The organism is Streptomyces sp. NPDC101237 (assembly GCF_044767465.1).
GTDB lineage: Bacteria > Actinomycetota > Actinomycetes > Streptomycetales > Streptomycetaceae > Streptomyces > Streptomyces gramineus.
Window position 1 is genome coordinate 1 of the sequence record NZ_JBIWNY010000005.1, and the last position, 56,408, is coordinate 56,408.

General features: G+C 73.2%; 50 protein-coding genes (1 of these 50 running past the window's edge). 25 read left to right on the forward strand and 25 right to left on the reverse strand.

What is annotated here, in order from left to right; all coding sequences use genetic code 11:
• Window positions 1–122 precede the first annotated feature (122 nt).
• Complete coding sequence (locus tag ACIRQ9_RS09440; RefSeq protein ID WP_351328133.1) at window positions 123–362, reverse strand: chaplin; 240 nt, start codon at window positions 360–362, stop codon at window positions 123–125.
• Window positions 363–616: 254 nt separating this feature from the next.
• On the opposite strand from ACIRQ9_RS09440, the gene ACIRQ9_RS09445 reads away from it, so the two are divergent.
• The 9 genes from ACIRQ9_RS09445 (at window position 617) to ACIRQ9_RS09485 (ending at window position 10,484) form a co-directional block, all read left to right on the forward strand.
• On the forward strand, window positions 617–1,156 hold the full coding sequence (locus ACIRQ9_RS09445; RefSeq protein ID WP_404169025.1) for a hypothetical protein: 540 nt from the start codon (window positions 617–619) through the stop codon (window positions 1,154–1,156).
• 137 nt (window positions 1,157–1,293) lie between these two features.
• A complete protein-coding gene (locus ACIRQ9_RS09450; protein ID WP_404169028.1) occupies window positions 1,294–2,442 on the forward strand; it encodes a glycosyltransferase in 1,149 nt (382 codons plus the stop codon).
• On the forward strand, window positions 2,439–3,860 hold the full coding sequence (locus tag ACIRQ9_RS09455) for an exopolysaccharide biosynthesis polyprenyl glycosylphosphotransferase (protein WP_404169031.1): 1,422 nt from the start codon (window positions 2,439–2,441) through the stop codon (window positions 3,858–3,860). The genes ACIRQ9_RS09450 and ACIRQ9_RS09455 overlap by 4 nt, the downstream gene beginning before the upstream one ends.
• Window positions 3,861–3,862: 2 nt before the next feature.
• A complete protein-coding gene (locus ACIRQ9_RS09460) occupies window positions 3,863–5,158 on the forward strand; it encodes an O-antigen ligase family protein (RefSeq protein ID WP_404169034.1) in 1,296 nt (431 codons plus the stop codon).
• Window positions 5,155–6,846, forward strand: a complete 1,692-nt coding sequence (gene murJ / locus ACIRQ9_RS09465; RefSeq protein ID WP_404169036.1) for a murein biosynthesis integral membrane protein MurJ — start codon at window positions 5,155–5,157, stop codon at window positions 6,844–6,846. Before ACIRQ9_RS09460 ends, murJ begins: the two co-directional genes overlap by 4 nt.
• Entirely contained in the window at window positions 6,830–7,585 is a 756-nt protein-coding gene (locus ACIRQ9_RS09470) for a polysaccharide deacetylase family protein (RefSeq protein WP_404169039.1), read from the forward strand. Before murJ ends, ACIRQ9_RS09470 begins: the two co-directional genes overlap by 17 nt.
• On the forward strand, window positions 7,586–8,725 hold the full coding sequence (locus ACIRQ9_RS09475; protein WP_404169042.1) for a glycosyltransferase: 1,140 nt from the start codon (window positions 7,586–7,588) through the stop codon (window positions 8,723–8,725).
• A complete protein-coding gene (locus ACIRQ9_RS09480; protein ID WP_404169045.1) occupies window positions 8,722–9,369 on the forward strand; it encodes a lipopolysaccharide biosynthesis protein in 648 nt (215 codons plus the stop codon). Before ACIRQ9_RS09475 ends, ACIRQ9_RS09480 begins: the two co-directional genes overlap by 4 nt.
• On the forward strand, window positions 9,366–10,484 hold the full coding sequence (locus ACIRQ9_RS09485) for a GNAT family N-acetyltransferase (protein WP_404169048.1): 1,119 nt from the start codon (window positions 9,366–9,368) through the stop codon (window positions 10,482–10,484). Before ACIRQ9_RS09480 ends, ACIRQ9_RS09485 begins: the two co-directional genes overlap by 4 nt.
• Here ACIRQ9_RS09485 and ACIRQ9_RS09490 read toward each other — a convergent pair.
• Window positions 10,481–11,824 (reverse strand): glycoside hydrolase family 26 protein, encoded by a 1,344-nt coding sequence (locus tag ACIRQ9_RS09490; RefSeq protein WP_404169051.1) that lies wholly within the window; start codon window positions 11,822–11,824, stop codon window positions 10,481–10,483. The genes ACIRQ9_RS09485 and ACIRQ9_RS09490 overlap by 4 nt on opposite strands.
• A gap of 174 nt (window positions 11,825–11,998) precedes the next feature.
• Here ACIRQ9_RS09490 and ACIRQ9_RS09495 point away from each other — a divergent pair, with 174 nt between their 5' ends.
• Window positions 11,999–13,342 carry an ATP-grasp domain-containing protein gene (locus ACIRQ9_RS09495; RefSeq protein WP_404169054.1) on the forward strand — a complete coding sequence of 448 codons (1,344 nt, stop codon included), beginning with the start codon at window positions 11,999–12,001 and terminating at the stop codon, window positions 13,340–13,342.
• Window positions 13,342–13,764, forward strand: coding sequence for a hypothetical protein (locus ACIRQ9_RS09500; protein ID WP_404169057.1), 423 nt, complete (start codon window positions 13,342–13,344; stop codon window positions 13,762–13,764). The genes ACIRQ9_RS09495 and ACIRQ9_RS09500 overlap by 1 nt, the downstream gene beginning before the upstream one ends.
• Here the strand turns inward: ACIRQ9_RS09500 and ACIRQ9_RS09505 are convergent.
• From ACIRQ9_RS09505 to ACIRQ9_RS09515, 3 genes are all read right to left on the reverse strand, one after another.
• Complete coding sequence (locus ACIRQ9_RS09505; protein ID WP_404169060.1) at window positions 13,761–14,621, reverse strand: chaplin; 861 nt, start codon at window positions 14,619–14,621, stop codon at window positions 13,761–13,763. The two genes, ACIRQ9_RS09500 and ACIRQ9_RS09505, sit on opposite strands and share 4 nt — an antisense overlap.
• A 118-nt stretch (window positions 14,622–14,739) precedes the next feature.
• Window positions 14,740–14,967 carry a chaplin gene (locus ACIRQ9_RS09510; protein ID WP_404169878.1) on the reverse strand — a complete coding sequence of 76 codons (228 nt, stop codon included), beginning with the start codon at window positions 14,965–14,967 and terminating at the stop codon, window positions 14,740–14,742.
• Window positions 14,968–15,209: 242 nt separating this feature from the next.
• Window positions 15,210–15,626 (reverse strand): rodlin, encoded by a 417-nt coding sequence (locus tag ACIRQ9_RS09515; protein WP_351328113.1) that lies wholly within the window; start codon window positions 15,624–15,626, stop codon window positions 15,210–15,212.
• 270 nt (window positions 15,627–15,896) lie between these two features.
• Here ACIRQ9_RS09515 and ACIRQ9_RS09520 point away from each other — a divergent pair, with 270 nt between their 5' ends.
• Both ACIRQ9_RS09520 and ACIRQ9_RS09525 read left to right on the forward strand, forming a co-directional pair.
• Window positions 15,897–16,310: a rodlin gene (locus ACIRQ9_RS09520; protein WP_351328112.1), complete on the forward strand. Its 414-nt coding sequence runs from the start codon at window positions 15,897–15,899 to the stop codon at window positions 16,308–16,310.
• A 229-nt stretch (window positions 16,311–16,539) separates the two neighbouring features.
• On the forward strand, window positions 16,540–16,950 hold the full coding sequence (locus ACIRQ9_RS09525; protein WP_404169064.1) for a rodlin: 411 nt from the start codon (window positions 16,540–16,542) through the stop codon (window positions 16,948–16,950).
• A gap of 71 nt (window positions 16,951–17,021) precedes the next feature.
• Here ACIRQ9_RS09525 and ACIRQ9_RS09530 read toward each other — a convergent pair whose 3' ends face one another.
• The 10 genes from ACIRQ9_RS09530 to iolC form a co-directional block, all read right to left on the reverse strand.
• A complete protein-coding gene (locus ACIRQ9_RS09530) occupies window positions 17,022–18,932 on the reverse strand; it encodes an AMP-dependent synthetase/ligase (protein ID WP_404169067.1) in 1,911 nt (636 codons plus the stop codon).
• 82 nt (window positions 18,933–19,014) lie between these two features.
• Window positions 19,015–20,526 carry a von Willebrand factor type A domain-containing protein gene (locus ACIRQ9_RS09535; protein WP_404169070.1) on the reverse strand — a complete coding sequence of 504 codons (1,512 nt, stop codon included), beginning with the start codon at window positions 20,524–20,526 and terminating at the stop codon, window positions 19,015–19,017.
• A gap of 390 nt (window positions 20,527–20,916) precedes the next feature.
• Window positions 20,917–21,771, reverse strand: coding sequence for an ABC transporter permease (locus ACIRQ9_RS09540; protein ID WP_404169072.1), 855 nt, complete (start codon window positions 21,769–21,771; stop codon window positions 20,917–20,919).
• Complete coding sequence (locus ACIRQ9_RS09545; RefSeq protein WP_404169075.1) at window positions 21,768–24,416, reverse strand: CocE/NonD family hydrolase; 2,649 nt, start codon at window positions 24,414–24,416, stop codon at window positions 21,768–21,770. The genes ACIRQ9_RS09540 and ACIRQ9_RS09545 overlap by 4 nt, the downstream gene beginning before the upstream one ends.
• Window positions 24,417–24,932: 516 nt before the next feature.
• On the reverse strand, window positions 24,933–26,330 hold the full coding sequence (locus ACIRQ9_RS09550) for an APC family permease (protein ID WP_404169078.1): 1,398 nt from the start codon (window positions 26,328–26,330) through the stop codon (window positions 24,933–24,935).
• A 331-nt stretch (window positions 26,331–26,661) separates the two neighbouring features.
• Window positions 26,662–28,164: a CoA-acylating methylmalonate-semialdehyde dehydrogenase gene (mmsA, locus tag ACIRQ9_RS09555; protein WP_404169081.1), complete on the reverse strand. Its 1,503-nt coding sequence runs from the start codon at window positions 28,162–28,164 to the stop codon at window positions 26,662–26,664.
• Between the two features lie 14 nt (window positions 28,165–28,178).
• Window positions 28,179–30,056 (reverse strand): 3D-(3,5/4)-trihydroxycyclohexane-1,2-dione acylhydrolase (decyclizing), encoded by a 1,878-nt coding sequence (gene iolD / locus ACIRQ9_RS09560; RefSeq protein ID WP_404169084.1) that lies wholly within the window; start codon window positions 30,054–30,056, stop codon window positions 28,179–28,181.
• On the reverse strand, window positions 30,053–30,877 hold the full coding sequence (gene iolB, locus ACIRQ9_RS09565) for a 5-deoxy-glucuronate isomerase (RefSeq protein ID WP_404169087.1): 825 nt from the start codon (window positions 30,875–30,877) through the stop codon (window positions 30,053–30,055). The genes iolD and iolB overlap by 4 nt, the downstream gene beginning before the upstream one ends.
• Before the next feature lie 7 nt (window positions 30,878–30,884).
• A complete protein-coding gene (locus ACIRQ9_RS09570; RefSeq protein ID WP_404169090.1) occupies window positions 30,885–31,823 on the reverse strand; it encodes a deoxyribose-phosphate aldolase in 939 nt (312 codons plus the stop codon).
• Entirely contained in the window at window positions 31,820–32,770 is a 951-nt protein-coding gene (gene iolC, locus ACIRQ9_RS09575) for a 5-dehydro-2-deoxygluconokinase (protein WP_404169093.1), read from the reverse strand. Before iolC ends, ACIRQ9_RS09570 begins: the two co-directional genes overlap by 4 nt.
• 389 nt (window positions 32,771–33,159) lie before the next feature.
• Here iolC and ACIRQ9_RS09580 point away from each other — a divergent pair, with 389 nt between their 5' ends.
• Window positions 33,160–33,360, forward strand: a complete 201-nt coding sequence (locus ACIRQ9_RS09580; RefSeq protein WP_351328093.1) for a MerR family transcriptional regulator — start codon at window positions 33,160–33,162, stop codon at window positions 33,358–33,360.
• 19 nt (window positions 33,361–33,379) lie between these two features.
• Here ACIRQ9_RS09580 and ACIRQ9_RS09585 read toward each other — a convergent pair whose 3' ends face one another.
• The gene (locus tag ACIRQ9_RS09585) at window positions 33,380–34,423 is read right to left on the reverse strand and encodes a zinc-binding dehydrogenase (RefSeq protein ID WP_404169096.1); all 1,044 of its coding nucleotides are present in this window, start codon (window positions 34,421–34,423) and stop codon (window positions 33,380–33,382) included.
• 226 nt (window positions 34,424–34,649) lie between these two features.
• On the opposite strand from ACIRQ9_RS09585, the gene ACIRQ9_RS09590 reads away from it, so the two are divergent.
• The 3 genes from ACIRQ9_RS09590 to ACIRQ9_RS09600 all read left to right on the forward strand — a co-directional run bounded on the left by ACIRQ9_RS09590 (window position 34,650) and on the right by ACIRQ9_RS09600 (window position 38,317).
• Window positions 34,650–35,600: a PrsW family intramembrane metalloprotease gene (locus ACIRQ9_RS09590; RefSeq protein WP_404169099.1), complete on the forward strand. Its 951-nt coding sequence runs from the start codon at window positions 34,650–34,652 to the stop codon at window positions 35,598–35,600.
• Between the two features lie 73 nt (window positions 35,601–35,673).
• The gene (locus ACIRQ9_RS09595; protein WP_404169102.1) at window positions 35,674–35,913 is read left to right on the forward strand and encodes a heavy-metal-associated domain-containing protein; all 240 of its coding nucleotides are present in this window, start codon (window positions 35,674–35,676) and stop codon (window positions 35,911–35,913) included.
• A 130-nt stretch (window positions 35,914–36,043) separates the two neighbouring features.
• Entirely contained in the window at window positions 36,044–38,317 is a 2,274-nt protein-coding gene (locus ACIRQ9_RS09600) for a heavy metal translocating P-type ATPase (RefSeq protein WP_404169105.1), read from the forward strand.
• Between the two features lie 635 nt (window positions 38,318–38,952).
• Here ACIRQ9_RS09600 and ACIRQ9_RS09605 read toward each other — a convergent pair.
• The 4 genes from ACIRQ9_RS09605 to ACIRQ9_RS09620 all read right to left on the reverse strand — a co-directional run bounded on the left by ACIRQ9_RS09605 (window position 38,953) and on the right by ACIRQ9_RS09620 (window position 43,810).
• On the reverse strand, window positions 38,953–40,242 hold the full coding sequence (locus tag ACIRQ9_RS09605) for a citrate synthase (protein WP_351328085.1): 1,290 nt from the start codon (window positions 40,240–40,242) through the stop codon (window positions 38,953–38,955).
• Window positions 40,243–40,439: 197 nt separating this feature from the next.
• Entirely contained in the window at window positions 40,440–42,707 is a 2,268-nt protein-coding gene (locus ACIRQ9_RS09610; protein WP_404169108.1) for an ATP-dependent RecD-like DNA helicase, read from the reverse strand.
• Between the two features lie 65 nt (window positions 42,708–42,772).
• The gene (locus ACIRQ9_RS09615) at window positions 42,773–42,967 is read right to left on the reverse strand and encodes a DUF397 domain-containing protein (RefSeq protein ID WP_404169111.1); all 195 of its coding nucleotides are present in this window, start codon (window positions 42,965–42,967) and stop codon (window positions 42,773–42,775) included.
• Between the two features lie 6 nt (window positions 42,968–42,973).
• The gene (locus tag ACIRQ9_RS09620; protein ID WP_404169114.1) at window positions 42,974–43,810 is read right to left on the reverse strand and encodes a helix-turn-helix transcriptional regulator; all 837 of its coding nucleotides are present in this window, start codon (window positions 43,808–43,810) and stop codon (window positions 42,974–42,976) included.
• Between the two features lie 206 nt (window positions 43,811–44,016).
• Here ACIRQ9_RS09620 and ACIRQ9_RS09625 point away from each other — a divergent pair, with 206 nt between their 5' ends.
• The 8 genes from ACIRQ9_RS09625 (at window position 44,017) to rbsD (ending at window position 52,554) form a co-directional block, all read left to right on the forward strand.
• The gene (locus tag ACIRQ9_RS09625; protein WP_404169117.1) at window positions 44,017–44,421 is read left to right on the forward strand and encodes an ATP-binding protein; all 405 of its coding nucleotides are present in this window, start codon (window positions 44,017–44,019) and stop codon (window positions 44,419–44,421) included.
• A gap of 141 nt (window positions 44,422–44,562) precedes the next feature.
• Window positions 44,563–45,345: a VOC family protein gene (locus ACIRQ9_RS09630; protein WP_404169120.1), complete on the forward strand. Its 783-nt coding sequence runs from the start codon at window positions 44,563–44,565 to the stop codon at window positions 45,343–45,345.
• A 232-nt stretch (window positions 45,346–45,577) separates the two neighbouring features.
• Window positions 45,578–46,435 (forward strand): PhzF family phenazine biosynthesis protein, encoded by an 858-nt coding sequence (locus ACIRQ9_RS09635; RefSeq protein ID WP_404169123.1) that lies wholly within the window; start codon window positions 45,578–45,580, stop codon window positions 46,433–46,435.
• Window positions 46,436–46,701: 266 nt separating this feature from the next.
• A complete protein-coding gene (locus ACIRQ9_RS09640) occupies window positions 46,702–47,733 on the forward strand; it encodes a LacI family DNA-binding transcriptional regulator (protein WP_404169126.1) in 1,032 nt (343 codons plus the stop codon).
• Window positions 47,730–49,256: a sugar ABC transporter ATP-binding protein gene (locus tag ACIRQ9_RS09645; protein ID WP_404169129.1), complete on the forward strand. Its 1,527-nt coding sequence runs from the start codon at window positions 47,730–47,732 to the stop codon at window positions 49,254–49,256. The genes ACIRQ9_RS09640 and ACIRQ9_RS09645 overlap by 4 nt, the downstream gene beginning before the upstream one ends.
• Entirely contained in the window at window positions 49,246–51,192 is a 1,947-nt protein-coding gene (locus tag ACIRQ9_RS09650; protein WP_404169132.1) for a substrate-binding domain-containing protein, read from the forward strand. The genes ACIRQ9_RS09645 and ACIRQ9_RS09650 overlap by 11 nt, the downstream gene beginning before the upstream one ends.
• Window positions 51,193–51,265: 73 nt before the next feature.
• Entirely contained in the window at window positions 51,266–52,168 is a 903-nt protein-coding gene (locus tag ACIRQ9_RS09655; RefSeq protein WP_404169135.1) for a ribokinase, read from the forward strand.
• On the forward strand, window positions 52,165–52,554 hold the full coding sequence (gene rbsD / locus ACIRQ9_RS09660) for a D-ribose pyranase (protein WP_404169138.1): 390 nt from the start codon (window positions 52,165–52,167) through the stop codon (window positions 52,552–52,554). Before ACIRQ9_RS09655 ends, rbsD begins: the two co-directional genes overlap by 4 nt.
• Window positions 52,555–52,581: 27 nt before the next feature.
• Here rbsD and ACIRQ9_RS09665 read toward each other — a convergent pair whose 3' ends face one another.
• From ACIRQ9_RS09665 to ACIRQ9_RS09685, 5 genes are all read right to left on the reverse strand, one after another.
• Entirely contained in the window at window positions 52,582–53,535 is a 954-nt protein-coding gene (locus ACIRQ9_RS09665; protein WP_404169141.1) for a hypothetical protein, read from the reverse strand.
• A gap of 4 nt (window positions 53,536–53,539) precedes the next feature.
• Window positions 53,540–53,956 (reverse strand): hypothetical protein, encoded by a 417-nt coding sequence (locus tag ACIRQ9_RS09670; RefSeq protein ID WP_404169144.1) that lies wholly within the window; start codon window positions 53,954–53,956, stop codon window positions 53,540–53,542.
• A 93-nt stretch (window positions 53,957–54,049) separates the two neighbouring features.
• Entirely contained in the window at window positions 54,050–55,093 is a 1,044-nt protein-coding gene (locus tag ACIRQ9_RS09675) for a DUF5937 family protein (protein ID WP_404169147.1), read from the reverse strand.
• A gap of 99 nt (window positions 55,094–55,192) precedes the next feature.
• On the reverse strand, window positions 55,193–55,993 hold the full coding sequence (locus tag ACIRQ9_RS09680; RefSeq protein WP_404169881.1) for a sugar phosphate isomerase/epimerase family protein: 801 nt from the start codon (window positions 55,991–55,993) through the stop codon (window positions 55,193–55,195).
• A gap of 32 nt (window positions 55,994–56,025) precedes the next feature.
• On the reverse strand, window positions 56,026–56,408 hold the final stretch of the coding sequence (locus ACIRQ9_RS09685) for a dihydrodipicolinate synthase family protein (RefSeq protein ID WP_404169150.1). 769 nt of this gene lie beyond the right edge of the window; only the last 383 of its 1,152 coding nucleotides appear in the window; the start codon falls outside the window, past its right edge; its stop codon occupies window positions 56,026–56,028.

Genomic DNA, 56,408 nt, shown 5'->3' on the forward strand with positions numbered 1-56,408 from the left:
GGCGTACCCGGCCCCCCCGGCGGCGGGGGGGTGCGGCGGGGCCCCCCCGCCAACCTCGAGCCGCGCCCGGCCCCCCGGGGGGGGGGGGGCCGCCCGCCCGGCCACAAGGGGATGCCGCGGCGTCAGTCGTTGACGCAGGTGTTGCCGAAGGCCGGGTTGAGCAGGCCGATCACGTCGATGGTGTTGCCGCAGACGTTGACCGGAACGTGGACCGGAACCTGGATCACGTTGCCAGACAGCACGCCCGGGGAGTGGGCGGCGGCGCCGTTCGCGCCGCTGTCGGCAGCGGCCGCACCGGCGCCGCCGGCGACGGCCGCGACGGCGGCGGTGGACAGGACCAGGCCCTTCGCGATACGCGACATGGAGGTGCTCCTTGAAATCGAGAAAAACATCCGGGCGGATGCCCAGCGCCGTGTCAACGCGCTGGACCGGCTCGGGTTGTGCCGCCGAACGAGTGATCTCCCGGAAGGCCCCCTTCACCAATCCGACACACATGCCCGGTTTCGACTGATTAGTGCGGTTAGCGATTACAGTTGCGAATCTCCCGACCTACCCGTATAGGCGGCACCTCGCACACCTCCGCCTCCCCTCCCTTCCCGAAAGGGCGAAGCCGGTCATGCGCAATCTCCTGGGCCCGCCGCTGCGCCGCGTATCGGTGAGCGCGCCCGCCCCGGCCGCGGTCCGGAGGGCCGGCGGCGGCGCGCGGGTACTCGTCGCCGGAGCCCGCGGCCGCTACGGGACTCTCCGCCCCGCCCGCGCCGTGCGCCACCGGACGGAGAGCGGTGCGGACGCCGTCCGGGCCCCGGCGAAGCCGTCGCCGCGCGCTCCGGCCCTCCGGGACGGCCCCGGCTCACCCGACGGGGCGACCGGCACAGGGCTGAACGGGCTACGCGTCCCGCGTGGCGCCCCCCGCCGGACGGGCCCGGTGGCCTACAACGGCGACCGGGGCGGCCCGGGTGACGCGCTCACGTGCTCCGTCGCCTGCCGTGCCCCCACCCCGTTCGCCGGCACCGCCGGTCCGGCGGACGGCGTACTCAACTCCACGATCAACGAACCAGGCCCGGTACGCGCCCGGCGTGAGCCCGCGTACGCCAACCCGCTCGGCCACGAACCGGATGTGTTCGATCTCGGTACCGCTCTCGTGCGGGGGCGGTGACCAGCCGACCTTCAGGCTCGTTTCCCAGCGCGATGCGGCGTGGGCGGGCGCGCTCTTCGCCGCCGTGGACGTGCAGTAGTGCGGCGCGTTCCCGCCCGCAGTCCCGAGCGCCCCCCGTGAGTTGAGGAATTCCGCGTATGCACCGATCAGCAACCGACCCTCGACGACGGGTCCTGCACCTGGCGCAACCCGTCGAGGGCGGGGTGGCCCGAGTGATCCTGGACCTGACGAAGGCCCAGCTCACGGCAGGTCTGCGGGTCGCGGTGGCCTGTCCGGGAGGTGAACTGGCCGACGCCGCGCGCACGCTGGGCGCCGAGGTGCACGAATGGCGGGCCGCCCGGTCCCCGGGCACGGGTCTCCCGGACGAGGTACGACGGCTCGGCCGGCTGGTCCGCGGGGTGCGGCCGGACGTGGTGCACGCGCACAGCGCCAAGGCCGGCCTGGCGGCCAGGCTGGCCCTGCGCGGCCGCGTCCCGACCCTGTTCCAGCCGCACGCCTGGTCCTTCGAGGCGGTCGGCGGGACCACGGCCGCGCTGGCGCTGCGGTGGGAACGGTGGGGCGCGCGCTGGGCGCACCGGGTGGTGTGCGTCAGCGAGGCGGAACGGGCGACCGGCGTGCGCGCCGGAATCCGCGCCCGGTACGCGGTCGTCCCCAACGGCATCGACACCGGCCGCTTCACCCCCGGCCTCCCGGACGCCCCGGCCCGCTCCGGGCCCGGTCCCCTGGTGGTCTGCGTCGGCCGACTGTGCCCGCAGAAGGGCCAGGACGTCCTGCTGCGGGCCTGGCCCGACGTGCTGCGCCGGGTGCCGGACGCACGGCTGGTGCTGGTCGGCGACGGACCGGACCACGACGCGCTGCGCCGGATCGCCCCGGAGTCCGTCGAGTTCGCCGGCGCCGCCGCCGACGTCCGCCCCTGGTACCGGGCCGCCGACCTGGTGGTGCTGCCGTCGCGCTGGGAGGGCATGGCACTGGCCCCGCTGGAGGCGATGGCCTGCGGCCGGCCGGTGCTCCTCACCGACGTCGACGGCGCCCGCGAGAGCCTGCCGCCCGGACACCGCGGGCCCTGCCTGGTCCCGCCGGGGCAGCCGGGCGCGCTGGCCGACGCCGTCGCCGGCCTGCTGCTCGATCCGGAGCTGCGCTCGGCGCTCGGCGAACGGGGGCGCCGGCACGTCCAGTCCACGCACGACGTGCGGCGCACGGCGGAGGCGGTCGCGGAGCTGTACCGCGAACTCCTCGGCGAACGCCCGCCCGTGTCCTCCGAGCGCAGGGAGCCCATCCACTCGTGACCGCGGAAAGCACCGTCCCCTCCCCCGGCCCGCAGCCACGGGAACACGGACTCTCGCCCGTCTCGGTCCTGCCGGCCCGCATCGCGGGAGGCTTCCGGTTCCCGCTGGGCCGCCCGCCCGCGCGGACCGCCTCCCCGGTGCCGCTGCTGGCCGCCGACCTGTGCGCCGCGCTGCTCGGCGCCGTCGCCCTCGACGAGGCCGTGCGCCGGCCGGTGCTGGTCTGCCTCCTGGTGTCCGGGGCGATACTGCTGCGCCCGCAGCCGGGCGGCCGGGTGGCCGGGGTCCTGGACGAACTCCCGGCGGTATGCGGCCGGATCGCCGTCGTCTGGCTGGGCCTGGCGGCCGCAGTCGCCGCCTGGGACCCGGACCGCGCGCTGCCCGCCCGCACCCTGCTGCTGGGCTGCGCGCTGCACGCGGCGGCGGCCTGCGCAGGCCGCGGTCTGGTGCACTGGCGCCGCCGTCTGACCCTGCTGCGCCATCCGCGCGCCGCGCTGGTCATCGGCCCCGCCGCCACCGCCCAGCGGGTCGCCGCCGCCGTGCTGCGCCACCCCGCCTTCGGGGTACGGCCGGTCGGTGTCGTCGCCGAGCGGCCCGAGGGCACGGAAGGCCTGCCGGTGCTGACCACCGGTGAGGAGGTCGAGCGGGCCCTCATCCAGAACGGGGTCCGGGCCGTCCTCACCGTGCACCCCGCCGTCCGCACCGAACAGGGCCCGCTGCTGCGGGCGCTGGCCGAGTCGGGCTGCGCGGTCTGGGAGGTCGACGCGGACTCCCCGGCCTACGAGATGCGCGACCAGCTCGCCGGGTTCTCCTGCCGTCGGCTGGAGATGCGCTCGCGGCGGCGCGGCAGCGTCGGCAAGCGGGTCCTCGACATCGTGGTGTCCGGGACCGCGCTCGTCCTGGTCAGTCCGCTGCTGCTGGTGTGCGCGGCGGTCCTGCGCCTGACCGACGGGCCCGGTGTGGTCTTCCGGCAGGAGCGCATCGGCCGCGGCGGGCGCCCGTTCACCCTGCTCAAGCTGCGTACCCACCGGCCGGTCGACGCGCACGAGGCGGCGACGCGCTGGAGCGTGGCCGGCGAACGCGAGATGAGCCCGTTCTGCCGGTTCCTGCGCCAGACCTCCCTGGACGAGCTGCTCCAGCTGTGGAACGTGCTCCGCGGCGACATGAGCCTGGTCGGCCCGCGACCCGAACGGCCTTATTTCGTAGGCCAGTTCAGTCAGAGCCACCCGGGTTACGCGGCCCGTCACCGGATGCAGACCGGCATCACCGGACTCGCCCAGATCCACGGGCTGCGCGGCGACACCTCCATCGAGGACCGGGCCCGCTTCGACAACGCCTACATCGACAACTGGTCGCTGTGGCAGGACGTCTGCATCCTGCTGCGCACCGCGGCGGCCCTCGTGCGTTCGACGGGGAGCTGACGATGAGCTTCGCACTCTCCGCGGCCGGGCCGCCGCGGCTGCGGCCGGTCCTCGCCGCGGCCGCCGTGCTCGCGGTCCTCGCGCTGCCGCTCACCCCGTCCGGCGACGAGAGCGGGGCCGGACCCGCGGACGCGGTGTCCGCCCTGGTGGTGCTGTACGCGGCGGTACGGGCGGTACGGGAGCGCCACCGGCCGCTGTCGGCGACGGCCGCGGTGGTGCTGGGCATGCCGGTGGTGGGCCTCGCGCTCGCCGCGGCCGGCGCGTCCTCGCCGGGAGCCGCGCTGACCGGCCTCGGCCGCTACCTCCAGGTCTTCGTCCTGGTGCCCGCGGCCGTGCTGCTGCTGATCCGGGACCGTGCCGACTTCCGGCTGCTGGCCTGGTCGTTCGTCGGGCTCGCCGGATGGCAGGGCGCCGTCGGGGTGCACCAGTACCTCACCGGGACCGGGGCGTCGTACCAGGGCGAGGAGATCCGCGCGGTCGGCACGTTCGGACCGCAGGACGTGATGGGCATGGCGACCGTGGTGTCGTTCGGCCTGGTCTGCGCGCTCGGTCTGGCGCTGGGCCGCTCCCCTGTACGGCAGCGGATGGTCGCGGCCGGGTGCGCGCTCGGCCTGCTCCTGCCGCTGGCCCTGTCCTTCAGCCGCGGCGCCTGGATCGCGACCGTGCTCACCTGCGGTGTTCAGCTGGCGCTGGCCGGGCTGCGGCGGGCGCTGAAGGTGGCGGCGGTCGCGGTCGCCGCGGGCGTGGTGCTGGTCGGCGGCTTCGGCGTCGGTACGGCCATGCTCCAGGAGCGCCTCAGCAGCATCGGGCAGGTGACCGACGCGCCGGACCAGTCGGTGGTGGACCGCTACACGCTGTGGGCCTCGGCGGCGGGCGTGTGGCGCGAACACCCGGTCATGGGCGTCGGGCTGAAGAACTTCCCGGCCTACCGGGACGGGCACGCCTCGCTGGCGCTGTCCTCCGGCAGCGACACCGAGGGCGCGGGCGCCGCGTTCCGCAAGCAGCCGCTGCTGTCCCCGCACAACATGTATCTGCTGGTGCTCAGCGAGCAGGGACTGGTCGGGGCGCTGGCGCTGGCGGGCGGCTGGCTGGCGCTGCTGGTGTGCGGGCTGCGCGGGTGGTGGCGGGCCCGCGGCGGTGCCGGTCTTGACTGTGCGCTGGTGGGGTGCGGGCTGCTGGTCTGGCAGCTCGTGGACTTCGCGTACGCCGACATCGGAGGACCCTCCACCGTGCTGACGGCGGTGGTGTTCGGGGCGGTGGCCTGGTGGGCACTGGCGGGGGCGGAGCCCTCGGCATGACGGTCACGCCTTCCAGGACCTCGGGCGTGCCCGGGTCACGTGTCGACAGCGAGTCGGCGGGCGCCGCCGACCGGGCTCCCGAGGCGGAGCCGAGGACGCCGGAGCCCCGCGCCGCCGACGCCGCCCCGTCCTCGCGCGGGGTGCTCGCCAAGGCCGCGCTCGTCACCGCCTCCCTCTCCGTCGTCGGCTCGTTCCTCGGGCTCGTCCGCGACCAGTCGCTGGCCCGGCTCTTCGGGGCCGGGCAGGACACCGACGCCTTCCTCGTCGCCTGGACCGTTCCCGAGTTCGCCGCGACCCTGCTCATCGAGGACGGGCTGGCGTTCGCGCTGATCCCCGCGTTCAGCCTGGCGCTGGCCCGGCGGGCGCAGGGGGCTCCCGGCGATCCCGTGCGGGCGCTTGTCGCCGGCACCCTGCCGCGGCTCGCCCTGGCCTTCGCGGCCGTCGGCGCCCTCCTCATCGGGGGCGCACCGCAGCTCGTCGAGGTGCTGGCGCCCGGCCTGGACGACCCCGGGCTCGCCGTCGACTGCACCCGGCTGACGGCCACCTGCGTGCTGACCTTCGGGCTGGCCGGGTACTGCAGCGCCGCGCTCCGCGCGCACCGGCGGTTCCTCGCACCGGCCGCGATCTACGTCGCCTACAACGCCGGCATCATCGCCGCGATGTTCGCCGTCGGCGGCCGCTGGGGCGTGCGGTCGGCGGCGCTCGGGGTGGCGGCCGGCGGTCTGCTGATGGTCGCCGTGCAGGTTCCGTCGCTGCTGCGGCAGGTGCGGCGCAGGGCCGGGGAGACCGCCGGCGCGCCGGTCGCCGAGGCGCAGCCGCTGGACATCGCCCTGATGGCCACCGTGCTGCTGTTCGCGCTGTGCCGGCAGTCGCAGGTGCTCATCGAGCGCTTCCTCGCCTCGCACCTGCACTCCGGGGCGATCTCGCACCTCAACTACGCGCAGAAGGTCGCGCAGATCCCGATGTCGATGTCGATGATGCTGTGCACGGTCACCTTCCCGGTGGTGGCCCGGGCGCTGGCCGAGGGCGACACCGAGCGGGCCCGGCGCCGGGTGGAGCGGGATCTGTCGGTGGCCGCGAGCGTCGTCCTGCTCGGCACCGCCGTGGTCGTCGCGTGCGCACCGCAACTCATCCATCTGCTGTTCCAGCGCGGCGCGTTCACCGCGGCGGACACCGCGGCCACCGCCGGGGTGATGCGGGTCTACGCGGTCGGGCTGCTCGGCCAGACCATGGTCGGGGTGCTGGTGCGCTCCTACTTCTCGGCCGGTCGCGCCACCTGGTACCCGGTCGGCGCCATGGCCGCCGGGATCGTCGTGACGTCCTGGATCGGCGCCATGACGGTGGGCCGGTACGGCGTCACCGGCATCGCCGCCGCCAACGCCACCGGCATCACCGTCACCGCCGTCCTCCTGCTGTGCGGCATGGGCCCGCGCAGCGTCCCGATCCGCACCCGGCGGGTACTGGCCGAGCTGAGCCGGCCGGTCCGGGCCGCCGTGATCGCCACGGTCGTCGGCACCTTCGTGGCCGCACAGCCCGCGGACCCGTTCGTCGGTCTGCTGGCCGGCGCCACGGCGGTGACCGTGGCCTTCGTCCTGCTCGGCTGGGCTCTGGACGCCCAGGGCTTCGCACCCGCACTCCGTTCCGTAGGCACCCTCACCAGAAGGCTCGCGCATGCCGTCTTCCATTGAGTCCGCCGAGAAGGTCGGACACCTGACGGGCCCGGTTCCCTGGGTCGCCATGTACCACTCCGTGGGTGACTGTTCGGACGACCCGTACCGGGTCACCGTCACCCCCGACCGCCTGGCCGGGCAGCTGAGCTGGCTGCGCCGGCACGGGCTGCGCGGGGTGTCGGTCGGTGAACTGCTCGCCGCCCGGGCCCGGGGCGACGGGCGTCGGCTGGTCGGGCTCACCTTCGACGACGGCTACGCCGACTTCCTCGACCACGCCCTGCCGCTGCTGGACCGCTGGGGCTGCGGCGCCACCCTGTTCGTGCTGCCCGGACGGCTCGGCAGCGACAACCGCTGGGACTCGCTCGGCCCGCGCAAGCCGCTGCTCACCGTCGACGGGGTCCGGCGCGCGGCGAGGGCCGGTGTGGAGATCGGCTCGCACGGACTCACCCACGTCGACCTGACGAAGGCCGACACGGAGACCCTGAGGTCCGAGACCGCCGACAGCCGGGCCGTCCTGGAGAGCCTGATCCAGGCCCCGGTGGAGGGCTTCTGCTACCCCTACGGCGCCGTCGACCACCGTGTCGTCGACGCCGTGCGGGAGGCCGGCTACGGCTACGCCTGCGCCATCGACCCCGGCGACCTGAACGGCGTCCACACCCTGCCCCGGGTGCACGTCGGGCAGAACGACCGGGCCCTGCGGCTCTTCCTGAAGTACCGGCTGCACCGGCTGCGCCGCCGTCCGGTCCAGGGGCTGTGAATGAGGGCTCTGCACGTCATCACGGGCCTGGGGACCGGCGGGGCCGAGCAGCAGCTGCGGCTGCTGCTGCGTCACCTCCCCGTCTCCTGCGACGTCGTCACGCTCACCAACGCGGGGCCGGTCGCGCGCGCCCTGGCCGCCGACGGGGTGCGGGTGACCGACCTGGGGATGGCCGGCAACCGTGACCTGGCGGCGCTGCCCCGGCTGGTCCGGCTCATCCGCCGGGGCCGCTACGACCTCGTCCACACGCATCTGTACCGGGCCTGCCTCTACGGGCGGATCGCCGCGCGGCTGGCGGGCGTGCGGGCCGTCGTCGCCACCGAGCACTCGCTCGGCGACACCCAGCTGGAGGGACGGCGGCTGACCGCCGGGGTACGGGCGCTGTACCTCGCGGGTGAACGGCTCGGCCGCTCCACGGTCGCCGTCTCCCCCACCGTCGCCGAGCGGCTGCGCGGGTGGGGCGTGCCGGGGCCGCGGATCGAGGTCGTGCCCAACGGCATCGACCTGGAGCGGTTCCGCTTCGATCCCGAGCGGCGGCAGCGCGCCCGGGCCCGGCTCGGGATCCCGCGGGACGCCTTCGTGGTGGGCGGCATCGGGCGGCTGGCGCCCGGCAAACGGTTCGACGTCCTGATCCGGGCCCTGGCCGAACTCCCGCCGGACTGCCGGCTGCTGCTGGTCGGCGGCGGCGCGGAGGAGGAGGCCCTGCGCCGTGCCGCCGCGCGGGCCGGGGTCACCGGCCGGGTCGTGTTCGCCGGTGAACGGCCCTACGTCTGCGACGATCCGGCCGAACCCGACCTGCCCGCCCTCACCTCCGCGATGGACGTGCTGGCCTCGCCCAGCGCCGAGGAGTCCTTCGGGCTCGCGGTGATCGAGGCGCTGGCCGCGGGGCTGCCCGTCCTCTACAGCTCCTGCCCGGCCGTCGAGGACCTGCCGCCCGCCGCCGCCCCGGCCGCCCGCCGGATCGCGGGCGGTGCCGGCGCCTACGCCGCGGCGCTGGCCGCCGCCCGCGCCGCCGGGTCCGGCCCGCGCACCGCGCCGGAGGCCGCCCGTCACTACTGCATCACCCGCAGCGCCGCCCAGCTCATGGACGTCTACGCGGCCGCACTCGCCACCGTCCCTCAGGGAGTCAGCACGCCATGACCGAGAACAACAGCAGGGCACCCCGCCCGTTCGCCCGCGCCCGCGCGGTCCCGCCCTGGTCGCTGCTGGCGGCCGGGGTGGTGGCCGGCGGGCTGCTGGGCGGTGCCTACGGCGTGCTCACGCCGGCCAGCTACACCGCGACCAGCTACGTCATCGCCGTCCCCACCGACAAGTCCGACACCGCCACCGCGCAGGGCTTCGCGCAGGCCTACGGCCGGGTCGCGACCCAGCTCGCGGTGCTCGGGGACGCCCAGGTGTGGGCTGGGGTGCCGGTGGACACGCTGCGCAGGAACGTGCAGACGGAGACCTCGCCGGACGCGCCGATGGTCGCCGTGTCGGCCACCTCGCCGCACCCCATGCAGGCCGCCGACATGGCGAACGCGGTGGCCCGGTCGCTCACCCAGCACGCCAACGACAGCAAGGGCGACACCCACGTCGAACTCCTCCAGTTCTCCCGGGCGCCGAAGCCGGTCGCGCCGACCTCGGCGTCCGCGAAGGTGACCGGTCTGGTGGGCGCGAGCGCGGGCGGACTGCTGGCCGGTCTCACGCTGCTGGTGCGGCCCCGGCGCCGCACGGAGGAACCCGTCCCGCAGGCCTCCGTGCCCGGCCCGACCGTCGCCGCCGACGTGCACGGACAGCTGTGACGACGACGGCTCCCCCGACGCTCGCCGCGCACACCGCCGAACTCGTCACCGACGAGGACGTCTTCGCCGAGCTGGCCCCGGCCTGGGAGCGCCTGTACCGGCGGTGCGGCGCGGCCACCCCGTTCCAGAGCCACGCCTGGCTGCACTCCTGGTGGCGCTCCTACGGCGTGCCGGGCCGGCTGCGCCTGGTCCTGGTGCGGCACGGCGGTGACCTGGTCGGCGCGGCCCCGCTGATGCTGGCGCACCGGCCGCTGCCCACGCTGGTGCCGCTCGGCGGGGCGATCTCCGACTACACGGACGTCCTGCTCCCCGACGGCGACGACGGCCGGGCCGCGGGCGCCCTCACCGGGGAACTGGCCCGAGCGGCCCGGACGGCGCTGATCGACTTCCGCGAGGTGCGTCCGGGCGCCGCGGTCGAGCGGGTGCGGGAGCGCTGGCGGGGGCCGTGCCGCACGGTCGCCGACTCGCTGTGCCTGGAGCTGCCCGCGGTGGACATGGACGAGCTGGTGGCGCGGCTGCCCTCGAAGCAGGCCCAGCGGGTCCGCGCCAAGCTGCGCAAGCTGGGCTCGCTCGGGGTGCGCAGGGACGTCGTGGCGCCCGGGGACGTGGACACCGCGCTCGGCCGGCTCCTCGATCTGCACCGGCTCCAGTGGGAGGGCCGGAAGGTGACGACGGAACACCTCCAGCCGCGGTTCCGGGAGCATCTGGTGCGCTCGGTGGGGCCGATGGTGCGCTCCGGGAACGCGGTGGTCACCGAGTTCCGGCTGGACGGCGAGGTGGTCGGCGTCGATCTGACCCTGCTGTCGCCGAGCCTGGCCGGCGGCTACCTGTACGGGGTGCATCCGGGGCTGCGGGAGCGCAAGGCGGACGTGGCGGTGATGCTGCTCGACGCCTGCACCCAGCACACCGGGACCGGCGAGCGGGGTGCGCTGAGCCTGCTGCGCGGCGACGAGCCGTACAAGCACCACTGGCGGCCCCGGCCGGTCGCCAACCAGCGGCTGCTGCTGGCCCGGCGCCGCACCGCGCCGCTGCTGACGGCGGCGCTGTGCGACGCCGCCGCCCGCCAGCGGGTCAAGGAGGTGCGGCGCCGGTGGCAGGAGCGGCGGCAGGACTAGGACGGCGTGTCCTGGTCCCGCGTGCGCGACCACCAGTCGAGGCGGACGCAGAGCTTCCCGCCGAGCCAGTACTCGATCCAGTCGCCCAGGTCCATCGGCGCGCAGCCGGCCGGGGGCGTGGTGCCCGCGGGGGGCGTGGCGGACGGCGTCGGATCCGGGCTCGGGGCGGCCGGGGTGGGCGCCGGCGTCGAGGTCGCGCCGTCGGTCCGGCCGGAGAGGGCCGTGCGGTACACCCGCGACGAGCGCGGGTTGTCGGCGCACTGCCAGACCCCGTGCGGGCAGTAGTCGGTCACCGTGTTGTACAGCGGCCGGTGCTCGTCCATCCAGGCGAGCATCCGCCGCATGTACTCGGCGTTGTCACCATTGCGGAAGAGACCCCATTCCGGATAGGACACGGGTTTTCCGTGGGCCTTCGCGAAATCGACGTGGTCCTGGAGTCCGTAGGGCTCCCGGACCTGTTCGTCGAAGGAGACACCGGCGGGCTGGTCGTAGGAATCCATGCCGACGATGTCGACCGTGTCGTCACCGGGATAGCACTGCGTCCACGGGACCGCGTCACGGCCCCGGCTCGGCGTGAAGTCGAACCGGAATTTCTGGCCCGGCACCGCACGCATGGTGGTGACGATCCTTTTCCAGTAGGTCCGCCAGGCCGCCGGGTCGGGTCCGCAGCGGTGGGTGTAGGTGGTGCCGTTCATCTCCCAGCCGAGCACGACGACCGTGTCCGGCACCTCCAGCTCGACCAGCCGTTCGGCCAGCGCCCGGAAGTGCCGGTCGAACTCTCCGGCGGCGCCGCGCGCCAGCAGCGTCCGGACCTCGGCGTCCCCGATGTGGTCCTCGTTGCGCTCCTGCATGGGCACGTTGAGGACGAGGGTCCGGTCGTCCTTCTCGCGCCGCCAGTGCGCCCAGACGTCCAGGAAGCCGGGCGCGCCCTCGATGTCGGACCAGCGGTTTCCGGGAAGATACGTGTGCGCGACCTTCAGCTCGGTTCCGCCGAGCCAGCCGCTCAGCTGTGTCATCCGGGCCACGCCCAGCGGCCCGGAGTCCAGGAAGGCACCGAAGGCGGGCGGCGCCGGGACGGCGGGCGCGGGTGCGGGCGTGGCCGGCGTCGTCCCGGCGGCCGCGGGGCTCACCGCCGCCGGCATCGGGGCCGCGGACGCCGGGACGGAGGTCGTGGGCGTCGGAGCCGGCGTCGGGTCCGTGGCCAGGGCCACCTCCGCGCCCGCGGCGAATCCCGGACCGGTCGCCAGGGTCGCCGAGGCGACGACGACCGCCGCCACCGCGCCGACCACGGCCCGCCGGTGCGACCGGGACCTCGGCTGCCTTCGCTGCCGTGGAGCCATGCCTGCTCCTTTCTCCACCAGTTCTCGTCCGTTCTGCTCGTCCGCTCGCACATTCGCTGAGGAAGTACCAGTTACTGACACTCAGTCATATCAATATGAATTCCGCCAGTGCGGCTGAGGCGTTCGGGTGCGCCGAAGGCCCGCACGGGTGAACCGACGCTAAGGAAATGGTCCGTGTCGCTGCTAGACGTCCGGGTCCCCGCGGTTGTGCTGCGGATCGACCGGAATCCCTTTCACCACGGCACCCTCGGGGCGGTGCGCTCGCTCGGCAGGGCCGGTGTGGACGTCCATCTGGTCGCCGACTCCACCGGCAGCCCGGTCGGCAGGTCCCGTTTCGTACGGCAGCTGCATCCGCCGCCGGCGCCGGGTTCGTCCGCCGCGGAGATCGTGGCGGTGCTGCGCCGGGTGGCGGCGGGGATCGCGCGGCCCGCGGTGCTGATCCCGATGGACGACGCGAGCGCGGTCGCGGTCGGCCGGTTCCGCGAGGACCTGGCGCCCGTCTACCTGCTGCCGCGGCAGCCCGTCGGGCTGCCCGAGCGGGTCGCCGACAAGGCCGAGCTGGCAGAGGTGTGCGCGGCGGCCGGGATCCCGCACCCGCGCACGCTGGTCCCGGACAGCGCCGAGCAGGCGGCCACGGCCGTCTGGCGGCTCGGGCTCCCGGTGGTCGCCAAGTGGAGCCGGCCGTGGCTGGTCCCGGCCGGGTCCGGGCTGCGCAGCACGGTCGTGGTGCGCTCGGCGCGCGAGGCGCGGGACCTGTTCCGGCGGACCGACGAGGCGGGCAGCAGGCTGCTGTTGCAGGAGTTCCTGCCGCCGGGCCCGGACCGCGACTGGTTCTTCCACGGGTACACCGACCGCACCGGTGTGGTGCGCGCGGGCGGGCCGGGCCGCAAGCAGCGGTCCTGGCCGCGCGGGGCGGGCCTGACGGCGGTCGGCGTGTGGACGCCCAACCCGCAGGTCCAGGGACTGGCCGAGCGGCTCACCGGCGAACTCAGCTTCCGGGGGATCTTCGATCTGGACTTCCGGCGCTGCGGCGACACCGGCCGCTACCACCTCCTCGACTTCAACCCGCGGCCCGGCGCGCAGTTCCGGCTCTTCACGGACAGCGCGGGCCTGGACGTCGTACGGGCCCTGCACCTGGATCTGACCCACCGTCCGACGGCCGCCGGTGCGCCGCTGGCCGGGCGGTCGTTCGTGGTGGAGAACTACGCCCCGCTGAGCGCGCTGCGGCCGGCCCCGCGCGGGCGCGAGCTGGCCTGGAACGCGCCGGACGACCGGGGTCCCGGTCTGGCGATGTGGGCGCTGTGGGGCCGGCACGTGGCGGGCCGGCTGCTCGGCCGGCTGCGCCCCGGCCGGACCCCGGTCCCCCGGGCCGTCCCCGTCGTGGTCCGCCAGGCCGGGCAGCCGGCCGACGAGCGCCGTCCGGTGGCCCGCGGCGAGGAGCTGACCGGGGTCTCCGGCACGACCGGCCTGCCCGGTCCCTCCGACCGCTGCGACGACGAGAAGGCGGGCAGCAGCTGATGGACGACCCGCTGGTGGTGGGCACGGGCCCGTACGTCCTGTCCAGCGCGGCGCACGCCGCGGCCGTGGGGCTGAACGTCCGCGTCTTCGGCCGCCCGACGGCGTCCTGGCGTGACCCCGTGCCGCGCGGGATGTTCCTCAAGTCCGAGCCGTGGGACTGCGCCCCGGCCGATCCCGAGGCGTGCCGGCGACTGGACGTGTACTGCGCGGGCCGGGGTGTGGAGGCCCGGCACGGACGGCCGATCCCGCTGGACGTGTTCGCCGGGTACGGGCGGTGGTCCGCCCGCGACGCGGCCCCGCCCGTCGACGAGCGCGCGGTCACCCGGATCACGCCCCGGACCGGCGGCTTCGAGGCGGCCACCGAGGACGCCCTGAGTGCCGGGTCCCGGACCTGGCGTCCGGGACCCGGCACCGGCTCCTAGGAGCGGCGGGACGCGGCCCGGCCGCGGCGGAACAGCATGGTGCCGGCGGCGATCAGCGCGGCGCTGGCGGCCGAGGCCACGGTCATGGCCGTACGGTCGCCGCCGGTGTGCGGCAGGCTCGGCGGCGGGGTCGGAGCCGGCGGGGAGGGCGGCGGGGTCCAGGTCGGCGGCGGCGTGGGGCTCGGCGGCGGCGTCCGGGTGGGCGGCGGCGTCGGGCTCGGCGGGGGCGTGGTCTCCTCGCAGGGGGGTGGGGTCTCCTCGCCGTAGGCGGGCGGGGCGGTCGTGGGTGCGCCTTCGGCGCCGTATCCCGCGGCGCAGCCCGTGCTGCCGTAGGCCGCGCCGTCGTCGCCCGGGGCGCCGTAGGCGGAGTCGCCGTAGGAGGTGTCGTGCGCGCGGGCGTCGGTGGGTTCGCCGGAGGCCGGGGTGTTCGCGCGGGCGTCGGTGGGCTCACCGGAGGCCGGGACGCTCGCGCGGTCACCCATGGGCTCACCGGTAGCCGGGGTGTTGGCGCGGTCGCCCGTGGGCTCACCGGAAGCCGGGACGCTCGCGCGGTCACCCATGGGCTCACCGGAAGCCGGGACGCTCGCGCGGTCACCCATGGGCTCACCGGTAGCCGGGGTGTTGGCGCAGGAGTCGCCGAGGGCCGGGTTCAGGGCGGCGGCCACGTCGACCGAGTTGCCGCACAGGTTGACCGGCACGTCCACCGGCGCCTGCACGACGTTGCCGGACACGGCACCCGGTGCACCGCTCGCGGACCCGGTCGCGTCCGTGTCGGCGAGCGCGGTACCGGTGTACAGGGACAGAATGCCGGTCGCCGCGGCGGCCACGACCATTCCCCTGCCGAGGGTCTGTCGCAATCTAGTTGTCTCCCTGTTCAGAAGTGGAAAGGCCGGCCTCGGAGCGTGGATACGAAAGATCGACGGTCCGAGGCCGGCCATGACACAGCCGGACGGCTGGTGCGCTGCGCGGACGACGTCAGCCGTTGGCGCAGGCGTTGCCGAACGCGGGGTTCAGCAGCGCGATGACGTCGACGGTGTTGCCGCAGACGTTGACCGGGACGTGGACCGGAACCTGGATCACGTTGCCGGAGAGAACGCCCGGGGAAGCGACGGCCGCGCCCTCGGCACCCGAGTCCGCGAAGGCCGGGGCGGCACCGGCCAGGGCCAGGATCGCACCGGCAGCGACAGCAGCGGTCTTCTTCATGAAATTTCCCTTCTCTGCGGTCATGCCCGTGTGACGGCCGAAACCGAGCGAGCACAGCATGAAGGCTCGCATCATGACCGGCAGACTGTAGAACGAGAAATAGGCGTCCGAAGAAACTACGGAACGCGCGCCGCCGGCTAATTCACTCGAACGCCTTCCCGGCGGAATAAGCCGGGAACAGCGAAATCCGCCCGTTCGGCGCGCATTCACACGCCGAACGGGCGGATTTCAGGAGACCGGGGTCACTGGTTGGCGACGCCGTTCGCCGACAGGGCCGAGATGTCGTCCAGGACATGCGACACCGGCTCGTCGCCCTTGGCCTGGGTGGAGTTCTCGGCGCACTGCTGGTTCTGCGGTGCCGACAGGACCGGCACGTCCTGGGCCACGCCGACGGCGGCGATGACGCCGAGGATCCCCTGAAGGTTCGCCTTCGCGGGCAGACCGACGCAGAGCTTGTTGAGCGAGCCCTGCACCAGGGTGGCCTGCGGGCTCATCTTGCCCTTGGTCACCGAGTTGCCGAACTGCTCCGTGGCGCCGTTGCCACTGGCGGAGGAGGTGCCGTGGTCGTTGCCGGTGGCAAGCGCCTGGGGGGCTGCCGCCGCCGACACACCTACGACGGACGCGGCGACCGCCGCCGCGGCCATTGCCTTCTTCAGCATTTCGCTTTCCTTTCCTGGCTCCGTGCGCAAGACGCACGTTCCTGCCCCGCATCAACCGTCCGCGCCGGGAATGGTTGCGGCGGCGGGGCGGCACGTCACCCGATCGGACCGGTCGCCGTCCCGGAAATCCCGTGCGGTCAGGCGGCAGCGCGGCGGCGCCGGGAATGTACGCGGTGTGAGCCATCGGAGTGAATCCGAGCAACCAATCGGCTCGCGGGGAGTTGACCAGTGGGCTCCGGTGGACGGGGTTTTTCCTGAAGGGAATCGCAAGTGATCAAGAAGGTTCTGGCCGTCGCCGCCGTCGCCGCCTCCGCGGCCGGTGCCACCGCCGTCGCCGCCTCGCCGGCCCTGGCCACCGGCAACGACCACGGCACCACCTCGTTCAGTGGCAACGGCGCCTCCCAGGCGTTCGGCAACTCCGCCACGTACGGCAACATGAGCCCGCAGCTGGCGCTGATCCAGGGCTCCTTCAACAAGCCCTGCATCGGCCTCCCGGCGAAGCTGAACGCCCAGGGTCTGGTCGGTCTGGCCGCCGTCGGCGTCCTGCAGGACGTGCCGATCCTCTCCGCGCCGCAGAACCAGCAGTGCGTCGAGAACTCCACCCAGGCCAAGGGCGACGAGCCGCTGTCGCACATCCTGGACGACATCTCGGCGCTGTCCGCGAACGGCACCGGCAACAAGTAGTCCGCACGCGTTCCGGGCCCCCGAACGGGGGCTCTCGGCCGGCGGGGAGTCCTTTCGGGCTCCCCGCCGGCCTGCGTCGTCCTCCGGCGCGTCCGGGCCGGCGGGGCGCTCTTCGCCTAATCGGACTGCGCTACTCCGAAGGGGGCAAAGCGCGCAACCCCGGCAGGGTTCCGGCCGTTGACGATCACGCAGCTCCTCCCCGGAGTCCGCCTTTCGAAAGGGATCGAACATGAAGAAGCTGTGGGCAACCGCGGCCGTCGCCGCCACCGTCGCCGGTTTCGCCGCCACGGCCGCGCCGCAGGCCATGGCCACCGGCAACGACAACGGCACCACGTCGGCCAGTGGCAACGCCGCCAAGTCGGAGTTCGGCAACTCGGCCACGTTCGGCGACCAGAGCCCGCAGCTCTCGCTGGTCCAGGGCACGCTGAACAAGCCGTGCGTCGGTCTCCCGGTCAAGGCGAACCTCCAGGGCCTGGTCGGCGCCGCCGCCGTCGGCGTGCTCCAGGACGTGCCGGTCCTGTCCGCGCCGCAGAACCAGCAGTGCGCCGAGAACTCCACCCAGGCCAAGGGCGACGAGCCGCTGTCGCACATCCTGGACGACATCTCGGCCCTGTCGGCGAACGGCACCGGCAACCAGTAGTCGAGCGGTTCCGCGGGCGGCGGGCCACCGGGTTCTCCCGGTGGCCCGCCGCCTTTTCCGTGCCCCGCGGCTCACGTCCGGTACAGCGCCTCGATCTCCTCGGCGTAGCGGGCTGCCACCGCGTGCCGCTTGACCTTGAGGGACGGGGTGAGCAGGCCGTTGTCCTCGGTGAAGTCGCCCTCGACCAGGGCGAAGGCCCGGATCGACTCGGCGCGGGAGACGGCCGCGTTGGCGTGGTCGACCGCCTTCTGCACCTCGGCCCGCAGCCGGGCGTCGCGCACCAGCGCGGCGAGCGGGGTGTCCGGCGGCAGCCTCCGTACGGACCGCCAGTGGGCGAGGGCCTCGGCGTCCAGGGTGATCAGCGCGGCGACGAAGGGCCGGCTGTCGCCGACCACCAGGCACTGCCCGACCGGCGCGCGGCTGCGCAGCCGGTCCTCCAGGACGGCCGGGGAGACGTTCTTGCCGCCGGAGGTGACCAGGATGTCCTTCTTGCGGCCGGTGATGGTGAGGTAGCCGTCGGCGTCGAGCGCGCCGAGGTCGCCGGTCGCGAACCAGCCGTCGTCGGGGAGCGCTTCGGCGGTGGCGGCCGGGTCGTTCCAGTACGAACCGAAGACCACGGGCCCCTTGACCAGGACCTCGCCGTCGTCGGCGATGCGGACGGCGGTTCCCGGGATCGGCAGGCCGACCGTCCCGGGTCGGGGCGCCAGCGGGGGCACGATGGTGGCGGCCGCGCTGGTCTCGGTGAGGCCGTAGCCCTCGTAGACGACGATCCCGGCCGCCTGGAAGAACAGGGTGAGGTTCCGGTCGAGCGGGGAGCCGCCGCTGACGGCGTAGCGCGTCCGGCCGCCGAGTTCCCTGCGGATACGGCGGTAGACCAGCAGGTCGTAAAGGGCCCAGGCGGCGTACAGGCCGGGTCCCGGGCCCTTTCCGGTGCCGAGGGCCTTGTTCAGGCAGGCCTCGGCGAAGCGCACGCCGACGCGTTCGGCCCGGTCGAAGGAGGCGGCCCGGCCGATCCTCTCGGCCGTCGCCCGCCCGGTGTCGTGGATCTTCTCGAAGAGGTAGGGCACGCCGACCAGGAACGTCGGCCGGAACTCCTTGAGGGCGGGCCGCAGTTCGTCCGGCTTCACGCTCGGGAAGTGGCCCATCTCGATCCGGCCCATCAGGCAGGCGATCTGCAGCGAGCGGCCCAGGATGTGGGCGAGCGGGAGGAACAGCAGGGTGGCCGCGGCCTGCCCGGTGGCAGCCCGGAAGACCGGGTACAGCAGCTCGACCGTGTTGGCGGCCTCGGCGTGCAGGTTGGCGTGGGTCAGGACGCAGCCCTTGGGCCTGCCGGTGGTCCCGGAGGTGTAGCAGAGCGTGGCGACCGACGCGGGGCCGAGGGCGGCGCGGCGTGCGGCCACCTCCTCGTCGGCGATGTCCGCGCCGAGCGCGGTGAGTTCGGCGAGCCCGCCCGCGTCGAGTTCCCAGACCCGCGGCCGCCCGGGATGCCCGGCGGTGCCCGCGGCGACGGTCGCGGTGTTCTCCGGGGTCTCGGTGACGACGTGCCGGGCGCCGGAGTCCCGGACGATCCACTCCACCTGTGCGGCGGAGGAGGTGGGGTAGACCGGGACGCTCACGCCGCCCGCCGCCCAGACGGCGAAGTCGAGGACGGTCCACTCGTAGCGGGTGCGGGACATCAGGGCCACCCGGCCGCCGGGTTCCAGGCCGGCGGCGATCAGGCCCTTGGCCACGGCGGTCACCTCGGCGGCGAAGGCCGCGGCGGTGACCGGGCCGCCGGCGCGCCGCACGGCCGTGGCGCCGGGCTCCTCGGCCGCGTTGGCGAAGGGAAGGTCGGCGAGGGAGCCGGCGGTCAGGGGCGCGGCGAGACGTTCGGTGCGCACCTCCCGTACGGCGCCGGTCCCGTCCCTGACGACGTCGACCCGGCCGCGGGCGGCCAGGTCGGTACGCCGGCGTGCTCGTCCGAGGTCGCTTCGTACGCCCATGGGCCGTCAACTTACTCAGAAGTAACGACGCGTCAACGGATCGGACGGTTCTGGGCGCCTCCGGCGTCCCGTGCCGGGCGGGTCAGTCCGCGGCGCCGGAGAGTCCCGCCTCCCGGACGGCCGTGGCCAGGCCCACCACGTCCTTGTCCTCGGTCGTCCTGGCCAGCGCCGACGCCCTCGACCGCAGGGTCGCCAGGCTCGGTGCTCCCGGGATGCCGTACGCGCCGTCCGCCAGCGCGTCCGCGAAGTAGGCCGCCAGCGCCGTCACCTGGAAGCGCGGGGAGGCGGACCGGATGTCGTCGTGCAGGGCGCCGGCCTCCATGGCGCCCGTGTTCTCGTGCGGGTCCCGGGTCCTGGGGTCGAGCCAGCGGACCGTGGCGGTCGCCAGGTGGCCTTTCGCGCCCGGCCGGGTGCGGACCGCGTAGAGGGCCGTCACCGTGTGGCCCGGCCCCACCTCGCCGCCGTCCACCCGGTCGTCGCGGAAGTCCTCGTCGGCGACCTGGCGGTCCTGGTAGCCGATCAGGCGGAAGTCGGCGACCGTGTGCGGGTCGAAGGCCACCTGGGCCTTGGCGTCGCGGGCCACCAGGTCGATGTTGGCCGGGAGTTGCTCGCAGAAGACCCGGTCGGCGGTCGCGGTGTCGGAGACGTACGTGGTGTGGCCGTCGCCGTGGTCGGCGAGGCGTTCCATGAGCGCGTCCCCGTAGTCGCTGCCCACGCCGACGCCGAACAGCGTGATGCCGTACTCGCGGCGATCGCCCGCGATCCGTTCGAGCAGCGCGTCGGCGTCGGTCTCGCCGTCGTTGGCGAGGGCGTCGGAGATCAGCACGACGCGGTTGGTGGCGCCCCGTCGCAGGCCGCGGACGGCGGTGGCGTAGCCGGTCTCCAGGCCTTCGCCGAGGTTGGTGGAGTAGAGGGCCAAGAGGCCGTCGACGGCGCGGTGCACGGTGCCGCGGTGACCGGCCAGGCGGGTCATCGGCAGTACCGTCTCGGCGTGTTCGCTGAAGGTGACGACGGCGACCGAGTCGTCGTCGCGCAGCCGGTCGGTCATCGTGTCCAGTGACTTCTTGGCGAGGTCCAGGCGGCCCGGCTCGTCCATGGAGCCGGAGACGTCGATGACGAAGGTGAGGGCGGCGGGCGGGCGTTTCGCGGTGGCGCCGGCCGGGCGGGTGGCGAGGCCGACCCGGACCAGCGACCAGTCGGGTTCGCCGGTGCGGGCGCCGTCCACCGTGACCGTGAAGCCGTCGCCCTCGGGCGTCGGGTAGTCCTGGCGGAAGCTGTTGACGAACTCCTCGGCGCGCACCGTCGAGGGGTCGGGCCGCGCGCCGTCGGCGAGGGTGCGGCGGGCGTAGCCGTAGGACGCGGTGTCCACGTCCAGGGCGAAGGTGGAGAGGCGGTCGGAGGACGGGGCGGTCGCCGAGTCCTCGTGCCGCGGCCGGTCGGGCGCCGGGGCCGGGAGGCCGGTGCCGCCTCTCGCGTCGGTGGCGGAGCGGGTGCCGTCGTCCGCCGCGCAGGCGGTCAGCAGCAGCGCGCCCGCGGTGGTCAGGGCGAGCAGCGCGGTCGCGCCGCGCCGCCGGGTCCGGTGCCGGTCCGTCATGTGTGCCCCCTGTGCCGGTCCAAGGCTCCTTGCCGGCCTTGTGGCGTGTGTCGACTGTGACGGCGCAGGGAGGCGGAACGTGCGGTACGAAGTGTTGCGGATGGATTGCGAACCGGCCACGGACCAGGGGTTTCGAGGCCGGAGGGAGATCCTCCGGTGATCCAGGGCGTATCGCGAACGTCCCGTCGTTCGCCCGGAGGGCGGGCCGCGCGGCGGCGGTTGCGTGCTCTGGGGGTCCCCCGGGCCGAAGACCGGGGGCCGGGCGGAAGTCCTCGTACGGGATGTACCTGGGCTTTCGCCCGGTGCGGCGAGCAGGGGCACCTCCCACGCCCTTCAGGCAGGGGGAGCGGGCACGGCGTCGCGCGGCAGACGGGACGTTCGCGACCCGTCCTAGGAGACCACGTCCTTGCGGGCGAAACCCCGGAAGGCCAGGGCGAACAGGACCAGGGCGTACGTCACTGAGATCGCGGTGCCCTGGATCATGCCGGACCACTCGGGATGCGGCTGTACGGCGTCGGCCCAGGCGTACTGCCAGTGCGCGGGCAGGAAGTCGCGCCAGTCGCCGAGCGCCGTCACCTGGTCGAGGACGTTGCCGACGATGGTCAGGCCGACCGCGCCGCCGACCGCGCCGAGGGGTGCGTCCGTCCTGGTGGAGAGCCAGAACGCGAGGCCCGCGGTGACCAGTTGGGACAGGAAGACGTACGCCACCACGATCGCGAGGCGCTGCGCCGCGGTGCCGGTGCCGAGTTCACCGCCGGTGGGGATCTGCAGCGGGCCCCAGCCGTAGGCGGTGGTGCCGACGGCCAGCGCGACCAGCGGCAGCACGATCATCGCGGCCAGGCTGAGGCCGAGGGCGACGACCAGCTTGGACCAGAGCAGCCGGGCCCTGGGCACGGGCGCGGCGAGCAGGTAGCGCAGGGACGACCAGCCGGCCTCCGAGGCCACCGTGTCCCCGCAGAACAGGGCGACCGGGATGACCAGCAGGAAGCCCGCCGACACGAACAGGTTGACGGCGGCGAAGTTGGCGCCGGAGGCGGTGGCCGTGTCCAGCAGGGTGACCCGGCCGTCGCGCCCGTCCGGCCGGCCGCCGACCGCGAAGGCGATCAGCAGCACGAACGGCAGCGCGGCGAGGATCGCGCCCATCACCAGCGTGCGGCGGCGCTTGAGCTGGCGGACCAGTTCGACGCGCAGCGGCAGGGTGCGGCCCGCCTGATAGCCGGAGGCGACCTCGGTGAGCGTGCTCATGCGGAACCTCCGATCAGGGTGAGGAAGGCGTCCTCCAGACGGCGGTGGGGGCCCACCGACGCCACCGGCACGTCGAGCCGGACGAGTTCGGCGACCAGCCGGGGTGCGCTGCCGCCGGGCTCCATGCGGACCAGGAGTCCGTCGTCCGCGCGGGTGACCGAGGCGACGCCGGGCAGCGCGGCCACCTTCTCCACCACCGGCTCCTCCACGGGCACGCCGGTGCCGACGAGCAGGGTGTCGCCGGAGCCGACGATCTCCGCGACCGGACCTGCCTGGATCAGCCGGCCGCGGTCCATCACCACGAGGTGGGTGCAGGACTGCTCGACCTCGGCGAGGAGATGGCTGGAGACGATCACCGTGCGGCCCGCGGCGGCATAGCGGATCATCACCTCGCGCATCTCGCGGATCTGCGGCGGGTCGAGGCCGTTGGTCGGCTCGTCGAGGATGAGCAGGTCCGGCAGGCCGAGCATGGCCTGGGCGATGGCGAGGCGCTGGCGCATGCCCTGCGAGTAGGTACGGACCGCGCGGGCCAGGGCGTCGCCGAGGCCCGCGATCTCCAGGGCCTCCCCCAAGTGGGCGTCGGAGACCGGGCGGCCGGTGGCCCGCCAGTACAGCTCCAGGTTCTCGCGGCCGGTCAGGTGCGGCAGGAAGCCGGCGCCCTCCACGAAGGCGCCGACCCGGGAGAGGACCGGGGCGCCGGGGCGGATCGCGTGGCCGAAGACCCGGATCTCGCCGTCGTCCGGTGTGATCAGGCCCATCAGCATGCGCAGGGTGGTGGTCTTGCCCGCGCCGTTCGGGCCGAGCAGGCCGAGGACCTGGCCCTTCTCGACGCGGAAGGACAGCTCGCGGACCGCGTACCGGTCGGTGGAGCCGGCGTAGCGCTTGCTCAGGCCGGTGATCTGCAGCGGGACCGCGGCGAGCGCGGGGTCGGGGGCCGGGGTGGCGGTGCGGCGGCGGCCGGTGAGCAGCAGGACCAGGGCGGCGAGCGCTCCGGCCGGCGGCAGCCACCACACCCAGCCGGGCAGGGCGGCGGCGGCCGTGTCGACCTCGGGCGCGGTCGGTACGGCGAGGGCGCCCCTGAGGGAGACGGTGTAGACCGCCGGGGCGGCCGGGGAGGCGTAGCCGAGGTCGGTGGAGGCGAGGACCAGGCTCAGGCGGTGGCCCTTCTGCACCTCGTGGTCGATGGCCGGAAGGGTGATCGTGACGTCCTTGCCGTGCTTGGCCCCCTCGACGCGGACGGGGGTGACCAGTTGGGCGGGCAGCACCTTGCGGGTGCCGTCCGGGCCGACGTCGTACACCTTGCCGAAGAGCACGGCGTCGTCGCTCGTCGAGGTGACGTGGACGGTGGCGGTGGGTGAGCCGGTGATCTGCACGGTGTCGGCGACCGGTGGGGAGTCGAAGTGGGCGTACTGGCCGGGGAAGTCCAGGGAGACGCCGAGGCCGAGGGAGGAGAGCTGGGCGAGACCGCCGGCGGCGCCGAGGCCGGGCAGGGCGGAGACGGCGGGCGGGGTGGCGCCCGCGGGATTCTCGACGCGCTGCGTGCCGCCCGTCAGGGCGATGGACCTCGGGTCGTCGGCCAGGCCGGGGTAGGTGTCCGAGGTGGCGCCGCGCAGCTGGGCGGTGCCGTCGGTGGAGTCGACGCCTCCGGTGCGGGTGATCCGGAAGGCGGGTCCGGTGCCGGTGGCCTCGTCGCCCTTCAGGTAGCGGTCGAACCAGGAGGTGATGCGCCCCTCGACGCGGCCGGTCTCCAGGTCGCCGCCGTCGTGTCCGCCGGCGATCCAGTCGACGTCGACGGGGGCGCCGTTCGCCCGGATGGCCTTGGCGGCGGCGTCGGACTGGGCGAGGGTGAAGAGGGAGTCGGTCTGGCCCTGGAAGAGGAGGGTGGGCACCTTGATGCTGCCGCCGACCGCCGAGGGCGAACGTTCCTCCAGGAGTTCGACGGCGGCCGCGTCCGGCCGGCCGGTCTCGGCGACCCGGTCGTACATCGCGCACAGTTCGGGTTCGAACCTGGCGCAGCCGCCGCCGGTGTTGAAGAAGATCCCGGCCCACAGCTTCTTGAAGACGCCGTTCGGGAACAGGGCGTCGGCGAGGTTCCAGTAGGTGATCGACGGGGCGATGGCGTCCACGCGCCGGTCGTGGCCGGCGGCCAGCAGGGAGATCGCGCCGCCGTAGGAGCCGCCGGCGATGCCGACGCGGGGGTCGCCGGGGCCGTCGAGGCGGACCTGGGGCTGCGCGGCCAGCCAGTCGAGGAGCCGGGAGACGTCGGCGACCTCGCCCTTCGGGTCGTTCAGGCCGATCCGGCCGGTCGACCTGCCGAAGCCGCGGGCGGACCAGGTGAGGACCGCGTAGCCGTGGCGGGCGAGGTCCTCCGCCTCCTCGCGGGTGTCGGCCTTGGAGCCGCCGAAGCCGTGCGCGAGCAGGACGGCGGGGCGGCGGCCGGTGCCGGGGGTGGTGAAGAAGGAGGTGTCCAGCCGTACTCCGTCGACGGCCATGAGCTTGTCGGACCGGTGCACCGGGGGCGGGTCGTCGGAGGCGACGGCCGTCCACGTTCCGGCACCGGCGAGCACGACGACGGCGGCCGCGGCGGCCAGTAGCCGTCGCGGCCGCCGGAGCAGGGCTCGTGGGCCGGGGGGTCGAAGATCCATGCCTTCAACGGTACGGGGCCGGGGCGGTGTGCGATGCCGACGCTGGGGTGAACCCCTGGCCATCCCCTAGGAGTACGGGGGTGGCGTCGCGTACTTCGGGTGCGGTATGCGGGGCCTCTCGGAGGCCGGGTCCGGGTCCGGGTCCGAGCGGACGGTTGCGCGCCGTCGTGGCTTGTCGCGCAGTTCCCCGCGCCCCTTGGGCCGACTGCGCCGCCCGGCGTGAGTGCGGCGCCCTCCCGGTTCGGAGCGAGGGGTCGTGCCGACAGTTCCGCGCCGTCGTGGCTTGTCGCGCAGTTCCCCGCGCCCCTTGGGCCGACTGCGGCGGCCTCCGGGTTCGGAGCGAGGGGTCGTGCCGACAGTTGCGCGCCGTCGTGGCTTGTCGCGCAGTTCCCCGCGCCCCTTGGGCCGACTGCGGCGGCCTCCGGGTTCGGAGTGAGGGGTCGTGCCGACGGTTGGGCGGCGTCGTGGGTTGTCGCGCAGTTCGCCGCGCCCTGGCGGGCGCTGTGGTCGGCCTTGTCAGGGGCGGACGTCGTCCGGGATCGAGACCACCCAGTGGGTGGCCTTGCGGGGGCGGAGGTAGAGGGCCCAGTAGAGGGTGGCCGCCGCCGTGATGCCGCCGGTCCACAGGAGGTAGGCGGTCTCCTGCTGGGTGAGGATGTAGGCGAGGACGACGATCAGCAGGACCGGCATCGCGGGCCACAGGGGCATGCGCCAGGCCGGGGTGTGCCGGTGGGCGCCGCGGCGGGCGAGCAGGGCGGCGACGGCGACCAGGAGGTACATGCCGGTCACCGACACGCCCGTCACGCCGTACAGGGTGTCCAGGTTGACGAAGCAGAGCAGGGCGCCGGGGACGCCGACGGCGAGGGTGGCCACCCAGGGCGAGCCGAAGCGGCCGAGCCGGGACAGGGCCGTGTTGACCGGGCTCGGCCAGGCCTTGTCGCGGGCCGAGGCGAACAGGACGCGGGAGTTCTGGATGACCATGACGATGCCCGCGTTGATGATCGCGAGCGCCACGCAGAGGCTGACGAAGGTGCCGACCGCGGAGTTGGACCAGGCGGTGACCATGGAGCTGATGTCGCCGCCGGTCAGCTCCTTGATGTCGGAGGCGCCCATGGTGATGGCCGCCACCGGCACCAGGATGATCACCGTGGAGATCGCGAGGGTGGCCAGGACCGTCCGGGCGACGTTGCGGCGCGGGTTCTCCAGTTCCTCGGAGAGGTAGACCGCCGTGGAGAAGCCCTGGGTGACGAAGAGGGCGATGGCGAGGCCGGAGACGACCAGCATCGCGGTGACGGTGGTGGTGTGGCCGCCGGAGTCCGCGACCTGCATCGAGGTGAGGCTGCCGGCGCCGCGGTGGCTGTGGGAGAAGCCGAGCACGGCCACCACGCCCGCCGCGATGACCTCGAGGACCAGGAAGATGCCGGTGATCCAGGCGTTGGCGCGCAGGTCCAGCAGGCCCGCGAGGGTCGCGAGGAGCATCACGCCGGCGCCGGTCATGGCCGGATCCAGGTGGACGATCGGGGCCAGGTAGTCGGCCGTGCCCATGGCGATCACGGGAGGCACGATCATCACGACGAGGAGGGAGAGGACGAAGACCAGCCAGCCCGCCAGGCGGCCCGCCATGGTGGAGACCATCGCGTACTCGCCGCCCGCGCTCGGGATGAGGGTGCCCAGTTCGGAGTAACAGAACGCCACGGCGATGCAGAGGAGGGAGCCGATGGCGATCGTCAGGGCGGTGGCGGTGCCGAGGGAGCCGAAGAGGTCGGGCACGACCACGAAGAGCGTGGAGGCCGGAGTGACGCAGGAGAGGGTAAGGAGGGTGCCGCCGACCACGCCGATGGAGCGCTTGAGCGTCTTGGGGCCGTCGGACACCTCGGGGAGGGCGGTCTCGACGGGGCGGAGCGTGTCGGTCATGCGGCGGTTCCGATCGCGTCGTTGCGGATGCCTCCGGCGGTTGGGCTGTGCTGCATGGAACCCCGACGAAAACCGCTGCGTCAATGGCCGTTAACCTTCGGATTCCGCACTCGTAAAGCGACCGGTGTCACATCGCTTTCGCAGGTCCGAGCCAGCGAATCGACCAATCAACAAGCCTGCCGATCCCATGACCTTGCTTTCCAAGGCAAGGTATCGACGGGACTTAAGTCATCCATTTCATCCCGTGCAGACGGGAACCGCAGCACCATCGGCAAAAAAAGTCGGGGCCGTCCGGTATCCGGACGGCCCCGACGGGGTGGGTCGGTCACCCTCAGTGGTTGCGCGGGAAGCCCAGGTCGACACCGGCCGGGGCCTCGGACGGGTCCGGCCAGCGGGTCGTGACGACCTTGCCGCGGGTGTAGAAGTGCGTGCCGTCGTTGCCGTAGACGTGGTGGTCGCCGAAGAGCGAGTCCTTCCAGCCGCCGAAGCTGTGGTAGCCGACGGGGACCGGGATCGGGACGTTCACGCCGACCATGCCGGCCTCGATCTCCAGCTGGAAGCGGCGGGCGGCGCCGCCGTCCCGGGTGAAGATCGCGGTGCCGTTGCCGAACGGCGAGGCGTTGATGAGGGCCACGCCCTCCTCGTAGGTGTCCACGCGCAGCACGCACAGCACCGGGCCGAAGATCTCGTCCTGGTAGGCCTTCGCGGACGTCGGCACCTTGTCGAGGAGCGAGATGCCGATCCAGTGGCCGTCCTCGAAGCCCTCCACGGTGTGGCCGGTGCCGTCGAGGACCACCTCGCAGCCCTCGGCGGCGGCGCCGGAGACGTAGGAGGCCACCTTGTCGCGGTGGGCGGCCGTGATGAGCGGGCCCATCTCGGAGGCCGGGTCGTTGCCGGGACCGATCTTGATCTTCTCGGCGCGCTCGCGGATCTTCGCCACCAGCTCGTCACCGACCGAGCCGACCGCGACGACGGCCGAGATGGCCATGCAGCGCTCGCCCGCCGAGCCGTAGGCGGCGGAGACGGCCGCGTCGGCGGCCGCGTCCAGGTCGGCGTCGGGCAGCACCAGCATGTGGTTCTTGGCGCCGCCGAGGGCCTGCACGCGCTTGTGGTTCGCGGCGGCGGTGGTGTGGATGTAGCGGGCGATCGGGGTCGAGCCGACGAAGGAGACGGCCTTGACGTCCGGGTGCTCCAGGAGCCGGTCCACGGCCACCTTGTCGCCGTGCACGACGTTGAAGACGCCGTCCGGCAGCCCGGCCTCGGCCAGCAGCTCGGCGATCTTGATCGAGGCGGACGGGTCCTTCTCGGACGGCTTGAGGACGAAGGTGTTGCCGGTCGCGATGGCGATCGGGAACATCCACATCGGGACCATCGCCGGGAAGTTGAACGGCGTGATGCCCGCGACGACGCCGAGCGGCTGGCGGATCGAGGAGACGTCCACGCGGCTGGCGACCTGCGTCGACAGCTCGCCCTTCAGCTGCACGTTGATGCCGCAGGCCAGGTCGACGATCTCCAGGCCTCGGGCGACCTCGCCGAGCGCGTCCGAGTGCACCTTGCCGTGCTCGGCGGTGATCAGCTCGGCGATCGCGTCCCGGTTGGCGTCCAGCAGGGCGCGGAAGCGGAAGAGGATCTCGGTGCGCTTGGCCAGCGAGGACTGGCCCCAGGTCGCATAGGCCTCCTTGGCGGCCTGGACCGCCGCGTCGACCTCGTCGACCGAGGCGAACGCGACCTTGGTGGTGACGGCGCCGGTCGCCGGGTCGGTGACCGGCCCGTACGTGCCCGACGCGCCTTCGACGGTCTTGCCGCCGATCCAGTGGTTGACGATCTTCGTCATGACCGGTTACTCCTTCACAGATGGCGGCGTCGGGTCGAGACGTGCCGTTCGTACAGCTCACGTGCCTTGACCGCGGACGATCGGGTCGCGGTCGCGGCCACGGGTACATCCCACCAGGCCTGCGCGGGAGGCGGGCCCGACACAGTGTCGGCCGTTTCGGTCTCCACGTAGACACATGTGGGAGTGTCGGCCGCCCGCGCCTCGGCGAGCGCCGAGCGCAGGTCGTCGACGGTCCTGGCGCGCAGGACGCGCATGCCGAGGCTGGCCGCGTTGGCGGCCAGGTCGACGGGGAGCGGGGCGCCGGTCAGGGTGCCGTCGGCGGCGGGGAGGCGGTAGGCGGTGCCGAACCGCTCCGCGCCCACGGACTCCGAGAGGCCGCCGATGGAGGCGTAGCCGTGGTTCTGCACCAGCAGCACCTTGATGGCGATCCCCTCCTGCACGGCGGTCACGATCTCCGTCGGCATCATGAGATACGTGCCGTCGCCGACCAGCGCCCAGACGTTCCGCTCGGGCGCGGCGAGTTTCACCCCGATGGCGGCCGGGATCTCGTAGCCCATGCAGGAGTAGCCGTACTCCAGGTGGTACTGGTCCCGTGACCGGGTCCGCCACATGCGGTGCAGGTCGCCGGGGAGCGAGCCGGCCGCGTTGACCAGGATGTCGCTCTCGTCGACGAGCGCGTCCAGGGCGCCGAGCACCTGCGGCTGGGTCGGCCGGGCGTCCGGCTCGTCGGCCTCGTAGCAGGCGTCGACGCGCTGTTCCCAGCGCTCCTTGTCCTCGGTGTACTCGGCGACGTAGGAGTCGGCGACGCGGTGGCCGTGCGGCGCCAGCGCCGCGGTCAGCCCGGTCAGGCCGCCGCGGGCGTCGGCGATCAGCGGCAGGCCGGCGAGCTTGTGGCCGTCGTAGGAGGCGATGTTGAGGTTGAGGAATCGGACGTCCGGGTTCTCGAAGAGGGTCCCGGAGGCCGTGGTGAAGTCGGTGTACCGGGTGCCGACACCGATCACCAGGTCGGCGGTGCGGGCGAGTTCGTCGGCGGTGGCGGTGCCGGTGTGGCCGATGCCGCCGACGTCCTGCGGGTGGTCCCAGCGCAGCGAGCCCTTGCCGGCCTGGGTGGAGGCGACCGGTATGCGGGTGGCCTCGGCGAACTCGGCGAGGACGGCCTCGGCGCGGCTGTGGTGGACCCCGCCGCCCGCGACGACCAGGGGGCGCCTGGCCTGCCTGACCGCCCGTACGGCGGCGGCGAGTTCGACCGGGTCGGCGGCGGGCCGCCGCACCGTCCAGACCCGCTCCCCGAAGAACTCCCCGGGCCAGTCGTACGCCTCGGCCTGGACGTCCTGCGGCAGCGCGAGCGTCACCGCGCCGGTCTCGACGGGGTCGGTGAGGACCCGCATGGCGGCCAGGGCGGAGGGGATCAGCTGTTCGGGGCGGGTGATCCGGTCGAAGAACCGGGAGACCGGGCGCAGGGTGTCGTTGACCGACACGTCGGCGGCGTGCGGGACTTCGAGCTGCTGGAGGACCGGGTCGGCGGGCCGGGCGGCGAAGACGTCGCCGGGCAGCAGCAGGACCGGGAGGTGGTTGACGGTGGCGAGGGCGGCGCCGGTGACCAGGTTGGTGGCGCCGGGGCCGACGGAGGTGGTGACGGCGTGCGTGGCGAGACGGTTCGACTGACGCGCGTAGCCGACGGCCGCGTGCACCATGGCCTGTTCGTTGCGGCCCTGGTGGAACGGCATCTCGTCCGCGTGCTCGACCAGCGCCTGGCCGAGTCCGGCCACGTTCCCGTGGCCGAGGACGCCCCAGGTGGCGCCGATCAGGCGGCGGCGCTCGCCGTCCCGTTCGGTGTACTGGGCGGCCAGGAAGCGGACGAGCGCCTGCGCGACGGTGAGCCGTATCGTCATCGATACCCCTCTGCGCTTTCTACGTGGGCCGGATGGAAGCAGATCCGCCACTCCCGCGTCTCACCCGGCCCCGCCATGACGTTCAGGTAGTACATGTCGTGCCCGGGCTGCGCGATCGACGGGCCGTGCCATCCGTCGGGAACGAGCACGGCGTCGCCGGAGCGGACCTCGGCGAGGACGTCGGTGCCGCCCTCACGGGAGGGGAATACGCGCTGATAGCCGAAACCGTTCGGGCCGTCGATCTCGAAGTAGTAGATCTCCTCCAGCTCCGACTCCTCGCCGGGCCGGTACTCGTCGTGCTTGTGCGACGGGTACGAGGACCAGTTGCCGCCCGGGGTGACCACCTCCACGGCGATGAGCTTGTCGCAGTCGAACGCGTCCGCGGAGGCGAAGTTGCGCACCTGCCGGGCGGCGGTGCCGCTGCCGCGGTCTTCGACGGGGACCTCCGGCGCGGGGCCGTAGCGGGCGGGGAGTCGTCGCTCGCACTTCGCTCCTGCCAGGGCGAAGCGGCCTCCCGCGCCGGAGGCGATCTGGACCTGGGCGTCCCGGGGCACGTAGACGAAGTCGGAGACTCCGGCGAACACGCTCTCCCGGCCCAGGATCTGGAACTCTGTTCCCTCTGTTCGCACCGTACAACCGCCTTGCAGCGGAAGCACGATCCACTCGCTGTCCCCGGTGGTGAACAAGTGGCTTCCACCAGACGGCAGTTCGACGATCCGCAGACTGCTGTGCGTCCACCCGGCCCGCTTCGGGTCGATGTCGAGCACGTACTGCGCGTTCGCGGTCGAACCGTTGCTCAGGTGCAGTTCGCTCGTCGTCATCAGGGCCTCACAGCAGTCCTACGGCGGTGTCCACGGCGGCGGCCACGTCGCCGTCCGCCGGGTACAGCAGCGAGCGGCCGACCACCAGGCCGCGCACGGTGGGGAGTCGCAGGGCGCTGCGCCACTTCTCGTAGGCGCCGTCCTGGTCCTCGCCGACCTCGCCGCCCAGCAGGACCGCGGGCAGCGTGGACGTCTCCATGACCTGGGCCATGTCGTCGGGGTTCTCGGTGACCGGGAGCTTCAGCCAGGTGTAGGCCGAACTCCCGCCGAGACCCGAGGCGATGGCGATGGAGCGGGTGACCGCCTCCGCGGACAGGTCGTTCCTGACCTTGCCCTCGGCGGTGCGGCCGCTGATGAACGGCTCGACGAAGACGGGCAGCCGGCGCGCGGCCATGTCGTCGATGGCGCGCGCGGTGGACTCCAGGGTGGTCAGCGAGCCCGGGTCGTCGTAGTCGATCCGCAGCAGCAGCTTGCCGGCGTCGAACCCGAGGCGCTGTATGTCCTCGGCACGGTGGCCGGTGAACCGGTCGTCGAGTTCGAAGCGGGCGCCCTGCAGCCCGCCGCGGTTCATCGACCCCATGACGATCTTGCCGTCGAGGACGCCGAGCAGCAGCAGGTCGTCGAGGATGTCGGCGGTGGCGAGGACGCCGTCGACGCCGGGCCGGGACAGCGCCAGGCAGAGCCGTTCCAGCAGTTCGGCGCGGTTGGCCATGGCGAGCCGGTCGCCGCCGACTCCGAGGGCGCCGCGGGCCGGGTGGTCGGCGGCGACGATCATCAGCCTGCCGTCCGCGTCGACGAGCGGGCGGCGGGCCCGGCGCGCCGCGGCCTCGGCGATGGCCTCGGGGTGGTGGGTGCGGGTGTGGACGAGGGCGGCGACGTCGACGCCCGGCCGCTTGGCGGGGGCGGTGCCGTCGTGGTGCGCGCCCGCGACCCGGCCGGCCCTCACAGCACCGCTCCGGCGGCGAGCGCGGCCGCGATCTCGTCGCCGGTCGGCATGGCGGAGGAGCACTCCAGGCGGGAGGCGACGATGGCGCCGGCCGCGTTGGCGTGCCGCATGGTCCTCTCCAGGTCCCAGCCTTCGAGCAGGCCGTGGCAGAGGGAGCCGCCGAAGGCGTCGCCGGCGCCGAGCCCGTTGAGGACGGTCACCGGCAGCGGCGGCACCTCGGCCGTCTCGCCGTCGCGGCCGACGGCCAGGACGCCCTTGGGTCCCTGCTTGACGACGGCGATCTCGACCCCGGCGTCCAGCAGGGCCTGGGCGGCGGCGCGCGGCTCGCGCACGCCGGTCGCCACCTCGACCTCGTCGAGGTTGCCGACGGCGACGGTGGTGTGCTTGAGGGCCTCGGCGTAGAAGGGGCGGGCCGCCTCCGGGTCGCTCCAGAACATCGGCCGCCAGTCGAGGTCGAAGACGGTGGTGGCGGCCTTGGCGCGGTGGGCGAGGGCCGCGAGGGTCGCGGTGCGGCTGGGCTCCTCACTCAGGCCGGTGCCGGTCACCCAGAAGACGCGGGCCTCGCGGACGGCGTCGAGGTCCAGGTCGTGGGCGTCGATCTCCAGGTCCGGGGCCTTGGGCTGCCGGTAGAAGTAGAGCGGGAAGTCGTCCGGCGGGAAGACCTCGCAGAAGGTCACCGGGGTGTTGAGTCCGGGTACCGCGGTGACCCAGCGGTCGTCGACGCCGAAGCCGCGCAGCGCCTCGTGCAGGTAGGCGCCGAAGGCGTCCTGGCCGGTGCGGCTGATGACGGCGGTGCGCCGGCCCAGCCGGGCGGCGGCCACGGCGACGTTGGTCGCGGACCCGCCGAGGAACTTGCCGAAGGACGACACCTGGGCGAGCGGGACCCCGGTCTGGAGCGGATACAGATCCACCCCGATCCGCCCCATGGTGATCAGGTCGTACGCCATCGGCTTCCCTTCGTCACGGCTCTCCCCCGGTTTGTAGTCCTGGACAGGAGGTCGTGTCAATGGTTTGTCCGGACATTCGGACCAGACACTACCGCCACCCGGATCCGCGGCGCGCGCTCTCGGCCCGTCACACCGCCCCCGCCCGTGTCAACGCGCCCCGCCCGTCGCCCTGCCCTCGGCCGTGCTCCAGCTCTGTCACAAACACCCTCGTTGTGTCACACATGTCGCGCCTACGCGGGCTCTCGGTCACACCAGGTCGACAGCCGCTTGCCCACCGTCACGCTCCGTCGTTCACCGGGCACAGGCTTGGTGATCGCCAAGCGCAGCGCCCGGCTCCCCCGACGACCGCCTCCGGTCGCCCCCGCGGCGCGCGCAGGGAGGTGCATCTCATGACCGACCGACGGCTCTGGTCCTACAAGGAGATCGCGGCACACATCCGGGTGCAGCCCGACACGGTCCGCTCCTACCGCAAGCACGGACTGCTCCCGCCGCCCGACCACGTCGAGGGAGGCAAGCCCTACTGGTACGCCGACACGGTCCGCGCCTGGGTCGCCTCCCGGCCGGGCAACAGAAACCGCAGAGAGGACTGAACCACGCCCGGCGGGGCGCTCAGGCCCACGGCTCGATCACCGTCACCCCCGCTCCCGGCGCCCCGCCCATCGCCGCCAGGGCCCGCGGGGCCGCGTCCAGGGTGATCGTCGAGGTCACCAGGAGGTCGGGGCGCAGGGTGCCCGCGCGGACCAGTTCGAGCATGCCGGGGTAGGCGTGCGCCGCCATGCCGTGGCTGCCGAGGAGTTCCAGCTCCAGGGCGAGCGCGCGGGCCAGGGGTACGGGGGTGGTGCCGTCCGGGGACGGCAGCAGACCCACCTGGACGTGCCGGCCGCGGCGGCGCAGGGAGCCGACCGAGGCGGCGGCGGTGGACGGCGAGCCGAGGGCGTCCAGGGAGAGGTGGCTGCCGCCGCCGGTCAGTTCGCGGACCGCCGCCGCGGGGTCGTCGTCGGCCGCCGCGTCCACGCCGTGCGCGGCGCCGAACCTCCGCGCCAGGTCCAGGGCGCCGGGTGAGACGTCGACCGCGACCACCCGGGCGCCCGCCGCGGCCGCGATCATCACCGCGGACAGGCCGACGCCGCCGCAGCCGTACACCGACACCCACTCGCCCGCCGCGACCCGGCCGCGCTGCACGACCGCGCGGAACGCCGTCGCGAAGCGGCAGCCCAGGGCGGCGGCGGTGGTGTACGCCATGTCGTCGGGAAGGGTCACCAGGTTCACGTCGGCGTGGTCGAGGGCCACGTAGTGGGCGAAGGAGCCCCAGTGCGTGAAGCCGGGCTGGGTCTGGCGTTCGCAGACCTGCTGGTCGCCGGCGGCGCAGGACGGGCAGCGGCCACAGGCGCAGACGAACGGGACGGTGACCCGGTCGCCGGGCCGCGCGCCGGTCACCGCGGCGCCCGCCTCCTCGACGACGCCGGCGAGTTCGTGGCCGGGCACGTGCGGGAGCGTGATGTCGGGGTCGTGGCCCATCCAGCCGTGCCAGTCGCTGCGGCACAGGCCGGTGGCCTCGACCCGGACGACCACGCCGTGCGGGGCCGGGCGCGGGTCCGGCACCTCCCGTACCTCGGCCGGACCGCCGTAGCGGTCGAAGACGACTGCGCGCATGAGCGGCTGCTCCTCTCGACGACTGCGCGAAGGCTAAGCGGCCCGCCGGCCGCGGCACAGCACCGCTTCCGGCCCGCCGCGCCCGGCGGGGTACCCGCGCCCACTCCGGACTGCGACATCTCGCGCATATGCCTAGAGTGCGGGTAATCGCCTCAGTACTGTTCGTCAGCCCCGATCCGTCCGGCGCCGCGCCGCGCCCGCAGGAGCACCCAGGGGGAGCCCGCCCGTGACCCACTCTCCGTCGCCCCGCCGGCCGCAGGCCCGCATTCCGAGTCCGCAGCTGCCGCCCCCGCCGTACCCCCGTATCCGCGCCGGCCTGTGGCGGCGCGGCCTCGGCGGCGGGCTGGCCCTGTGGGCCCTGACCGCGGTCGTGACGTACGCGACGGGGAGCACCGCGCCGCTGCCGACGCTCGTCCTGCTCGGCAGCTTCCTCGTCCCGGTCGTCTTCGTGCTGTGGGCGTACGAACGGCACGGCCGCGACCTCGGCGTCAGCGCGGTCCTCGGCTGCTTCCTGGCCGGCGGCACGCTCGGGGTGCTGGGCGCCTCCCTCATGGAGTCCTCCCTGGTCCGGCCCTCCTGGGGGACGTTCGTGGGCGCCGGGCTGATCGAGGAGGCCGCGAAGCTCGGCGCGCTGGTGCTCGTGCTGCGCCGGATGCCGGGCATCCGGGGCATGCGGGCCGGACTGGTGCTCGGCGCGGCCGTCGGCCTCGGCTTCGGAGCCATGGAGAGCGCCGGCCACGCCTTCGACGCGGCGGTCTCCACCGAGGGCGTCGATCTGCGGACGCTGATCGAGACGGAGATCCTGCGCGGGGTGCCGGCTCCCGTCGGGCACGGCCTGTGGACGGCGATCGCCGGCGGGGTCCTGCTGTCCTTCCGCCGCCCGAACGGCCGCTTCCGCGTCACCGCACCGGTCGTGGGCACCTGCCTCGGCGTCGCCCTGCTGCACGCCCTGTGGGACTCCACGCACGGCGTCGCGCTCTGGCTGGCGGGGCGGCTCGCGGGTGCCGGGACGGACCGGCAGCTGTTCGCCGAGGGGTACCTCTCGCGTCCCACCGCGGCGCAGGAGCACCTCTTCACACTGTTCTCGGTGGGGCTGCTGGTGCTCGTGTCGCTGCTCGGCGTCGCCTGGGCCGGCTCGCTGGCGCGCCGCGACACCTCTTGGAAAAATACCCCCTAGGGGTATAGTGTGGCCACAGTGGGGTTCCCTCGCGGGCCCCATCGGCCCCACCCGCCTCCACGAGGAGAACGACATGACCGCTCAGACCGACACCCCGGGTTCCGTGACCGCCGTCTACCAGGTGACCGGCATGAGCTGCGGGCACTGCGAGGGTTCCGTCTCCGCCGAGATCTCCGAGCTGCCCGGCGTCAGCTCGGTGAAGGCCGTCGCGTCCAGCGGCGAGGTCACGGTCGTCTCCGCGGCTCCGCTCGACGACGAGGCGGTCCGCGCCGCCGTCGACGAGGCGGGCTTCGAACTCGTCGGCCGCGCCTGACATCGAGGCCCCGGCAGGCGGTACCCGCACCACGAGCAGTACGTACGACGGAAACGTATCTCTCCGCCGGGCCGTGCCGACCAGCTGATACTGGATCCGTACGGTCCGGTCCGTTGTCTGGAGTCCGGACATGACCAGCACCACCACCGCAGAGACCCGGATAGCCGAGCCGGCCACCGGCCCGACGGCCGAGGTCGAGCTTCTCATCGGCGGGATGACCTGCGCCTCGTGCGCGGCGCGCGTCGAGCGGAAGCTCAACCGGATGGACGGCGTCACCGCCGCCGTGAACTACGCGACCGAGAAGGCGAAGGTCAGCTACCCCGAGGGGGTCCGGGTCGCCGACCTGATCGCCGTGGTCGAGAAGACCGGGTACACCGCGGCGGAACCCGCGCCGCCGGAGCCGGAGCCGGACCGGGAGCGGCGGCCCGGGGCCGGGCGGGATCCCGAGCCGGCCGCCCTGCGCGAGCGCCTGCTGGTCTCCGTCCTGCTGGCGGCTCCCGTGGTGGTGCTCGCCATGGTGCCGGCCCTGCAGTTCGACAACTGGCAGTGGCTGTCCCTGACGCTCGCCGCTCCGGTCGTCGTCTGGGGCGGCCTGCCGTTCCACCGGGCCGCCTGGACCAACGCGCGGCACGGCGCGGCCACCATGGACACGCTGGTCTCGGTCGGCACGCTGGCCGCGTTCGGCTGGTCGCTGTGGGCGCTGTTCTTCGGGCACGCGGGCATGACCGGCATGCACGAGACGTTCCGGTTCACGGTCTCCCGGTCGGACGGCGGCATGGGCGGCGCGTCCTCGGTCTACCTGGAGGTCGCCTCCGGGGTCGTCGCGCTGATCCTGCTCGGCCGCTACCTGGAGGCCCGCTCCAAGCGGCGCGCGGGCGCGGCCCTGCGGGCACTGCTGGAGCTGGGCGCCAAGGACGTGGCGGTGCTGCGGGCCGGGCGCGAGGTGCGGGTCCCGGTGGCGTCGCTGGCGGTCGGCGACCGGTTCGTCGTCCGGCCCGGCGAGAAGATCGCGACCGACGGGACCGTGGTCGAGGGCGCCTCGGCGGTGGACGCGTCGATGCTGACCGGCGAGTCGGTGCCGGTGGACGTCGGCGTGGGCGACGCCGTCACGGGCGCGACCGTCAACGCGGGCGGGCGGCTGGTCGTCGAGGCCGGCCGGGTCGGGGCCGACACCCAGCTCGCGCGGATGGCCCGGCTGGTGGAGGACGCGCAGAACGGCAAGGCCGAGGTGCAGCGGCTCGCCGACCGGATCTCCGCCGTCTTCGTCCCCGTCGTCATCCTGATCGCGCTCGGCACCTTCGGGGTCTGGCTCGGCGTCACCGGTGACACGGCCGCCGCGTTCACGGCCGCCGTCGCCGTGCTGATCATCGCCTGCCCGTGCGCGCTGGGCCTGGCCACGCCGACCGCCCTCATGGTCGGCACCGGGCGCGGTGCGCAGCTCGGCATCCTCATCAAGGGCCCGGAGGTGCTGGAGTCCACGCGCCGGGTCGACACCGTCGTCCTCGACAAGACCGGCACGGTGACCACCGGGCGGATGAGCCTCCAGGAGGTGCACACCGCCGACGGCACCGTCCGCGACGAGCTGCTGCGGCTGGCGGGCGCCCTGGAACACGCCTCGGAGCATCCGGTGGCGCGGGCGATCGCCGCGGGAGCAGAGGAGCGGGTCGGGGCGCTGCCCACGGTCGAACACTTCGAGAACGTTCCCGGCCGGGGCGTGCGCGGGCGGGTGGAGGGCCGCGAGGTGGCCGTGGGACGGCTCTTCGACGTCGTCCCGGAGGAGTTGGCCGCGGCCCGCTCCCGGGCCGAGGAGGAGGGCCGTACGGCCGTGCTGGCCGGCTGGGACGGCGTGGCGCGCGGTGTCCTCGCCGTCGCGGACACGGTCAAGGAGTCCAGCCCCGAGGCGGTGCGCGAGCTGCGCGCCCTCGGACTGCGGCCGGTGCTGCTGACCGGCGACAACCGCGCGGTGGCCGACGCGGTCGCCCGGGTGACCGGGATCGACGAGGTCGTCGCCGAGGTGCTGCCCGAGGACAAGGTCGACGTCGTACGGCGGCTGCAGCGCGAGGGACGCACGGTCGCCATGGTCGGCGACGGCGTCAACGACGCGGCCGCCCTGGCCGCCGCCGACCTCGGGCTCGCGATGGGCACCGGGAGCGACGCGGCGATCGAGGCGGGCGACCTGACGCTGGTCCGCGGCGACCTGCGGGTGGCGGCGGACGCGATCCGGCTCTCCCGGCGGACGCTGGCCACCATCAAGGGCAACCTCGTGTGGGCCTTCGGCTACAACGTGGCCGCGCTCCCGCTGGCCGCCGCCGGGCTGCTGAATCCGATGATCGCCGGGGCCGCCATGGCCTTCTCGTCGGTGTTCGTGGTGACCAACAGTCTGCGGCTGCGCACCTTCCGCTGAAAGTTACCGCCGGTTCGATGCAGCGGATACGGAAGTCCCCCTGGAGTCCAACGCGCACCTCACATAAGCTCTTCACAAGGCTCGCGCATCATCCTTACGCTTGAGCTCCGATCACCGTATCGGGGCTCTTGCGCATCTAACGGACATATGCAAGAGACGCAGATCACAGTGATGCGAACGTAACCATCGAAGGGGTTCGAGGGTCTAAGTTGGCGATGTCAGACCAGCGTCTTGGGGGGCGCTGACCTGGCATCTGGGGATGTCTTGGGGGACTTCCTCAGAGATGCGTTGCCGGGACACGTACGACGGGAAGCTTTGAGCGGCCCTCCCGTGCGGTACGCGTCCCGGCAGACCGCACCGCATCACTGGCACCACAGCAGTTCGACATGGCGTACGGCGAGTTCTGCTCGCCGTGCCCGAAGCAGCGAATTCAGGCGCTGCCGCACCGAGCGCCCGGCCGGATCCCGTGGGGGGAATCCGCACCGGGACACGGGAAGGCGCCCTGGTCGCCGGCCCGTGGGGGGACCGGCGCTCCAGGGCGCCTTCTGCTGTGCCGTGAGGCCGCGCGCGAGCCGCGCGTCCATGGCGGGGGCACCGGTTCCTTCCGGCGCCCCCTGACCGCTGAGCGGCTGGTGTCAGCGCTCCTCGACCGGCACGAAGTCGCGCTCGACGACCCCCGTGTAGATCTGGCGCGGACGGCCGATGCGGGAACCCGGCTCCTTGATCATTTCCTGCCACTGGGCGATCCAGCCCGGCAGCCGGCCGAGGGCGAACAGGACCGTGAACATCTCGGTCGGGAAGCCCATGGCCCGGTAGATCAGGCCGGTGTAGAAGTCGACGTTCGGGTAGAGGCTGCGCGAGACGAAGTAGTCGTCGGAGAGCGCGTGCTCCTCCAGCTTGAGGGCGATGTCCAGCAGCTCGTCGGACTTGCCCAGCGCGGAGAGGACGTCGTGCGCGGCGGCCTTGATGATCTTGGCGCGCGGGTCGAAGTTCTTGTAGACCCGGTGGCCGAAGCCCATCAGGCGGACGCCGTCCTCCTTGTTCTTCACCTTGCGGATGAAGGAGTCGACGTCGCCGCCGGAGGTCTGGATGCCCTCCAGCATCTCCAGCACGGACTGGTTGGCGCCGCCGTGCAGCGGGCCCCACAGCGCGGAGATGCCGGCCGAGATCGACGCGAACATGTTCGCCTGCGAGGAGCCGACCAGACGGACCGTCGAGGTCGAGCAGTTCTGCTCGTGGTCGGCGTGCAGGATGAGCAGCTTGTCCAGCGCCGAGACGACGACCGGGTCCAGCTCGTAGTCCTGCGCGGGCACCGAGAACGTCATGCGCAGGAAGTTCTCCACGTAGGAGAGGTCGTTGCGCGGGTAGACGAACGGGTGGCCGACCGACTTCTTGTACGCGTAGGCGGCGATCGTCGGAAGCTTGGCGAGCAGCCGGATGGTGGAGAGGTCGCGCTGCTTCGCGTCGAACGGGTTGTGGCTGTCCTGGTAGAAGGTGGACAGCGCCGACACGACCGACGACAGCATGGCCATCGGGTGGGCGTCGCGCGGGAAGCCCCGGTAGAAGTTCTTGACGTCCTCGTGCAGCAGGGTGTGCCGCGTGATCTCGTTCTTGAACGTGGTGAGCTCGTCCACCGTCGGCAGCTCACCGTTGATCAGCAGGTAGGCCACCTCCAGGAAGGTGGAGCGCTCGGCCAGCTGCTCGATGGGGTAGCCGCGATACCGGAGGATGCCCGCCTCGCCGTCGAGGTAGGTGACGGCGGATTTGTACGCGGCGGTGTTGCCGTATCCGCTGTCCAGGGTCACCAGACCGGTCTGGGCGCGGAGCTTCCCGATGTCGAAGCCCTTGTCGCCGACGGTGCTGTCGACCACCGGGTAGGTGTACTCGCCGTCGCCGTACCGCAGTACTACAGAGTTGTCGCTCACGTCTTCCCTCACCGACGTAGTGCCTCATCTTCGAGGTGCCCTGACTGTCTCTACCATCCCCCATTTGGCTCAGGAGAGTGCACTCGGGGTCGACCATTAGGCCCATCGACGGCACTCAGTGCCGCCAACCTGCTCATCCTGCCCCCTCGTCTCGCTATGTGGAAGTGGTCTGTGACCTTCACGACTCATTTGATCGATCATTTTTCGTGATGGCCCCCGCGGAGCCGGAAGTCCAGTGCCGTACAGCGCCGGCCTGCCGACACCGTCCGCACCGCCTGGCCGATCGCCTTGCGCGAGCCGACGAGCACGACCAGTTGCCTGGCGCGGGTGACCGCCGTGTACAGGAGGTTCCGCTGGAGCATCATCCACGCACCCGTGGTGACCGGGATCACCACCGCGGGATATTCACTCCCCTGTGAACGGTGGATGGTCACCGCGTACGCGTGGGCGAGTTCGTCCAGTTCGTCGAAGTCGTACGGGACCTCCTCGTCCTCGTCGGTCAGCACCATGAGGCGCTGCTCGACCGGGTCGAGCGAGGTGACGACGCCCACGGTGCCGTTGAAGACGCCGTTCTTCCCCTTGTCGTAGTTGTTGCGGATCTGCGTGACCTTGTCGCCGACCCGGAAGACCCGGCCGCCGAACCGCTTCTCGGCGAGGTCGGGCCGTCCGGGCGTGACGGCCTGCTGGAGCAGGCCGTTGAGCACGCCCGCGCCCGCCGGCCCGCGGTGCATGGGCGCGAGCACCTGCACGTCCCGCCGCGGGTCGAGCCCGAACTTCGCCGGGATGCGGCGGGCGGCCACGTCGACGGTGAGCCGCCCGGCCTCCTCCGTCTCGTCCTCGACGAAGAGGAAGAAGTCCTTCATGCCGTCGGTGACCGGATGCTGTCCCGCGTTGATCCGGTGCGCGTTGGTCACCACCCCCGACTGCTGCGCCTGCCGGAAGACACGGGTGAGCCGGACCGCCGGGAGCGGGCCGCCCTCGGCGAGCAGATCGCGCAGCACCTCGCCCGCGCCCACGCTGGGCAGCTGGTCGACGTCCCCGACGAACAGCAGGTGCGCGCCGGGCGGTACGGCCTTCACCAGTTTGTTGGCGAGCAGGAGGTCCAGCATCGACGCCTCGTCCACCACCACCAGGTCGGCGTCCAGCGGACGGTCCCGGTCGTAGGCCGCGTCGCCGCCGGGCTTCAGCTCCAGCAGGCGGTGCACGGTGGAGGCCTCCGCGCCGGTCAGCTCGGCGAGCCGTTTGGCGGCCCGGCCGGTGGGCGCCGCGAGGACCACCTTGGCCCGCCTGGCGCGCGCCAGCTCCACGATCGACCGGACGGTGAACGACTTGCCGCAGCCCGGACCGCCGGTCAGCACCGCGACCTTCTCGGTCAGCGCCAGTCTGACGGCGGCCTCCTGCTCGGGGGCGAGGTCGACGCCGGTCCTGTCCTTCAGCCAGGCCAGCGCCTTGTCCCAGGCGACGTCCCGGAACGACGGCATCCGGTCCTCGTCGGTGCGCAGCAGCCGCAGCAGCTGGGAGGCCAGCGCGACTTCGGCCCGGTGGAAGGGGACGAGGTAGACGGCGGTGACGGGTTCGGCGTCCGGTGCGGGTCCTGGCAGCCGCTCCCGCACGACACCCGGGTCCTCGCCGTCCTCGGGCGGCGCGGCCAGCTCGGCGAGGCAGTCGATGACGAGCCCGGTGTCGACCTGGAGGAGTTTCACCGCGTCCGCGATCAGCCGCTCCTCGGGGAGGTAGCAGTGTCCCTGGTCGGCGGACTGCGACAGCGCGTACTGCAGCCCCGCCTTGACCCGCTCCGGGCTGTCGTGCGGAATGCCCACCGACTGGGCGATCTTGTCGGCGGTGAGGAACCCGATGCCCCAGACGTCGGCGGCGAGCCGGTAGGGCTGGTTCTTCACGACGGAGATCGACGCGTCGCCGTACTTCTTGTAGATGCGCACGGCGATGGACGTGGACACCTCGACGGTCTGGAGGAAGAGCATGACCTCCTTGATCGCCTTCTGCTCCTCCCAGGCGTCGGCGATCTTCTTCGTCCGCTTCGGTCCCAGACCCGGCACCTCGATCAGCCGCTTCGGCTCCTCCTCGATGATCCGGAGGGTGTCCGTGCCGAAGTGCTGGGTGATCCGGTCGGCGAACACCGGCCCGATCCCCTTGACCAGCCCCGATCCCAGATACCGCCGGATCCCCTGGACGGTGGCGGGCAGCACGGTCGTGTAGTTCTCGACGGTGAACTGCTTGCCGTACTGGGGATGCGACCCCCAGCGGCCCTCCATCCGCAGCGACTCGCCCACCTGCGCGCCGAGCAGGGCGCCCACGACGGTGAGGAGGTCGCCGGCGCCTCTGCCGGTGTCGACCCGGGCGACCGTGTAGCCGTTCTCCTCGTTGGCGTAGGTGATCCGTTCGAGCACGCCTTCGACGGTGGCGAACCGCTGTTCGCCGGTGGGGGTCCCCGTCTGCTGAGCCATGTCCCGACGGTACCCGTGGGCACCGACAGGGCCGCCGCCGTCCCCGGCCCGCGTGAACGGGGAGTTCAACGACCGGGGTGCACGGCCCCCTCCTTCACCGCCTCGACGAAGGCGACGAAGGCCGCGACCGGGAAGGTGAGGGTGGCGCGGGCGGGGGTTTTGGAGTCGCGGACACCTACATGGGTGTCGGTGTCGGCGATCTCCACACAGCTGTTGCCGTCACCCTCGCCGGAGTGGGACGACTTCCGCCAGTTGTCCACCGTGCCTCACAGCTCCTCTGCCAGCTTGCGGATGAAGTCACGCGACCTGTCGGCATCGAGGGACGCCGCCTCCACTCTACGGAAGCTTGTTCGGTAGGTGTTGAGTTGAGCCTCGGAGTCGATGAACACCGAGCCATGGGGAGCGTCACGCACCACCGTGTCCAACTTGGACAGGGGGCCACCCGCGTAGGTCATCGTGCTCGACGCCCCGGCAAAGCCGTCCAGGTCGAAGGGGACGACACGCAAGGTGATGTGCGGTGCCTCCGAGAACTCAAGCAGCCGGGCGAGCTGAGCCCTGGACGTAGCACGATCAGCGACTCTCATACGCAGGGCCGCCTCGTGAATGACCACCTCATGCAGGATGACCTGCTGTTGACGCTCCATCCGGTGCCGGACACGCACCTCGGTCTCGTCATCGGTGAGTTCAGGCAGCCTGGAAGAGAAGACCGCGCGAGCGTAGTCGGCCGTCTGCAACCGGCCGGGCACGAAGAGGATCGCCACGTCACGCAGGAAGGCGGCGTGGTGTTCCAACTCGGCGAGGTCCAGGAACGGCGTAGGCAGCAGGCCCCGATATTCCTCCCACCACCCCCGTGTCCGATCCGTCGCCATGGCCACCAAGGCGGTGATGAACTCCTCGTCCGCGCAGGCATAGTGCGAAGCAAGGCGGCGCAATCGCTGCTCGCTCACGCCGGACAAGCCCGCTTCGATGTGACTGATCTGCACGTTGCTGACTCCGAGCAACGCGGCCGCCTCGCGAGCCGTGAGGCCGGCCGCGTCCCGAAGCCTGCGCAGCTCTGCCGCCAGGCGCAACTGCCGGGCCGTTGGCTCGCGCCTGGTACCCATCTGCCACTCCCCGCTCCAACGCACCGGCCGGTGCGACTCGTTCGAGGGTCAGATTACGCGATCGGCTTGCCCAACCGAAACTTTAAGGTCTACCTTCAGTGACGCACCGCTCACGCAGCGGAAGTGCACCGCCCCGTCCTGCCACGACGGCCGCGGCAACGCCACCCTGCGCCGATCCCACTCATCCTCACCGGAGTTGATGACGCATGTCCGAAGCCTGGGAGTACACGCTCAGCATCCCCAACGACCTGCGTGCCGTCACCGTCAGCCGGCACGTACTGAGACTGATCCTCACCGCGCACGGACCGGCCCACCTGATCGACGTCGCCGAACTCCTCGCCACCGAGCTGGTCTCCAACGCCGTACGGCACACGAGGGGGCCCGCCGCGCTCCGGGTGCGCTGGTCGCCTCCCGGCACGCTGCGGATCGGCGCGTGGGACGCGGACCCCGGCCCGCCCGAGCCGCCGGTGCCGCTGGAGCGGACCGGCGAGGTGGAGGACGGCCGGGGGCTGGCGCTGGTGCGGGCCTGTTCGGACCTGTGGGGGTGGCAGCCGCTGTCGAGGTTCGGCAACCGCGGCAAGTACGTGTGGTGCGAGGTCGCCGCCGCGTAGGAGAGGCAGAGGTGCTACGCCCGGTGCTGGTGGGGCCCGCCGTCCGAAAGTACCTTCCGCGTCGGCCCGGGTGGCGGGAAGCCCCGCGGGCGGTGAAGGTGGGCGGCGGGGAAAACTTTCCGTGCGCAGGGAGAGCCTGAGATGCCCGAGATCACCACTCCGTACGCGACCGGCACACCGTGCTGGGTCGATCTGATGGCGCAGGACCAGCAGGCCGCGCTCGACTTCTACCGCGACCTGTTCGGTTGGCAGGGTGAGATCGGCCCGGGCGAGTTCGGCGGGTACGCGGTCTGCACGCTGCACGGCAAGCCGGTGGCCGGCATCGGTCCGGCCATGGCGCCCGAGGGCCAGCCGGACCCGCCGACCGTGTGGACCACCTACCTGGCGAGCACGGACGCACCGGCCACCCAGGACGCGATCGTCTCGGCCGGCGGCACCCTGCTCGCCCCGGTGATGGACGTCGGCGACCTCGGCCGGATGCTGATCGCGGCCGACCAGCAGGGCGCGGTGTTCGGGGTGTGGCAGCCGGGCGCGTTCCACGGCGCCGGAGTGGTCAACGAGCCGGGCGCGCTGATCTGGAACGAGCTGAACACGAACGACGTACCCGCCGCCACCGGCTTCTACGGCGAGTCCTTCGGCATCGAGATCCAGCCGATGGAGGGCGCCGACGGGACCTACTGGTCGCTGAACGTCGGCGGCCGGAGTGTCGGCGGTGCCACCGAACTCGGGGACGAACGGCCGGGCGTGCCGCCGCACTGGCTGACCTACTTCGCGGTGGACGACGTGGACTCGACCGTGGACGCGCTGGTCAAGCGGAACGGCACGGTGCTGGCACCGCCGTTCGAGATGATGGCGGGCCGGATGTCGGTGGTCGCCGACCCGCAGGGCGCGACCTTCGCGGTCCTCAACCCGAAGCAGATGTAACTCCCGGGCTCCGGCAGCCGGGTCCGTACCGCCCGAGCAGCTCGTCGAGAACGGCGGGCAGCCGGGACGGTCCGTGGCTCGCGCCGCAGGCCGAGATCCACACCTGCTTCCGGTCCCGCGGTACGGCCCCGGCGTCCCCGCCGCGACGCACGCGCAAAGCCGCCGTCGGAGCGGGTGGCCGGGCGCCGTCGCTCCTCGGAATAGCCGTGCCGCCGGGCCGCGTTGGGCCGTCATGACGACGAACGCGCCGCGCCCCGAGGTCCTGCGATACACCGCCTTCTCCGCCCGCGCGGAGGGCGGCAACCCCGCCGGTGTCGTCCTGGACGCCCGCGGTCTGGACGACGACGCCATGCTGGCGATCGCCGCGGACCTCGGGTACTCGGAGTCCGCGTTCCTGACCCGGTCCGACGAGGAACGGTCGTACGCCGTCCGCTACTTCAGCCCGAAGGCGGAGGTGCCGTTCTGCGGGCACGCCACCATCGCGACGGCGATCGCGCTCGCCGAGCGGATCGGCCCCGGCGAGCTGGTGTTCGCGACCCGCGCCGGCACCGTGCCGGTGACGGTGGCCGAGCGGGACGGGACGGTCACGGCGACCCTCACCAGCGTCGAACCGCACGTCGAGGAGATCGCCGGCGACGACCTCGCGGAGGCGCTCGCCGCGCTCGGCTGGCCGGCCGCCGACCTGGACCCGGCGTTCCCGCCCCGGATCGCCTTCGCCGGTGCCCGTCACCTCGTGCTCGCGGCCGCGACCCGATCCCGCCTCGCGGACCTGGCGTACGACTTCGCGCGCCTCGAAGCGCTGATGCACCGGCTGGACCTCACCACCGTGCAGCTGGTGTGGCGGGAATCGGCCACCGTGTTCCACGTCCGCGACCCGTTCCCGGTCGGAGGTGTCGTCGAGGACCCGGCGACCGGTGCCGCGGCCGCCGCGTTCGGCGCGTACGCCCGCGAGCTGGGCCTCGTCCCCGAGGACGCGGTCCTCACCCTGCACCAGGGCGAGGATCTGGGCCGGCCCGGCGAACTCACGGTGACCCTGCGTGCGGGCGAGCCGCGGGTCCGGGTCAGCGGCACGGGGACCCGCATCGGCTGACGGACACCGTCGGCCGCGGGCCGGTGGAGGCTGGTCGCGCGGTTCCCCACGCCCCTTGAGGGGCGCCTCACGGCAGCGTCCCCGAAGGGGCGCGGGGGGACCTGCGCGCCCGGCCACGACGCACCCGCCCCCGGCGACGAGCCACGGTCACGATTCGGTTTCGGCCATTCCTGACCCCTTGCCGAGTCGCCGTGTAATCGTTTCCAATCCTCTCTACGCAGTGCGTGTAATCGATTCCACGAGTTCCACGAGGAGGTGGAGCGGCGATGGCGAGCATCAAGGACGTGGCCGCCGCGGCGGGCGTTTCCGTCGCCACGGTGTCCCGTGTCCTGAACGACCACCCGTCGGTCAGCGCCGACGCCCGTACCCGTGTGCTGGCCGCCGTCGAGACGCTGGGCTACCGCCCGAACGCCGTCGCCCGGTCCCTGCGCACCGACCAGACCCGCACCCTCGGCCTGGTCATCAGCGACGTCCTCAACCCGTACTTCACGGAGCTGGCCCGCTCGGTCGAGGAAGAGGCCCGCGCGCTGGGCTACAGCGTGATCATCGGCAACGCCGACGAGCGGCCGGACCTGCAGGACCACCACGTACGGACCCTGCTCGACCGCCGTATCGACGGTCTGCTCGTCTCCCCCACCGACGGCGGTTCCCCGCTGATGCTGGAGGCGGCGCGCGGCGGGACACCGATGGTGTTCGTCGACCGGTGGATCCCGGGCGTCGACGTGCCCGTGGTCCGCGCGGACGGCCAGAGCGCCGTACGGGACCTCGTCGCCCACCTGTACGGGCTGGGGCACCGGCGGCTCGCGATCATCGCGGGCCCCGCGGCCACCACCACCGGCAGTGAGCGGGTGCGGGCGTTCCGGGAGGCGCTCGCCGAGTACGGCGTGCCCCTTCCCGACGCCTACATCGGCCAGGGCGACTTCCAGGCCGAGAGCGGGCGGCGGGTCACCGAGGGATTCCTCGACCTGCCCGAGCCGCCCGAGGTGGTCTTCGCCGCCGACAACCTGATGGCGCTCGGCGCGCTGGACGCCGTCCGCGCGCGCGGCCTGCGGGTGCCGGACGACATCGCGCTCGCCGCGTTCGACGACATCCGGTGGTTCGTGCACACCGACCCGCCGGTCACGGCGATAGCCCAGCCCACCGGCGCGCTGGGACGGGCCGCCGTCCGCGCGCTGATCGACCGCATCGAGGGACGGCCTCCGCAGTCCGTCACCCTCCCCGCCCGGCTCGTCGTCCGCCGCTCGTGCGGCGCGCGCCCCGCAATGAACCAGACCCCTGTGCAAAGGAGCACGTCGTGAGCGACCCGGACGAGTTGCTGCGCATCGAGGGCATACGGAAGTCCTTCCCCGGAGTGGTCGCGCTCGACGGCGTCGACTTCGACCTCCGCCGGGGCGAGGTGCACGTACTCCTCGGTGAGAACGGCGCGGGCAAGAGCACCCTCATCAAGATGCTCTCCGGCGCCTGCACCCCCGACGAGGGGCGCATCCTGGCCGCGGGCGAGGAGGTGCGCATCCACGGTGCGCAGGACTCCGAGCGCCTCGGGATCGCCACCATCTACCAGGAGTTCAACCTGGTGCCCGATCTCACCGTCGCCGAGAACATCTTCCTGGGCCGGCAGCCGCGCCGCCTCGGGATGATCGACCGCAAGCGGATGGAGGCCGACGCCGAGGCGCTGCTGAAGCGGGTCGGCGTGCACGTCTCGCCGCGGGCGCGGGTGCGGGAACTGGGCATCGCCCGGCTCCAGATGGTCGAGATCGCCAAGGCGCTCAGCCTGGACGCGCGCGTGCTCATCATGGACGAGCCGACCGCCGTGCTGACCTCGGAGGAGGTGGAGAAGCTCTTCGCCATCGTGCGGCAGCTGCGCGAGGACGGCGTGGGGATCGTCTTCATCACCCACCACCTGGAGGAGATCGCCGCGATCGGTGACCGGGTGACGGTCATCCGGGACGGGAAGAGCGTGGGCCAGGTGCCCGCCACCACGCCCGAGGACGAACTGGTCCGGCTCATGGTCGGACGGTCCATCGAGCAGCAGTACCCGCGGGAGCGGGCCGAGACCGGCGCCGCGCTGCTGTCCGTGGACGGGCTGACCCGGGACGGCGTCTTCCACGACATCAGCTTCCGGGTGCACGCCGGCGAGGTCGTCGGCATCGCCGGCCTGGTCGGGGCCGGCCGCACCGAGGTGGTGCGGGCCGTGTTCGGCGCCGACCCCTACGACGAGGGGGCCGTGCAGGTCGCCGGGACGGCGCTCAGGCGCCACGACGTCAACGCGGCCATGGCCGCCGGTATCGGGCTCGTCCCCGAGGACCGCAAGGGTCAGGGGCTGGTCCTGGACGCCTCCGTGGAGGAGAACCTCGGCCTGGTGACCCTGCGCCGGGCGACCCGGGCCGGGATCGTCGACCTCAAGGCGCAGCACGTCGCCGCCGAGCGGATCGCCGGGCAGCTGGGCGTGCGGATGGCCGGGCTCGGCCAGCACGTGCGCACGCTCTCCGGCGGCAACCAGCAGAAGGTCGTCATCGGCAAGTGGCTGCTGGCCGACACCAAGGTGCTGATCCTCGACGAGCCGACGCGCGGCATCGACGTCGGCGCCAAGGTCGAGATCTACCAGCTGATCAACGAGCTGACGGCCGCCGGAGCCGCGGTCCTGATGATCTCCAGCGACCTGCCCGAGGTGCTCGGGATGAGCGACCGGGTGCTGGTGATGGCCCAGGGCCGGATCGCGGGGGAACTCTCCGCCGACCAGGCCACCCAGGACTCCGTGATGGCGCTCGCCGTCTCCACCCCCACCACCACAACCGACAAGGAGGCCGGACGTGGCCGCTGACACGCTCAAGAGCAGGAACACGGGCGCCGGTGGCGTCTCCGGTGTGCGCCGGCTGCTCCTCGACAACGGCGCGCTCACCGCGCTGATCGTCCTCGTCATCGCCATGTCGGCGCTGTCGGGCGACTTCCTCACCACCGACAACCTGCTGAACGTCGGCGTGCAGGCGGCCGTGACCGCCATCCTCGCCTTCGGTGTCACCTTCGTGATCGTCGCGGCGGGCATCGACCTGTCGGTCGGCTCGGTCGCGGCCCTGTCGGCGACCGTGCTGGCCTGGAGCGCCACCTCACACGGGGTACCGGTCTTCCTGGCCGTCATCCTGGCGGTGGTCACCGGCATAGCGGCCGGTCTCGTCAACGGCTTCCTCATCGCCTACGGCAAGCTGCCGCCGTTCATCGCCACCCTGGCCATGCTGTCGGTGGCCCGCGGTCTGTCGCTGGTGATCTCCGAGGGCTCCCCGATCGCCTTCCCCGACTCGGTCTCGCACCTCGGTGACACGCTCGGCGGCTGGCTGCCGGTGCCGGTCCTCGTGATGGTCCTCATGGGCCTGATCGCCGCCTTCGTGCTCGGCCGGACCTACATCGGGCGCTCGATGTACGCGATCGGCGGCAACGAGGAGGCCGCGCGCCTCTCCGGGCTGCGGGTGTCCAAGCAGAAGCTGGCCATCTACGCGCTGTCCGGCCTGTTCGCGGCCGTCGCCGGCATCGTGCTGGCCTCCCGGCTCTCCTCGGCGCAGCCGCAGGCCGCCAACGGCTACGAGCTGGACGCCATCGCGGCGGTCGTGATCGGCGGCGCGTCGCTGGCCGGCGGTACCGGCAAGGCCTCCGGCACGCTGATCGGCGCGCTGATCCTGGCGGTGCTGCGCAACGGCCTCAACCTGCTGAACGTCTCGGCGTTCTGGCAGCAGGTCGTCATCGGTGTCGTCATCGCGCTCGCCGTGCTGCTGGACACCGTGCGCCGCAAGGCCGGTGCCACGCCCGTGGCCGCCGGTACCGGCGGGAGCAAGGGCAAGCAGGCCGGGACCTACGCGCTGGCGGCGGTCGTCACGGTGGCGCTGGTGGCCGCGACCTCCCTGCTGCACACGGGCTCCGGCGGGAACAACCCGAAGGTGGGTCTGTCGCTGTCCACGCTGAACAACCCGTTCTTCGTGCAGATCCGGTCGGGCGCGCAGGCCGAGGCGAAGAAGCTGGGCGTGGACCTGACCGTCACGGACGCCCAGAACGACGCCTCGCAGCAGGCCAACCAGTTGCAGAACTTCACCAGTTCGGGACTGGGCGCGGTCATCGTGAACCCGGTGGACTCGGACGCGGCGAGCAACTCCGTGAAGGCCGCCAACAAGGCGGACATCCCGGTGATCGCCGTCGACCGCGGGGTCAACAACGCGAAGACCGACGCGCTGGTCGCCTCGGACAACGTCACCGGCGGTGAGCTGGCCGCGAAGACGATCGGCGACAGGCTCGGCGGCCACGGCAAGATCGTGATCCTGCAGGGCCAGGCCGGCACCTCGGCGGCCCGTGAACGCGCGCAGGGCTTCGCCAACGGCCTCAAGGCCTTCCCCGGCATCCAGGTGGTGGCCCAGCAGCCGGCCGACTTCGACCGCACCAAGGGCCTGGACGTGATGTCGAACCTGCTCCAGTCCCACCCGGACGTGCAGGGCGTCATCGCCGCCAACGACGAGATGGCGCTCGGCGCGATCAAGGCGCTCGGCTCCAAGGCCGGCAAGTCGGTGTCGGTGGTCGGCTTCGACGGCACCCCGGACGGCCTGACCGCGGTCAAGAACGGCACGCTGTACGCCTCGGTCGCCCAGCAGCCCTCGCAGCTCGGCAGGATCGCCGTGGACAACGCCCTGAAGGCGATCCAGCACCAGAAGGTCGACTCGACGATCAAGGTGCCGGTGAAGGTGGTCACGAAGGAGAACGTGGCCGGGTTCACGGGCTGAGGTACCAAGGAGGCGGCCGGGCGGCATCTGCCGGTCCCGGCCGCCTCAACTCGTTCTCTCAAGGAGTCACTTCATGTACGACTACGACCTCCTGGTCGTGGGATCGGCCAACGCCGACCTCGTGATCGGGGTCGACCGGCGGCCGGCCGCCGGTGAGACGGTGCTCGGCGGCGACCTCGCCACGCACCCCGGCGGCAAGGGCGCCAACCAGGCGGTCGCCGCCGCCCGCCTGGGCGCCCGTACCGCCCTGCTGGCCCGGGTCGGCGACGACGCGCACGGCGCTCTGCTGCTCGACTCGCAGCGGGCGGCGGGCGTGGACACGGCGGGTGTGCTGGTGGGCGGGGCGCCGACCGGCGTCGCGCTGATCACCGTGGACCCCTCCGGTGACAACAGCATCGTGGTCTCGCCGGGCGCCAACGGCCGGCTCGCCCCGGCGGACGTGCGGGCCGCGGCCGGTCTCGTGCGGGCCGCCCGGGTGGTCTCCGCGCAGCTGGAGATCCCGCTGGAGACGGTCGTGGAAGTGGTGCGCAACCTCGGCTCCGGCAGCCGGTTCGTGCTCAACCCGTCGCCGCCGCGGCCCCTCGCGGACGAGGTCCTCGCGGCCTGCGACCCGCTGATCGTGAACGAGCACGAGGCGAAGGTGCTGCTCGGCGAGGACGACCCGGGCGAGGACCCGGCCGGCTGGGCGCGGCTCCTGCTCGCCAGGGGCCCGAAGTCGGTCGTGGTGACGCTGGGCGCGGCGGGCGCGCTGGTCGCCGACGGTGACGGCACCGAGTCCGTCCCGTCCGTGACGGTGGACGCGGTGGACACCACGGGCGCCGGGGACGCGTTCACGGCGGCCCTCGCGGTACGGCTCGGAGCGGGCGCCTCGCTCGCGGACGCGGCGGCGTACGCGGCCCGGGTCGGTGCGGCCGCGGTCACCAGGCGCGGCGCGCAGGACTCGTACCCGACCACCGCGGAGGTGGAGGCGCTGTGAGGAAGAAGGGAATCCTCAACCGGGATCTCGCGGGCGCGCTGGCGGAGTTGGGGCACGGGCACGGGGTGCTGGTCTGCGATGCCGGGATGCCGATCCCGCGCGGGCCGCGGGTCGTGGACCTGGCCTTCCGGGCCGGGGTGCCGTCCTTCGCCGAGGTCCTGGAGGGCCTGCTGGACGAGCTGGTCGTGGAGGGTGCGACGGCGGCGGCCCAGATACGCGAGGCCAATCCGGCGGCGGCCGGTCTGCTGGACGGGCACTTCCCCGACCTGGCCCTGGTGCCGCACGAGCGGCTGAAGGAGCTCTCCCGCGACGCGCACCTGGTGGTCCGCACCGGGGAGGCCCGGCCGTACGCGAACGTGCTGCTGCGGTGCGGGGTGTTCTTCTAGGGCCTGTCCGGGCCGCGGGTCGCGGTGTCACGGTTGCGGGAAGACCAGGGGCACGCCGTAGCGTCGCTGGGCCGCGCGCAGGGCCGGGACGAGGGCGGTGCGCACCGCGCGGACCGCGTCCGCGTGCCCGGGTGCGGCCAGGAAGCGGGTGCGCAGCCCGGCGCGGGCGGGCTCCCGTACCGCTTCGACCGGGCGCATGCAGGTGGCGTACGCCCGCCCCAGCGCGTTGTCGGGTCCCTCCGGACCGGAGGTCTGCATCCGGGCGTCGGCGAGGGCGAAGAAGGCGTTCTCGTCGCGGGCCCGGACGCCGTGGCGGGCCAGGCAGTCCGGCAGCGTGCCGAGGGCGTCGAGGGTGGCCGGGTCGCGGCGCAGGGTGGTGAGCGTGCCGAACCACTGGCCCTGGAGACCGGCGTAGCGCTCGCGCAGGGCCCGGGCGGCGGCCGTGCCCTCGGCGAGACAGTCGCGCACGGCGGTGGCGGATCCCGTGCGGGCCGGGGCGGGGCGCGCCGCCGGGGCGGGCACGGCCGCGCTCACGCTGGTGCCGTGCCGGGCGATGAAGTCCAGGTCGGGGAGTTCGTAGTAGCGGATGAAGGCGAGCGGGACCTGCTCGGGCAGGGTGAAGCCGCGGTCCCGGGCGCAGGAGGCCGCCGCGACGCGCTGCACCTGCCGTACGAACACGTCCAGCCCCTGCGTCCAGCGGGACTCGGCGCCGGTCGCGGGCAGCACCATCCGCACCGGGTCGGCCGGCAGGGTGTCGCTGAGCCGGGCCGGGGTCACGGCGGCGGCGCGGGGACCGGCGACGGGCTGCTGAGCCGGGCCGGCGGTGCAGGCGGTGGCGGTGACGGTGACCGCGGCGAGCAGGGCGAGCGCGGCGGCGGGGCGGGCCGTGCGGAACTTCCGGGTCATGGGGTCCTGCCTGCGGGTGTGGGAGCGGGTGCCGCGGGCCGAAGCGGCCCGCGGCACCCGCTGGAGCTGCGGCACCGGGTCAGTGCGTGATGCGGACGGTGTCGCCGCCGTCGTAGTAGCTCGCCACGGTGAACTTCGTGCCGCCGGACACGTCGGTGCACAGCCAGTAGGTCGAGTCGTTGACGCTGTGGCTGCCGTCGGAGGCCCAGACGTACCCCTTGCTGCACGTCACCCAGGAGCTGCTGGAGGTGTGGTAGAGACGCCCGGCGTACTCGTCGCCGTACGTGGTGGTGGAGTCGTCCGAGTAGGTCAGGTTGAGGTCGCCGCAGCTGCTGGACGACGACTTGGTCGCGGTACCGCCGACGCCCTGGTACGCCCCGGTCTTCAGCGTCACGGTCACACAGGCGGCCGGGGCGGCGGACGCGGCGGGCGCGAGCACCAGACAGCCTGCGGCGGAGACGAGCGCGAGGGCGCTCGCGGCGATGGCCTTCCTCATGGTTCCCCCTTGCGGTGATCGGATGTGTCCGGATCGAGCAACCGAAACGCTCGCAGAGCACCCGCCCCGTGGACCACGCCCTTCGACGGGGTTCTAAAGTCCCGCGCCAGGCAGCGGAGCCCGCTGCTCCGGCGGTGCCTCCGTGGCTCCTGTGGGCGACGGGGCGGCGGCCGGCCTGAGCATGGCGGCGCCCAGCGGGGTGAGGGAGTGCAGCACCGTGTTGTGGTGGCGGTGGCTGAAGACCAGTCCCGCGTCGCGCAGCACGGTGGTGTGGTGGGAGGCCGTGGGCACCGACACGCCCAGCAGGCGGGCCAGTTCGGAGGTGGTCGCGCCGAGTGCGAGACAGCGCAGCGCCGCCGCGCGGGTCCGGCCGAGCAGCGCGGCGAGCGGGGCGTCGGCGGGGACGTCCGGGGCGGGCGCGCGGACGCCGTGCACGGGATACACCAGCACCGGCCGCAGGGTGTCGTCCGCCATCGAGATCGGTGACTGCCAGCAGAAGTACGAGGGGATCAGGTGCAGTCCGCGGCCGGCCAGGTGCAGGTCCCGGTCCTCGACGTAGTCGACGTGCAGGACCGGCGGCCGCCAGCGGACGGCCGGCGACAGGCCGCGGAGCAGTCCGTCGAGGCCGCTGTCGAGGGTGTGGCGGGCGAGCAGGGCGCGCTCGCCGGCGAGGGCGGCGCCGACGCGGCTCTCGTGGGGGGCGATCACCGCTTCGTGATAGGTGCGCAGGAGCCTGGCGAGCTCCTCGCGGGTCTCGCGTTCCAGCAGCCGGGGTGCCCAGTCGGGGGCGCCGGTGATCCGGTCCAGGGTCTGTATCTCGCGCACCACCCGGTCGGGCGGGGTGTCGACGATCGCCGCGAGGCCGCGGTCCAGGCCGTCGGCGGACTCGTGCGGGGTGAGGAAGTCGGGCAGGTAGCGGGCCCTGGGCAGCACCGGGACCAGGAGCCGCCGCACGGCCGCGCCGAGCTGGGTGCCGGCCAGGGTGGAGCGGGTCTCGCGGTACCAGTCGGCGTACGCCCACCGGCCCCGCGAGGTCTGTAACCGGTGCAGACTGCAGGTGATCTCCCAGAGCGGGTCGGGGGCGCTCGCCACCCGGACACGAGCCAGGTCCTGAGGCGTGAAATGGATCCGCAGCACGAGAACCGCCCCCCGAGTCGAACATTCGTCTCGTTCAGGCAGCAGCCTGCGGCACTCGGCCCCCACGAACAACACCGAAACCGGCCGGACACCCCGCTGTCATTCGATCACCTGCTCGACAAACCTCCGTGCCGTCTCCCTCAGCACCTCGCGGCCGTCCCTGGCCCACAGCCCGTCGTTGAACAGCTCGACCTCGATGGGCCCGGTGTAGCCGGCCGCCTCGACCTGGTCCTTCCACGCGCGCAGGTCGATCGCGCCGTCGCCGAGCTGGCCGCGGCCGTCGAGGACGCCCCGGGGCAGCGGGGTGGTCCAGTCGGCGAGCTGGAAGGAGTGGATGCGGCCGCCCGCGCCGGCCCGCGCGATCCCGGCGGGCGCCCGGTCGTCCCACCACAGGTGGTAGGTGTCCACGGTGACGCCCACCTGGTGGGCGGGGAAGCGTTCCGCGAGGTCCAGGGCCTGGGCGAGGGTGGAGACCACGCAGCGGTCGGCGGCGTACATCGGGTGCAGGGGTTCGACGGCCAGGCGGACGCCGTGCCGTTCGGCGTGGGGGCCGAGTTCGGCGAGGGCGTCGGCGACGCGTTCGCGGGCGCCGTGCAGGTCCCTGGAGCCGGCCGACAGGCCGCCGGAGACCAGGACCAGGGTGTCGGTGCCGAGGGCCGCGGCCTCCTCGACGGCCCGCCGGTTGTCGGCGAGCGCGGCGGCCCGCTCGCCCGGGTCGACGGCCGTCAGGAAGCCGCCGCGGCACAGCGTGGTGACGGTCAGGCCGGCCGCGCGGACCAGCTCGGCGGTCGCTTCCAGGCCGTACGCGCGCACCGGCTCGCGCCACAGGCCGACGCCCGGCACGCCCAGTTCCCCGCAGGCGGCGGCCAGTTCGGGCAGCGACAGCTGCTTCACCGTCATCTGGTTGATCGACAGGCGGGACAGGTCACCGGTCACCGGGTCACTCCGTACAGGGCGAGGAGGGTCTTCATCCGGTCCTCGGCCAGCTTCGGGTCGGGGAACAGGCCCAGGCCGTCGGCGAGTTCGTAGGCGCGGGCGAAGTGCGGCAGGGAACGGGCCGACTGCAGGCCGCCGACCATGGTGAAGTGTGCCTGGTGGCCGGCGAGCCAGGCCAGGAACACCACGCCCGTCTTGTAGAAGCGGGTGGGGGCCTGGAAGAGGTGGCGGGAAAGGGCGACGGTCGGGTCGAGCAGCGCGCGGAAGGCCGCCGTGTCGCCGGTGTCCAGGTGCCGTACCGCTCGCGCCGCCAGCGGTCCCAGCGGATCGAGGACGCCGAGCAGGGCGTGGCTGAAACCCTGCGCGTCGCCGGCGATCA

Bases quoted from the DNA above. Each gene is read 5' to 3' on its own strand.
- ACIRQ9_RS09440 (WP_351328133.1), bottom strand. From the start codon at position 362: ATGTCGCGTATCGCGAAGGGCCTGGTCCTGTCCACCGCCGCCGTCGCG.
- ACIRQ9_RS09445 (WP_404169025.1), top strand. From the start codon at position 617: ATGCGCAATCTCCTGGGCCCGCCGCTGCGCCGCGTATCGGTGAGCGCG.
- ACIRQ9_RS09450 (WP_404169028.1), top strand. From the start codon at position 1,294: ATGCACCGATCAGCAACCGACCCTCGACGACGGGTCCTGCACCTGGCG.
- ACIRQ9_RS09460 (WP_404169034.1), top strand. From the start codon at position 3,863: ATGAGCTTCGCACTCTCCGCGGCCGGGCCGCCGCGGCTGCGGCCGGTC.
- murJ (WP_404169036.1), top strand. From the start codon at position 5,155: ATGACGGTCACGCCTTCCAGGACCTCGGGCGTGCCCGGGTCACGTGTC.
- ACIRQ9_RS09470 (WP_404169039.1), top strand. From the start codon at position 6,830: ATGCCGTCTTCCATTGAGTCCGCCGAGAAGGTCGGACACCTGACGGGC.
- ACIRQ9_RS09475 (WP_404169042.1), top strand. From the start codon at position 7,586: ATGAGGGCTCTGCACGTCATCACGGGCCTGGGGACCGGCGGGGCCGAG.
- ACIRQ9_RS09480 (WP_404169045.1), top strand. From the start codon at position 8,722: ATGACCGAGAACAACAGCAGGGCACCCCGCCCGTTCGCCCGCGCCCGC.
- ACIRQ9_RS09490 (WP_404169051.1), bottom strand. From the start codon at position 11,824: ATGGCTCCACGGCAGCGAAGGCAGCCGAGGTCCCGGTCGCACCGGCGG.
- ACIRQ9_RS09500 (WP_404169057.1), top strand. From the start codon at position 13,342: ATGGACGACCCGCTGGTGGTGGGCACGGGCCCGTACGTCCTGTCCAGC.
- ACIRQ9_RS09510 (WP_404169878.1), bottom strand. From the start codon at position 14,967: ATGAAGAAGACCGCTGCTGTCGCTGCCGGTGCGATCCTGGCCCTGGCC.
- ACIRQ9_RS09515 (WP_351328113.1), bottom strand. From the start codon at position 15,626: ATGCTGAAGAAGGCAATGGCCGCGGCGGCGGTCGCCGCGTCCGTCGTA.
- ACIRQ9_RS09525 (WP_404169064.1), top strand. From the start codon at position 16,540: ATGAAGAAGCTGTGGGCAACCGCGGCCGTCGCCGCCACCGTCGCCGGT.
- ACIRQ9_RS09530 (WP_404169067.1), bottom strand. From the start codon at position 18,932: ATGGGCGTACGAAGCGACCTCGGACGAGCACGCCGGCGTACCGACCTG.
- ACIRQ9_RS09535 (WP_404169070.1), bottom strand. From the start codon at position 20,526: ATGACGGACCGGCACCGGACCCGGCGGCGCGGCGCGACCGCGCTGCTC.
- ACIRQ9_RS09540 (WP_404169072.1), bottom strand. From the start codon at position 21,771: ATGAGCACGCTCACCGAGGTCGCCTCCGGCTATCAGGCGGGCCGCACC.
- ACIRQ9_RS09545 (WP_404169075.1), bottom strand. From the start codon at position 24,416: ATGGATCTTCGACCCCCCGGCCCACGAGCCCTGCTCCGGCGGCCGCGA.
- ACIRQ9_RS09550 (WP_404169078.1), bottom strand. From the start codon at position 26,330: ATGACCGACACGCTCCGCCCCGTCGAGACCGCCCTCCCCGAGGTGTCC.
- mmsA (WP_404169081.1), bottom strand. From the start codon at position 28,164: ATGACGAAGATCGTCAACCACTGGATCGGCGGCAAGACCGTCGAAGGC.
- iolD (WP_404169084.1), bottom strand. From the start codon at position 30,056: ATGACGATACGGCTCACCGTCGCGCAGGCGCTCGTCCGCTTCCTGGCC.
- iolB (WP_404169087.1), bottom strand. From the start codon at position 30,877: ATGACGACGAGCGAACTGCACCTGAGCAACGGTTCGACCGCGAACGCG.
- iolC (WP_404169093.1), bottom strand. From the start codon at position 32,770: ATGGCGTACGACCTGATCACCATGGGGCGGATCGGGGTGGATCTGTAT.
- ACIRQ9_RS09580 (WP_351328093.1), top strand. From the start codon at position 33,160: ATGACCGACCGACGGCTCTGGTCCTACAAGGAGATCGCGGCACACATC.
- ACIRQ9_RS09585 (WP_404169096.1), bottom strand. From the start codon at position 34,423: ATGCGCGCAGTCGTCTTCGACCGCTACGGCGGTCCGGCCGAGGTACGG.
- ACIRQ9_RS09595 (WP_404169102.1), top strand. From the start codon at position 35,674: ATGACCGCTCAGACCGACACCCCGGGTTCCGTGACCGCCGTCTACCAG.
- ACIRQ9_RS09600 (WP_404169105.1), top strand. From the start codon at position 36,044: ATGACCAGCACCACCACCGCAGAGACCCGGATAGCCGAGCCGGCCACC.
- ACIRQ9_RS09610 (WP_404169108.1), bottom strand. From the start codon at position 42,707: ATGGCTCAGCAGACGGGGACCCCCACCGGCGAACAGCGGTTCGCCACC.
- ACIRQ9_RS09620 (WP_404169114.1), bottom strand. From the start codon at position 43,810: ATGGGTACCAGGCGCGAGCCAACGGCCCGGCAGTTGCGCCTGGCGGCA.
- ACIRQ9_RS09625 (WP_404169117.1), top strand. From the start codon at position 44,017: ATGTCCGAAGCCTGGGAGTACACGCTCAGCATCCCCAACGACCTGCGT.
- ACIRQ9_RS09630 (WP_404169120.1), top strand. From the start codon at position 44,563: ATGCCCGAGATCACCACTCCGTACGCGACCGGCACACCGTGCTGGGTC.
- ACIRQ9_RS09635 (WP_404169123.1), top strand. From the start codon at position 45,578: ATGACGACGAACGCGCCGCGCCCCGAGGTCCTGCGATACACCGCCTTC.
- ACIRQ9_RS09640 (WP_404169126.1), top strand. From the start codon at position 46,702: ATGGCGAGCATCAAGGACGTGGCCGCCGCGGCGGGCGTTTCCGTCGCC.
- ACIRQ9_RS09655 (WP_404169135.1), top strand. From the start codon at position 51,266: ATGTACGACTACGACCTCCTGGTCGTGGGATCGGCCAACGCCGACCTC.
- ACIRQ9_RS09670 (WP_404169144.1), bottom strand. From the start codon at position 53,956: ATGAGGAAGGCCATCGCCGCGAGCGCCCTCGCGCTCGTCTCCGCCGCA.
- ACIRQ9_RS09680 (WP_404169881.1), bottom strand. From the start codon at position 55,993: ATGACGGTGAAGCAGCTGTCGCTGCCCGAACTGGCCGCCGCCTGCGGG.